Origin of the sequence: Streptomyces sp. NPDC058620, from assembly GCF_042717135.1 — a bacterium.
In the GTDB taxonomy this organism is placed as follows: Bacteria; Actinomycetota; Actinomycetes; order Streptomycetales; family Streptomycetaceae; genus Streptomyces.
Map to the genome: position 1 here is coordinate 1 of NZ_JBHXQO010000019.1, position 57,671 is coordinate 57,671.

The 57,671-nt window shown below is 71.5% G+C and carries 46 protein-coding genes; 24 read left to right on the forward strand and 22 right to left on the reverse strand.

What is annotated here, in order from left to right; genetic code table 11:
* Positions 1-146: 146 nt before the first annotated feature.
* The 8 genes from pssA to ACFWSK_RS19420 form a co-directional block, all read right to left on the reverse strand.
* A complete protein-coding gene (gene pssA, locus ACFWSK_RS19385; protein ID WP_383787492.1) occupies positions 147-998 on the reverse strand; it encodes a CDP-diacylglycerol--serine O-phosphatidyltransferase in 852 nt (283 codons plus the stop codon).
* Entirely contained in the window at positions 985-1,632 is a 648-nt protein-coding gene (locus tag ACFWSK_RS19390) for a phosphatidylserine decarboxylase (RefSeq protein ID WP_328906770.1), read from the reverse strand. The genes pssA and ACFWSK_RS19390 overlap by 14 nt, the downstream gene beginning before the upstream one ends.
* Before the next feature lie 180 nt (positions 1,633-1,812).
* The gene (locus ACFWSK_RS19395; protein WP_382732178.1) at positions 1,813-3,018 is read right to left on the reverse strand and encodes an acyl-CoA dehydrogenase family protein; all 1,206 of its coding nucleotides are present in this window, start codon (positions 3,016-3,018) and stop codon (positions 1,813-1,815) included.
* 27 nt (positions 3,019-3,045) lie between these two features.
* On the reverse strand, positions 3,046-3,549 hold the full coding sequence (locus ACFWSK_RS19400; RefSeq protein WP_383787494.1) for a MaoC family dehydratase: 504 nt from the start codon (positions 3,547-3,549) through the stop codon (positions 3,046-3,048).
* Positions 3,550-3,551: 2 nt separating this feature from the next.
* Positions 3,552-4,517, reverse strand: coding sequence for a CoA ester lyase (locus tag ACFWSK_RS19405; RefSeq protein ID WP_185297420.1), 966 nt, complete (start codon positions 4,515-4,517; stop codon positions 3,552-3,554).
* Positions 4,514-6,526 (reverse strand): protein meaA, encoded by a 2,013-nt coding sequence (locus ACFWSK_RS19410; RefSeq protein WP_383787497.1) that lies wholly within the window; start codon positions 6,524-6,526, stop codon positions 4,514-4,516. The genes ACFWSK_RS19405 and ACFWSK_RS19410 overlap by 4 nt, the downstream gene beginning before the upstream one ends.
* Before the next feature lies 1 nt (position 6,527).
* Positions 6,528-7,865, reverse strand: a complete 1,338-nt coding sequence (gene ccrA, locus ACFWSK_RS19415) for a crotonyl-CoA carboxylase/reductase (protein WP_383787500.1) — start codon at positions 7,863-7,865, stop codon at positions 6,528-6,530.
* Between the two features lie 354 nt (positions 7,866-8,219).
* Complete coding sequence (locus ACFWSK_RS19420) at positions 8,220-9,011, reverse strand: GNAT family N-acetyltransferase (RefSeq protein WP_383787504.1); 792 nt, start codon at positions 9,009-9,011, stop codon at positions 8,220-8,222.
* Positions 9,012-9,150: 139 nt separating this feature from the next.
* Between ACFWSK_RS19420 and ACFWSK_RS19425 the strand changes: the two genes are divergently transcribed.
* Positions 9,151-9,939 carry a restriction endonuclease gene (locus ACFWSK_RS19425; protein ID WP_383787507.1) on the forward strand — a complete coding sequence of 263 codons (789 nt, stop codon included), beginning with the start codon at positions 9,151-9,153 and terminating at the stop codon, positions 9,937-9,939.
* Positions 9,940-9,949: 10 nt separating this feature from the next.
* On the opposite strand, the gene ACFWSK_RS19430 is transcribed toward ACFWSK_RS19425, so the two are convergent.
* Positions 9,950-10,765 carry a TetR family transcriptional regulator gene (locus ACFWSK_RS19430; protein ID WP_383787510.1) on the reverse strand — a complete coding sequence of 272 codons (816 nt, stop codon included), beginning with the start codon at positions 10,763-10,765 and terminating at the stop codon, positions 9,950-9,952.
* Positions 10,766-10,853: 88 nt separating this feature from the next.
* Complete coding sequence (locus tag ACFWSK_RS19435; RefSeq protein WP_383787513.1) at positions 10,854-12,635, reverse strand: 3-hydroxyacyl-CoA dehydrogenase family protein; 1,782 nt, start codon at positions 12,633-12,635, stop codon at positions 10,854-10,856.
* A 372-nt stretch (positions 12,636-13,007) separates the two neighbouring features.
* Here ACFWSK_RS19435 and ACFWSK_RS19440 point away from each other — a divergent pair, with 372 nt between their 5' ends.
* Entirely contained in the window at positions 13,008-13,583 is a 576-nt protein-coding gene (locus tag ACFWSK_RS19440) for an adenylosuccinate lyase (protein WP_383787516.1), read from the forward strand.
* Between the two features lie 28 nt (positions 13,584-13,611).
* Here the strand turns inward: ACFWSK_RS19440 and ACFWSK_RS19445 are convergent, their stop codons facing one another.
* Both ACFWSK_RS19445 and ACFWSK_RS19450 read right to left on the reverse strand, forming a co-directional pair.
* On the reverse strand, positions 13,612-15,234 hold the full coding sequence (locus ACFWSK_RS19445; protein ID WP_383787519.1) for an alpha/beta hydrolase: 1,623 nt from the start codon (positions 15,232-15,234) through the stop codon (positions 13,612-13,614).
* Positions 15,235-15,423: 189 nt separating this feature from the next.
* The gene (locus ACFWSK_RS19450; RefSeq protein ID WP_383787522.1) at positions 15,424-16,482 is read right to left on the reverse strand and encodes an Rv2578c family radical SAM protein; all 1,059 of its coding nucleotides are present in this window, start codon (positions 16,480-16,482) and stop codon (positions 15,424-15,426) included.
* A 179-nt stretch (positions 16,483-16,661) separates the two neighbouring features.
* Here ACFWSK_RS19450 and ACFWSK_RS19455 point away from each other — a divergent pair, with 179 nt between their 5' ends.
* Positions 16,662-17,105 (forward strand): SRPBCC family protein, encoded by a 444-nt coding sequence (locus ACFWSK_RS19455; protein WP_383787525.1) that lies wholly within the window; start codon positions 16,662-16,664, stop codon positions 17,103-17,105.
* Positions 17,106-17,295: 190 nt separating this feature from the next.
* Positions 17,296-19,731, forward strand: coding sequence for an MFS transporter (locus ACFWSK_RS19460; RefSeq protein ID WP_383787528.1), 2,436 nt, complete (start codon positions 17,296-17,298; stop codon positions 19,729-19,731).
* Positions 19,732-19,790: 59 nt separating this feature from the next.
* On the opposite strand, the gene ACFWSK_RS19465 is transcribed toward ACFWSK_RS19460, so the two are convergent.
* Positions 19,791-20,681 carry a LysR family transcriptional regulator gene (locus tag ACFWSK_RS19465; protein WP_383787531.1) on the reverse strand — a complete coding sequence of 297 codons (891 nt, stop codon included), beginning with the start codon at positions 20,679-20,681 and terminating at the stop codon, positions 19,791-19,793.
* A 126-nt stretch (positions 20,682-20,807) separates the two neighbouring features.
* On the opposite strand from ACFWSK_RS19465, the gene ACFWSK_RS19470 reads away from it, so the two are divergent.
* Positions 20,808-21,800 (forward strand): aldo/keto reductase, encoded by a 993-nt coding sequence (locus ACFWSK_RS19470; protein WP_383787533.1) that lies wholly within the window; start codon positions 20,808-20,810, stop codon positions 21,798-21,800.
* Positions 21,801-21,818: 18 nt separating this feature from the next.
* On the opposite strand, the gene ACFWSK_RS19475 is transcribed toward ACFWSK_RS19470, so the two are convergent.
* Together ACFWSK_RS19475 and ACFWSK_RS19480 are read right to left on the reverse strand one after the other, a co-directional pair.
* Positions 21,819-22,949: a magnesium and cobalt transport protein CorA gene (locus tag ACFWSK_RS19475; RefSeq protein ID WP_383787536.1), complete on the reverse strand. Its 1,131-nt coding sequence runs from the start codon at positions 22,947-22,949 to the stop codon at positions 21,819-21,821.
* 48 nt (positions 22,950-22,997) lie between these two features.
* Entirely contained in the window at positions 22,998-23,342 is a 345-nt protein-coding gene (locus ACFWSK_RS19480; RefSeq protein ID WP_383787539.1) for an ArsR/SmtB family transcription factor, read from the reverse strand.
* 158 nt (positions 23,343-23,500) lie between these two features.
* Here ACFWSK_RS19480 and ACFWSK_RS19485 point away from each other — a divergent pair, with 158 nt between their 5' ends.
* The 9 genes from ACFWSK_RS19485 (at position 23,501) to ACFWSK_RS19525 (ending at position 37,078) form a co-directional block, all read left to right on the forward strand.
* Complete coding sequence (locus ACFWSK_RS19485; protein WP_383787541.1) at positions 23,501-24,433, forward strand: ketopantoate reductase family protein; 933 nt, start codon at positions 23,501-23,503, stop codon at positions 24,431-24,433.
* Between the two features lie 91 nt (positions 24,434-24,524).
* Positions 24,525-27,224, forward strand: a complete 2,700-nt coding sequence (locus ACFWSK_RS19490; protein WP_383787543.1) for a SpoIIE family protein phosphatase — start codon at positions 24,525-24,527, stop codon at positions 27,222-27,224.
* 194 nt (positions 27,225-27,418) lie between these two features.
* Entirely contained in the window at positions 27,419-28,252 is an 834-nt protein-coding gene (locus tag ACFWSK_RS19495) for a M55 family metallopeptidase (RefSeq protein WP_383787546.1), read from the forward strand.
* Positions 28,245-29,588, forward strand: a complete 1,344-nt coding sequence (locus ACFWSK_RS19500) for a M20/M25/M40 family metallo-hydrolase (RefSeq protein ID WP_383787548.1) — start codon at positions 28,245-28,247, stop codon at positions 29,586-29,588. Before ACFWSK_RS19495 ends, ACFWSK_RS19500 begins: the two co-directional genes overlap by 8 nt.
* A gap of 20 nt (positions 29,589-29,608) precedes the next feature.
* Entirely contained in the window at positions 29,609-31,627 is a 2,019-nt protein-coding gene (locus ACFWSK_RS19505) for a S9 family peptidase (RefSeq protein WP_383787551.1), read from the forward strand.
* Positions 31,624-32,568, forward strand: coding sequence for an LD-carboxypeptidase (locus ACFWSK_RS19510; RefSeq protein WP_383787553.1), 945 nt, complete (start codon positions 31,624-31,626; stop codon positions 32,566-32,568). Before ACFWSK_RS19505 ends, ACFWSK_RS19510 begins: the two co-directional genes overlap by 4 nt.
* Before the next feature lie 177 nt (positions 32,569-32,745).
* Positions 32,746-34,533 (forward strand): CocE/NonD family hydrolase, encoded by a 1,788-nt coding sequence (locus ACFWSK_RS19515; protein WP_383787555.1) that lies wholly within the window; start codon positions 32,746-32,748, stop codon positions 34,531-34,533.
* Positions 34,534-34,670: 137 nt separating this feature from the next.
* Complete coding sequence (locus ACFWSK_RS19520; protein WP_383787558.1) at positions 34,671-34,910, forward strand: LapA family protein; 240 nt, start codon at positions 34,671-34,673, stop codon at positions 34,908-34,910.
* Between the two features lie 116 nt (positions 34,911-35,026).
* A complete protein-coding gene (locus tag ACFWSK_RS19525) occupies positions 35,027-37,078 on the forward strand; it encodes a SpoIIE family protein phosphatase (protein ID WP_383787561.1) in 2,052 nt (683 codons plus the stop codon).
* An 18-nt stretch (positions 37,079-37,096) separates the two neighbouring features.
* Here the strand turns inward: ACFWSK_RS19525 and ACFWSK_RS19530 are convergent, their stop codons facing one another.
* A complete protein-coding gene (locus tag ACFWSK_RS19530; RefSeq protein WP_383787563.1) occupies positions 37,097-39,475 on the reverse strand; it encodes a glycoside hydrolase N-terminal domain-containing protein in 2,379 nt (792 codons plus the stop codon).
* Positions 39,476-39,695: 220 nt separating this feature from the next.
* Between ACFWSK_RS19530 and ACFWSK_RS19535 the strand changes: the two genes are divergently transcribed.
* A complete protein-coding gene (locus ACFWSK_RS19535) occupies positions 39,696-40,334 on the forward strand; it encodes a LysE family translocator (protein ID WP_383787566.1) in 639 nt (212 codons plus the stop codon).
* Positions 40,335-40,395: 61 nt separating this feature from the next.
* On the opposite strand, the gene ACFWSK_RS19540 is transcribed toward ACFWSK_RS19535, so the two are convergent.
* Positions 40,396-40,749: a DUF6204 family protein gene (locus ACFWSK_RS19540; protein ID WP_383787569.1), complete on the reverse strand. Its 354-nt coding sequence runs from the start codon at positions 40,747-40,749 to the stop codon at positions 40,396-40,398.
* Positions 40,750-40,968: 219 nt separating this feature from the next.
* On the opposite strand from ACFWSK_RS19540, the gene ACFWSK_RS19545 reads away from it, so the two are divergent.
* Positions 40,969-42,933: a DUF5107 domain-containing protein gene (locus ACFWSK_RS19545; RefSeq protein WP_383787571.1), complete on the forward strand. Its 1,965-nt coding sequence runs from the start codon at positions 40,969-40,971 to the stop codon at positions 42,931-42,933.
* A gap of 127 nt (positions 42,934-43,060) precedes the next feature.
* On the opposite strand, the gene ACFWSK_RS19550 is transcribed toward ACFWSK_RS19545, so the two are convergent.
* The 3 genes from ACFWSK_RS19550 to ACFWSK_RS19560 form a co-directional block, all read right to left on the reverse strand.
* Positions 43,061-43,414, reverse strand: a complete 354-nt coding sequence (locus ACFWSK_RS19550) for a VOC family protein (protein WP_383787574.1) — start codon at positions 43,412-43,414, stop codon at positions 43,061-43,063.
* Positions 43,415-43,474: 60 nt separating this feature from the next.
* Positions 43,475-44,284: a class I SAM-dependent methyltransferase gene (locus ACFWSK_RS19555; protein ID WP_383787577.1), complete on the reverse strand. Its 810-nt coding sequence runs from the start codon at positions 44,282-44,284 to the stop codon at positions 43,475-43,477.
* A gap of 94 nt (positions 44,285-44,378) precedes the next feature.
* The gene (locus tag ACFWSK_RS19560; protein ID WP_383787580.1) at positions 44,379-45,884 is read right to left on the reverse strand and encodes a bifunctional phosphatase PAP2/diacylglycerol kinase family protein; all 1,506 of its coding nucleotides are present in this window, start codon (positions 45,882-45,884) and stop codon (positions 44,379-44,381) included.
* Positions 45,885-46,110: 226 nt separating this feature from the next.
* On the opposite strand from ACFWSK_RS19560, the gene ACFWSK_RS19565 reads away from it, so the two are divergent.
* The 4 genes from ACFWSK_RS19565 (at position 46,111) to ACFWSK_RS19580 (ending at position 50,232) form a co-directional block, all read left to right on the forward strand.
* Positions 46,111-46,884, forward strand: a complete 774-nt coding sequence (locus ACFWSK_RS19565) for an IclR family transcriptional regulator (protein WP_383787583.1) — start codon at positions 46,111-46,113, stop codon at positions 46,882-46,884.
* Positions 46,881-47,729 carry an SMP-30/gluconolactonase/LRE family protein gene (locus ACFWSK_RS19570; RefSeq protein WP_383787586.1) on the forward strand — a complete coding sequence of 283 codons (849 nt, stop codon included), beginning with the start codon at positions 46,881-46,883 and terminating at the stop codon, positions 47,727-47,729. Before ACFWSK_RS19565 ends, ACFWSK_RS19570 begins: the two co-directional genes overlap by 4 nt.
* Before the next feature lie 238 nt (positions 47,730-47,967).
* Entirely contained in the window at positions 47,968-49,194 is a 1,227-nt protein-coding gene (locus ACFWSK_RS19575) for an aminotransferase class I/II-fold pyridoxal phosphate-dependent enzyme (protein WP_383787589.1), read from the forward strand.
* A 12-nt stretch (positions 49,195-49,206) separates the two neighbouring features.
* Positions 49,207-50,232, forward strand: a complete 1,026-nt coding sequence (locus ACFWSK_RS19580) for an MBL fold metallo-hydrolase (RefSeq protein ID WP_383787591.1) — start codon at positions 49,207-49,209, stop codon at positions 50,230-50,232.
* Here the strand turns inward: ACFWSK_RS19580 and ACFWSK_RS19585 are convergent.
* Both ACFWSK_RS19585 and ACFWSK_RS19590 read right to left on the reverse strand, forming a co-directional pair.
* Positions 50,226-50,858: a DedA family protein gene (locus ACFWSK_RS19585; RefSeq protein ID WP_383787716.1), complete on the reverse strand. Its 633-nt coding sequence runs from the start codon at positions 50,856-50,858 to the stop codon at positions 50,226-50,228. The genes ACFWSK_RS19580 and ACFWSK_RS19585 overlap by 7 nt on opposite strands.
* An 8-nt stretch (positions 50,859-50,866) precedes the next feature.
* Positions 50,867-51,649, reverse strand: coding sequence for an MBL fold metallo-hydrolase (locus tag ACFWSK_RS19590; protein WP_383787592.1), 783 nt, complete (start codon positions 51,647-51,649; stop codon positions 50,867-50,869).
* Positions 51,650-51,797: 148 nt separating this feature from the next.
* On the opposite strand from ACFWSK_RS19590, the gene ACFWSK_RS19595 reads away from it, so the two are divergent.
* The 4 genes from ACFWSK_RS19595 to ACFWSK_RS19610 all read left to right on the forward strand — a co-directional run bounded on the left by ACFWSK_RS19595 (position 51,798) and on the right by ACFWSK_RS19610 (position 57,127).
* On the forward strand, positions 51,798-52,202 hold the full coding sequence (locus ACFWSK_RS19595; protein WP_383787595.1) for a hypothetical protein: 405 nt from the start codon (positions 51,798-51,800) through the stop codon (positions 52,200-52,202).
* Between the two features lie 96 nt (positions 52,203-52,298).
* Positions 52,299-54,434 (forward strand): alkaline phosphatase family protein, encoded by a 2,136-nt coding sequence (locus ACFWSK_RS19600; protein WP_383787596.1) that lies wholly within the window; start codon positions 52,299-52,301, stop codon positions 54,432-54,434.
* A gap of 114 nt (positions 54,435-54,548) precedes the next feature.
* Positions 54,549-56,654: an NAD-dependent DNA ligase LigA gene (ligA, locus tag ACFWSK_RS19605; RefSeq protein WP_383787598.1), complete on the forward strand. Its 2,106-nt coding sequence runs from the start codon at positions 54,549-54,551 to the stop codon at positions 56,652-56,654.
* A gap of 152 nt (positions 56,655-56,806) precedes the next feature.
* A complete protein-coding gene (locus ACFWSK_RS19610) occupies positions 56,807-57,127 on the forward strand; it encodes a hypothetical protein (protein WP_383787601.1) in 321 nt (106 codons plus the stop codon).
* Positions 57,128-57,671 lie beyond the last annotated feature (544 nt).

Here is a 57,671-nt window from a genome sequence, read left to right on the forward strand (position 1 = left end):
GCCCCCCCCGCGGGCCGGCGGGGCCCCCCCCCCCCCGCCCCCGCGCCCGCTGGGGGCGCCCCCCCCCCCCCACGCCGCACGCACGAGGGCCCGGATACTGGGGAGTATCCGGGCCCTCGTGTACGTCGTACGTGGTGCTTCAGGCGCTACGGCTGCGTCGCGCGCGCCTCGCGCCGGTTGTCACGGAAGGTGTTCACCCGACGTGCCGTCGCGAACAGCGGGATCACCGCACCCATCACGACCTGCAGTGCGCAGCCCGTCTGGAGGAGCAGCTGACCGCCGGGGGCGTCGAACGCCCAGGCGGCGAGGAGGCCCATCGCGGCCACGATCCAGCCGAGCATCGCCACCGCGAGAACGCCCCGCGGCTTGGGGTACTCGACCCGGCTGACCATCAGCCACGCCACGCCGACGATCGCGAGCAGCGTCGGCACGAAGGGCAGCTCCAGGAGCACGATCGAGACGACCGTGAGCGCGCCGAAGGGGCTTGGCATGCCCTGGAACATGCCGTCCTTCATGGTCACGCAGGAGAATCTCGCAAGCCGCAGGACCACCGCCAGCAGCACCACGATCGCCGCCAGCGCGGACACCCTCTGCTGGGCATCGTCCGCGACCATGCCGTACACCAGCACGAAGTACGCCGGAGCGAGCCCGAAGCTGATCAGGTCGGAGAGGTTGTCCAGCTCCGCGCCCATCGGCGAGGAGCGCAGCTTGCGCGCGACCAGGCCGTCGCACAGATCGAAGATCGCCGCCAGCAGCATCAGGATCACGGCGGTGGCGGCGGAGTTCCGCGCCATGCCGCTCTCGTTGCTGCCCGTGAGGTGCGGGATGAGGATTCCTGTGGTGGTGAAGTACACCGCCATGAATCCGCACGTGGCGTTACCGAGCGTGAGTGTGTCCGCTATCGACAGCCTCATCGACAGCGGCATGTCCTCGACGTCGTCCTCGTCGGCCGCTTCCGGCACCCAGCCGGCTTGCGTATCAGGATCAATCACGGTCAATGCGAGTCACCCCCGCGGTGGTGGCCTGGCCGACTTCGACCGCGACGTCGATACCTTCCGGAAGGTAGATGTCCACGCGTGAGCCGAAGCGGATCAGGCCGATGCGTTCGCCCTGCTCGACCTTCGTGCCCTGCGGGAGGTACGGGACGATGCGACGGGCGACCGCTCCCGCGATCTGCACCATCTCGATGTCGCCGAGCTCGGTGTCGAAGTGCCAGACAACGCGCTCGTTGTTCTCGCTCTCCTTGTTGAACGCCGGAACGAACCCACCGGGGATGTGCTCGACCGAGGTCACCGTGCCGGCCAGAGGTGCACGGTTGACGTGCACATTCAGCGGGCTCATGAAGATCGCGACGCGGGTGCGCCCGTCCTTCCACGGCATGATGCTCTGCACCACGCCGTCGGCCGGTGAAATGACCCGGCCTTCGGTGATCTCGCGCTCGGGGTCGCGGAAGAACCAGAGCATGCCCGCCGCGAGCGCGGTGGTGGGCACGGCCACCGCGGCCCAGCGCCCGGACTTGCGCGCCCGGGAGAGGCTGAGAGCCGCGGTGGCGAGGGTCGGCAGGAGCCACGGCGAAGCTCCGCGTGCGAGGCGGACCCCGCCGCGGGGTGCAGAGGTATGGCTGTCGGGCATGAATGACCTTCGTAGCGGATGATGCCGCGCAGGCAACGGGGGACGGCGGCTTTTCCGGCGATGCTATCGGTTGCGGGCCACAACTGGGCAAGCCAGCAGCCGAGTCGAACCGCCTGCGGGCACCGGCCGAGGATCACAGGGTGTGATGTTCTTCGCGGCAAAATCACCTCAAAGGGGGCATCAGCCCTGGAACCGGTACTCCTCGAGGAGTCGGCGCCCGATGATCATTTTCTGGATCTCGGCGGTACCTTCACCGATCAGCAGCATCGGGGCCTCCCGGTAGAGGCGCTCGATCTCGTACTCCTTGGAGAAGCCGTAACCGCCGTGGATACGGAAGGCGTCCTCGACGACTTCCTTGCAGTACTCGGAGGCGAGGTACTTCGCCATCCCTGCCTCCAGGTCGTTTCGTTCCCCGGAGTCCTTTTTGCGTGCCGCATTCACCATCATCGCATGAGCGGCTTCGACCTTGGTGGCCATTTCGGCCAGCTTGAACTGGATGGCCTGGTGCTGAGCGATCGGCTTTCCGAAGGTGTGGCGCTGCTGCGCGTACGAAACACCCAGCTCAAACGCACGCTGTGCTACACCGCAGCCACGTGCGGCCACATTGACCCGGCCGACCTCCACGCCGTCCATCATTTGGTAAAACCCTCGGCCGGTGGTGCCGCCGAGTACACGATTGGCCGGAATACGTAGTCCGTCCATGATGAGTTCCGTCGTGTCGACGCCCTTGTAACCCATCTTGTCGATCTTCCCGGGGATGGTCAGGCCCGGGCGGACCTCGCCGAAGCCCGGCTCCTTCTCCACGAGGAAGGTCGTCATCGACTTGTGCGGGGCCGTGCCCTCGGGGTGGCCTTCGTCACTGCGGCACAGGACCGCGACCAGGTTGGCGGTGCCGCCGTTCGTCAGCCACATCTTCTGGCCGTTGAGCACGTACTCGTCGCCGTCCCGCACACCCTTGGACGTGATCGCGGAGACGTCCGAACCGAGCGCCGGCTCGGACATCGAGAACGCGCCCCGCACCTCGCCCAGCGCCATGCGCGGCAGGAACGTGTCCTTCTGCTCCTGCGTTCCGTGCTGCTTGAGCATGTACGCCACGATGAAATGCGTGTTGATGATTCCCGACACGCTCATCCAGCCGCGGGCGATTTCCTCCACGCAGAGCGCGTATGTGAGAAGCGACTCACCCAGACCCCCGTACTCCTCGGGGATCATCAGCCCGAACAGGCCGAGTTCCTTGAGCCCTTCGACGATCTCCGTCGGGTACTCGTCGCGGTGCTCCAGCTGGGTCGCGACCGGAATGATCTCCTTGTCGACGAAATCCCGGACCGTGGAGAGGATTTCCTGCTGGATGTCGGTCAGACCGGCGGTCTGGGCGAGTCGCGTCATGACTGCTTCTCCTGTGGCTTCACGCGGTTAGTTGGAGGGGACGGGGCGGCCGGGCTGCTCGCCGCCGCGCTCCTTGATGTACGTCTCGGTGGGGACCATGACCTTGCGGCGGAACACGCAGACGACGGTGCCGTCCTGCTTGTAGCCCTTGGTCTCGACGTACACGATCCCGCGGTCGCTCTTGGACTTCGACGGCGTCTTGTCGAGGACCGTCGTCTCGCCGTAGACCGTGTCCCCGTGGAAGGTCGGCGCGATGTGCTTGAGCGACTCCACCTCCAGGTTCGCGATCGCCTTGCCGGACACGTCCGGGACGGACATGCCGAGCAGGAGCGAGTAGATGTAGTTGCCGACGACGACGTTCTTGCCGAAGTCCGTCGTCTTCCCGGCGTAATTGCTGTCCATGTGGAGCGGGTGATGATTCATGGTCAGCAGGCAGAAGAGGTGGTCGTCGTACTCCGTGACCGTCTTTCCGGGCCAGTGCTTGTAGACGGCACCGACTTCGAATTCCTCATATGTGCGTCCGAACTGCATGATCAGGCCTCCGGGGCTTCGAACTTGGAGGTGCGCTGCATTCCGGCCGCGCGGCCCTTGCCCGCGATGACGAGCGCCATCTTGCGGCTGGCCTCGTCGATCATCTCGTCGCCGAGCATCGCCGAGCCCTTCTTGCCGCCCTCCTCGGAGGTGCACCAGTCGTAGGCGTCGAGGATCAGCTCGGCGTGGTCGTAGTCCTCCTGCGCGGGCGAGAACACCTCGTTTGCCGCGTCGACCTGACCGGGGTGCAGCACCCACTTGCCGTCGAAGCCCAGTGCCGCCGCACGGCCCGCGACCTCGCGGTACGCGTCCACGTCACGGATCTGGAGGAAGGGACCGTCGATCGCCTGGAGGTCGTGCGTACGGGCCGCCATCAGGATGCGCATCAGGATGTAGTGGTACGCGTCCGCGCCGTAGCCGGGCGGCTGCTGACCGACGACCAGGGTCTTCATGTTGATCGAGGCCATGAAGTCGGCCGGGCCGAAGATCAGGGTCTCCAGGCGCGGCGAGGCGGCGGCGATGTCGTCGATGTTCACCAGGCCCTTGGCGTTCTCGATCTGCGCCTCGATGCCGATCTTCCCGACCTCGAAGCCCATCGTCTTCTCGATCTGCGTCAGCAGCAGGTCCAGGGCCACGACCTGCTGGGCGTCCTGGACCTTGGGCAGCATGATGCAGTCGAGGTTGGGGCCCGCGCCCTCGACGACGGCGATGACATCGCGGTACGTCCAGTGCGTGGTCCAGTCGTTGACCCGCACGACCCGGGTCTTGCCAGTCCAGTCCCCGTTGTTCAACGCGTCGACGATGTGCTGGCGTGCGCCTTCCTTGGCGAGCGGCGCGACGGCGTCCTCCAGGTCCAGGAAGACCTGGTCGGCCGGGAGACCCTGGGCCTTCTCCAGGAACCGCGGGTTCGAACCCGGCACGGCCAGACAGGAGCGGCGCGGACGCAGACGGTTCACGGGCGTGGTCATGCGGAGACCTCCAGGGGGTCGAGCTTGTTCGCTTTCCGGATCTCGTCGACGATACGGCCGATGATCTCCGTGATACCGAAGTCCTTCGGGGTGAAGACGGCGGCGACGCCGGCTCCGATCAGGGCGGCGGCGTCGGCGGGCGGAATGATGCCGCCCGCGATCACCGGAATGTCGGGCGCACCGGCCTCGCGCAGCCGGTTCAGCACATCCGGCACCAGCTCGGCGTGCGAGCCGGACAGGATCGACAGTCCGACGCAGTGCACGTCCTCGGCGACGGCTGCCGAGACGATCTGCTCGGGCGTCAGCCTGATGCCCTGGTAGACCACCTCGAAGCCGGCGTCACGGGCCCGCACGGCGATCTGCTCGGCTCCGTTGGAGTGCCCGTCCAGACCCGGCTTGCCGACCAGCAGGCGCAGCCGGCCGGTCCCCAGGTCCTCGGCGGTACGGGCGACCTTCTCGCGGACCAGGGCCAGCGGCGTGCCCGCCTCGGCCGTCACCGCGACCGGGGCCGACGAGACGCCGGTCGGGGCGCGGAACTCGCCGAACACATCGCGCAGCGCCCAGGACCACTCGCCGGTGGTGACGCCCGCGCGGGCGCACTCCACGGTCGCTTCCATCATGTTCTCGGTGCCCGCGGCGGCCTTCTTCAGCGCGGCGAGCGCTTCGGTGGCCCGTGCCTCGTCGCGGTTGTCGCGCCACTCGTGGAGTGCGGCGACGACCCCGGCCTCGTTCTCCGGATCGACCGTCATGATGGCGGCGTCCAGGTCGGCCGTGAGCGGGTTGGGTTCCGTCGTCTCGTAGATGTTGACGCCGACGATCTTCTCCTCGCCGCCCTCGATCCTGGCCCGCCGGGCGGCGTGCGAGGCCACCAGCTCGGACTTGAGGTACCCGGACTCGACGGCGGCCATGGCGCCGCCCATCTGCTGGATGCGGTCGATCTCGGCGAGGGACTCCGTGACCAGCGACTCCACCTTGGCCTCGATGACGTGCGACCCGGCGAAGATGTCCTCGTACTCCAGCAGATCGCTCTCGTGCGCGAGTACCTGCTGGATGCGGAGGGACCACTGCTGGTCCCAGGGGCGGGGAAGCCCCAGCGCCTCGTTCCAGGCGGGCAGCTGGACGGCGCGCGCGCGGGCGTCCTTGGACAGCGTGACGGCCAGCATCTCCAGCACGATGCGCTGGACGTTGTTCTCCGGCTGCGCCTCGGTCAGTCCCAGGGAGTTGACCTGCACGCCGTAACGGAAGCGCCGCTGCTTGGCGTTCCCGATGCCGTACCGCTCACGGGTGACCTGGTCCCAGATGCGGCCGAAGGCGCGCATCTTGCACATCTCCTCGATGAAGCGGACGCCCGCGTTCACGAAGAAGGAGATCCGGGCGACCACGTCGCCGAACTTCTCCTCGGGCACCTGCCCGGAGTCGCGTACCGCGTCGAGGACCGCGATGGCGGTCGACATGGCGTACGCGATCTCCTGGACCGGAGTGGCTCCCGCCTCCTGCAGGTGGTAGCTGCAGATGTTGATCGGGTTCCACTTCGGGATGTGGTTGACCGTGTACGTGATCATGTCGGTCGTCAGCCGCAGCGAGGGAACCGGCGGGAACACGTGCGTTCCGCGCGAGAGGTACTCCTTGACGATGTCGTTCTGCGTCGTGCCCTGGAGCCTGCCCGGGTCGGCGCCCTGCTCCTCGGCGACCACCTGATAGAGCGCCAGCAGCCACATCGCGGTGGCGTTGATCGTCATCGAGGTGTTCATCTGCTCCAGGGGAATGTCCTGGAACAGCCGCCGCATGTCACCGAGGTGCGAGACGGGCACGCCGACCCGGCCCACCTCGCCGCGGGCGAGGATGTGATCCGGGTCGTACCCCGTCTGGGTCGGCAGGTCGAAGGCGACCGACAGGCCCGTCTGGCCCTTGGCGAGGTTGCGCCGGTAGAGCTCGTTGGACGCCTCGGCCGTCGAGTGGCCCGCATACGTCCGCATGAGCCACGGGCGGTCCTTCTGCCGGCCGCTCATGTCAGACATTCCTGAAGCGGTTGATGGCGTCGATGTGCTGTTCGCGGAGCTCCTGGTTGCGCACGCCCATGCCCTCGCGGGGTGCCAGGGCGAGCACGCCGACCTTGCCCTGGTGGAGGTTGCGGTGCACGTCGTACGCGGCCTGGCCGGTGTCCTCCAGGGAGTAGACCTTCGACAGCGTCGGGTGGATCTTCCCCTTGGCGATCAGGCGGTTGGCCTCCCACGCCTCGCGGTAGTTGGCGAAGTGCGAGCCCACGATCTTCTTCAGCGACATCCACAGGTAGCGGTTGTCGTACTCGTGGTTGTAGCCCGAGGTCGAGGCGCAGGTGACGATCGTGCCGCCCTTGCGGGTGACGTACACGCTCGCGCCGAACGTCTCGCGGCCCGGGTGCTCGAAGACGATGTCCACGTCCTCGCCACCGGTCAGCTCACGGATGCGCTTGCCGAACCGCTTCCACTCGCGCGGGTCCTGGTTGTGCTCGTCCTTCCAGAACTTGTAGCCCTCGGCGCTGCGGTCGATGATCGCGGTCGCGCCCATCTTCCGGCAGATCTCCGCCTTCTGGTCGCTGGAGACGACACAGATCGGGTTGGCGCCGCCGGCCAGGGCGAACTGCGTGGCGTACGAGCCGAGTCCGCCGCTCGCGCCCCAGATCAGCACGTTGTCGCCCTGCTTCATGCCGGCGCCGTTGCGCGAGACGAGCTGGCGGTACGCGGTGGAGTTGACCAGGCCGGGAGCCGCGGCCTCCTCCCAGCTGAGGTGCTGCGGCTTCGGCATCAGCTGGTTGGACTTGACGAGGGCGATCTCCGCCAGCCCGCCGAAGTTGGTCTCGAAGCCCCAGATGCGCTGCTCGGGGTCGAGCATCGTGTCGTTGTGGCCGTCGGAGGACTCCAGCTCGACCGAGAGGCAGTGCGCGACGACCTCGTCGCCCGGATGCCAGGCGTTCACGCCCGGGCCGGTGCGGAGCACGACGCCCGCCAGGTCGGAGCCGATGACGTGGTACGGGAGGTCGTGGCGCTTGGTGAGCTCGCTGAGCCTGCCGTACCGCTCCAGGAAGCCGAAGGTGGAGACGGGCTCGAAGATGGAGGTCCAGACGGAGTTGTAGTTCACCGAGCTGGCCATGACCGCCACCAGGGCCTCGCCCGGACCGAGCTCGGGAACCGGCACCTCGTCGAGGTGGAGCGACTTGCGGGGGTCCTTGTCGCGGCTGGCGACGCCGGCGAACATCTCGGCGTCGTCCTTGTGCACGGTCACCGCGCGGTACGACTCGGGAATGGACAGGGCCGCGAAGTCTGCGGCGGTGCTGTCCTGCGACTGGATCGCGTCCAGGATTTCCTTCACGGTGATGCCTCCGGGCAAAGCTGGGCGTCGGGGAACGCTTGAGGGGTCCCTGTGGGCAGGGGGTGCGGTGTGGAGGTGTGCCGTCGGTTCGGCGGGTGGAGCTTCGGCTTGCTCTGTGGAGCAGAAGGTTTTGCCTGTGACGCAGGCGTCCGGGCGCGCAGACACGTGGTTTGCGGGGACAGCCGGCGTACGTGAGGTCTCAGCACGCCGGCCGCCCGGACAACATCAACGTATGGCACTCCGTGACACCTGACAAGGCACCGAGTGCCAACAATTTCTCTCACTTGTCATCCGCATGGCACGCATGAGCAACACCATGGGCGTTACAGGAGGGTCTGTCCCGCCGACGAGCGGTCAGCGCGCGGGGCGGTACACGTACGGCGTCGTCGTACTCAGCTCCGAGAAACCCAGCCGGCGCAGGATCGGGGCCGACTGATCGGTGGCGTCGACCTGGAGATGGCGGTACCCGCGCTCCGCCGCGATCCGGGCGCGGAAGGCGACCAGCGCCCGGTAAATGCCCCTGCCGCGCCAGGGGGCCACCGTCCCGCCGCCCCAGAGCCCGGCGAAGCCCGTGCCCGGACAGAACTCCATGCGGGCCGAGCTGACCGGCTCCTCTCCCGCCATCGCCAGGACCCCCACGAAGCTGTCCGGGTCCTCCTTCAGCCGGGTCAGCACCTGGTGACCGAGCCGCGACCAGTCCGTGCCGAACGCCTCCTCATGGGCCCGGCCCATCAGCTCCACACCGGCCGCGTCGGTCACGGTCCGCAGCTCGATGCCCTCGGGAAGCTGGACGACGGTCGGCAGGCTCGCGACCGGGGCGACCAGCAGGGTCTCGGGGGGTTCCGGTACGAAACCGGCCGCACGCAGCCGCTCCGGCAGATCGGCGGGCCGGTCGTGGGTGTACACCTTCCACTCGAACTCGTCGTGGCCGAGCGAGGTGAAGTACGCGACCTGCGCCGCGATCGCGGCGTCGGCCCGCACGGGGTCCAGGTCCGGGGCGGACCATACGACCCCGTTCCAGTCGTCGGCCGTACCGACCTGGCGTACGACGTCACCGGCGCGCTCGACCCGGACACCGGGGCCGTCGGGGCGGGCGTGCTCGCGCATCTCGCGGTCGAAGAGGGCCAGAAGTGCTGTGGGTTGCATCCGGTCACTCGACCACGCGCCCCGTGAGCGCACAACGAGGTTTCCGTGCCCACGCCCCCGCGTCGACGCCGCCTGCCGGGGCAGGTGGCAGAGGCGAATGATCTTGACCGACCCGCATCGAGGGGAAGAGGTACCGAAGATGGCGATACCCGTCCGCAGACGGACCGCACCGAACGGCAGGCCCGCATTCAGCATCCGCCGCACGGCCGTGGGCTTCACTCTCGCCGCCCTGCTGCTCTGGGGAGCCGGGACCGTCCTGCGGGCCGCCTGGCAGAGCGCCGAGAGGCATCCGGTCGTCGCCGTGGTGGTGGTGGCCGTCCTGGTGACGGGGGCGGTGGCCCTGCTGCGCCACCGCCGTCACCGCAGGCTGGCGCGCAGGGCCACCGTGGCGGTCACCGAGGCCACCTACGACCTCGTGGACACCGGGCTCGCGGAGGTGACCGCAGCCCTGCGCCCGGAGGACACCCCCGCGCCGGTGGACTCCATGGACCCGGTGGAGTCCATGGGCCCGGTGGACTACACGGTGATGGACGCGGACGAGTTCGAGCAGGCCGTCGCCGGACTCTGCGAGCGCGACGGCTGCCGCGACGTCGAGGTCGTCGGCGGAGCGGGAGACCTCGGGGCCGACGTCGTCGCCACAACCCCCGACGGGCGGCGCATCGTCATCCAGTGCAAGCGGTACGGCCCCGAGAACAAGGTCGGCTCGCAGGACGTGCAGCGTTTCGGGGGCACCTGCTTCGCCGTGCACGAGGCCGACGTCGCGCTCGTCGTGACGACCAGCGCATTCACCGACCCGGCCCTCGACTACGCGGACCAGTGCGACATCCTCTGCGTGGACCACGAATCACTCAGGACATGGAGCGACGACGGCGCGTCACCGCCCTGGGGGGCGGCGGTTCCGGTGGACGACGGGTACGGCGGGCGCTGACCCCGTCGTCTCAGCGGTCCTTCAGCGCCTGCTGGATCGTGCGCATCACTTCGTCGAGCGGTGCGTCCGTCCGCGCCACCGCGACCAGCACCTCGCCCTCCGTGGCCACCGTGGCGGCCGGGGTCTTCGACGGTTCGGCCGACGCGGTCCGGCCGGCCCCGATCCCGGACCCGAAGGTGTCCCGGACGATCGCGAAGGCGTGGTCGAGCTGCGCCTCCACATCACCCTGGCCGCCCGCCCGCAGCCAGCGCCGCAGCACGTGGTTGTGCGCGGTCACAACGGCCGAAGCGGCGACCTCGGCCAGCAGGGGGTCGTCATTGCCGACGTGGTGGTCGCGCTCGTCGAAATGGCCCAGCAGATAGCGGGTGAACAGCCGCTCGTAGCGGGCCACCGAGGCGATCTCCGCCTCCCGCAGCGTGGGGACCTCACGGGTCAGCTTGTAGCGCGCCACGGAGACCGCGGGCTTGGCCGCGTACATCCTCATGACTTCCTTGATGCCGCGGCAGACCGTGTCGAGCGGGTGCTCGTGCGCCGGCGCCGCGTTGAGGACGGCCTCGGCCCGTACGAGGGTGTCGTCGTGGTCCGGGAAGATGGCCTCTTCCTTGGAGCGGAAGTGCCGGAAGAACGTCCGCCGGGCAACGCCCGCGGCACCCGCGATCTCGTCGACCGTCGTGGCCTCGTACCCCTTCGTGGCGAAGAGTTCCATCGCCGCGGCCGCCAGGTCGCGGCGCATTTTGAGCCGTTGGGCGGCGGCGCGTGTGCCCGCGGCGGTTTCCGGGGCATCGGGCGCGGCTGAGGTACGGAGGGGTTTGGCGGGCTGGGACATGGTGTGAACGTACTGCATCGGTGAGGGGGGACGCGCCCGTGGGGGCGGGCCGCCGGAACGGCCCAGCAGCCCGCCCCACCGTCCCGGCTCAGCGACGGGCATATTCGCGGAAGCCGCGGCCCGTCTTGCGGCCGAGGCAGCCCGCGGCCACCAGATGCTCCAGCAGGGGCGCCGGGGCGAGGCCCGGGTCGCGGAACTCGCTGTGCAGAACCTTCTCGATGGCCAGCGAGACATCGAGCCCGACGACGTCCAGGAGTTCGAACGGTCCCATCGGGTAGCCGCCGCCCAGCTTCATGGCGGCGTCGATGTCGTCGAGGGTCGCGTAGTGCTCCTCGACCATCTTGATCGCGTTGTTGAGGTACGGGAACAGCAGCGCGTTCACGATGAAGCCCGCCCGGTCCCCGCAGTCCACCGGGTGCTTGCGCACCTTCGCGCAGACCTCGCGGACGGTGGCGTGGACGTCGTCGCCGGTCAGCACCGTGCGGACCACCTCGACCAGCTTCATCGCGGGCGCCGGGTTGAAGAAGTGCATCCCGATCACGTCCTCGGGCCGCGTGGTCGCCCGTGCTATCGCGATGACGGGCAGCGACGAGGTCGTGGTGGCCAGCACCGCGCCGGGCCGGCAGACCTTGTCCAGGGTGGCGAAGAGCTGCTGCTTCACCGCCAGGTCCTCGGCGACCGCCTCGACCGCGAGGTCGACGTCGGCAAAGGCGTCCAGCGACCCGGCCGCGGTGATGCGCGCGAGGGTCTCGTCCCGCGCATCGGCCGTCAGCCGGCCCTTGGTGACCGAACGCTCCAGCGACTTCGCGATCCGGCCCCTGGCCGTGTCCGCCTTCTCCTGGCTGCGCGCGGCGAGCACCACGTCGTAACCGGCCTTCGCGAAGACCTCGGCGATGCCCGAGGCCATCGTCCCGGAGCCCGCGACACCGACCGAGCGCACCTCGCGCCCGGCGACCGCCCCCGTGCTCTCCTGCGGCGTCAGCGCGTCCGGGACCACCGTCTGGCCGCCCGGAGCGTTGTACGTGTAGAAGCCGCGGCCCGTCTTGCGGCCGGTCAGGCCCGCCTCGCTGAGCTGCTTGAGGATCGGGGCGGGGGCGTGCAGCCGGTCGTGCGACGCGGAGTACATGGCCTCCAGGACCGTGCGGGCGGTGTCGACGCCGATCAGGTCGAGCAGGGCCAGCGGGCCCATCGGCAGGCCGCAGCCCAGCCTCATGGCGGCGTCGATGTCCTCGCGGGAGGCGTAGTTCGCCTCGTACATCGCCGCGGCCTGGTTGAGATAGCCGAACAGCAGGCCGTCCGCGACGAACCCGGGCCGGTCACCGACCGCGACCGGCTCCTTGCCCAGCTCCCTGGCCAGCCGGGTCACGGTCTCGACGGCCGTCGGCGCTGTGAGCACCGAGGAGACCACCTCGACCAGCTTCATCGCGGGCGCCGGGTTGAAGAAGTGCAGGCCCAGCACCCGCTCGGGGTGCTGCGACTCGGCGGCGAGCCGGGTCACGGACAGCGCGTTGGTGCCCGTCGCCAGGATCGCGGTGGGGGAGACGACCGCGTCGAGGTCGCGGAAGACCTGCTGCTTGATCTCGTACGTCTCCGGCACGACCTCGATGACGAGCTCGGCCGCGGCGGCGGCCTGGAGGTCGGAGAAGGTGCGGAAACGGGCGAGGACGTCGCTCCGCTCCTCCTCGGTCATCCGCTCGCGCCGCACGGCGCGGGCGGTGGAGGCTTCCAGGGAGGCGACGGACCGGCGGGCGGCCTCGTCACTGATGTCGATACCGATGACCTCGCGGCCCGCACGGGCCAGGACCTCGGCAATGCCGGTTCCCATGGTGCCGAGACCGACGACGGCGATGGTGCTGAGCGGGGTGTCCATCACGGGACTCCAGGGTGAGTGACGACTGAAGAGGAAGCACGGAGCGCGCGAGGAGGAAGAACCGGGCGCCGAGCGTGCGTGAGCTGCATGTCGTGGTGCACGGGCCGGGGCGCCACAGGCGTGCCCGGAACCGGGAAGGGTGACGGACTCCGTCCCGAGTCGCGTCTCACAGAGCTGCCGAACCGACAAGCACTCCGATGGCTGCGTCACCAGGCCACCGGAGCCTGCGGGGTTGTGCCCCGCTCACATGAGGTTAACCGGCGGGTAACGAGCGCGCCAGCCCTGGGCGTCTGTGCACTGGACCACATTTTCCGGCCGCTCCGGCCCACCAGGCAGTCCGCACGGTCCGTGTCCGCCGATACGCTGAGCGTCATGGACGAGGAGTTCCGGTCGCTGACGGACCGGCTGCGCGACGAGGCGGGGGAGTCGGCGGCGTACGACCGGCTCGTGGCCACCGACGACGACGAGGAGCTGGCCCGGGTCCTCGTGGAGCGGGGGCGTCCCCTGTGGGCACGTGAGATCGCCGCGTACCGGCTCGGCTGCTCGGGCGACCGCCGGGCCTTCGAGGTACTGGTCCTCCTCCTCAACCACCGCGATCCGGAACGCTGCGTCTCCGCCGCCCACGCCCTGGTGCGGCTGGGTGACCCGCGCACACCCCGGGCCGCCGCCGCGCTGGCCACCAACACCCTGCGCACGGCCTACGCGGTGCACCCCGTACGGCTGCTGACCGACCTGCGGGCCCCCGAATCGGTACCGACCCTGGTCAGCACCCTGGAGCGCCTGCTGAACCCGGACGAGCCGCACTGGCGGGTGGCCCTGGCCTGTGTGGAGGGGCTGGGCCGACTGGGTGACGGAGCGGCCCGCCCGGTCCTCGAAGCGGCGCTGCCGCACCCCCGCCTCGGCGGAGCGGCGGCCGAAGCCCTCGGCCGGCTGCCGGCCGCTCGGTGAGCAGCCGGCCGGCCACCGGCACGGGTGGTCAGCCGCGGAAGCCGAGCAGTCCGTGCAGCGCCTTGCCGCCGGAACCGCCACCGGCGCCGTCCGTGCTCCGGAGCGCCTTCTCCGCGGGCAGCGGCTTCGGGTCGGCGAGCGCCTCGCAGACCGCGTCCACCCGGCCGCCCTCGCCGCGCGGGACGGTGCCCTTGGCGAGGTAGTCCACCAGGTACGCGTCCAGGCAGGTGCTCCCGCTCAGCGTGATGCCGTGGTTCCCGCCGCCCTGTTCGACGACGAGGCTGGAGCCCTTCAGCTTGCGGCGCATGGTGACCGCGCCCTCGTACGGGGTGGCCGCGTCGTCGGTGGCCTGGAACAGCAGGGCCGGCGGGATGCGGTGGTTGGTGACCCGCACCGGGTTCAGCGGCTCCACCGGCCACGAGGCGCACGGCGCGTTGTACCAGGTGTTGTTCCAGGCCATGAACGGAGCCTTGGCATGCACCGTCGCGGTGTCGTTGCGCCAGGTGTTCCAGTCCTGCGGCCATCCGGCGTCCCGGCACTGCACGGCCGTGTAGACCGAGTAGCTGTTGCCGCCGGCCGCGCCGGTGGCGCCGAAGCTCTCGTACGCCGAGACGAGCGCGTCCTCGTTGTTGTCGTGCACGTACTCGGCGAACGCCTCGGCCAGATACGGCCAGTAGCCGTTGTAGTAGCCGCCGGGCATGAAGGTGTCCTCGAGCTCGCTCGCCCCGACCTTGCCGCCCGCGGGCCGCTCCCTGACGGACTCGCGCAGTGCGTACCAGGCGGCTTCGACCTCCGCCGGGTCCTGGCCGAGGCCGTACGTGGAGTCGTGCTTCGCGACCCAGGCCGCGAACGCCTTGTGGCGGGAGTCGAACGCGTAGTCCTGACCGAGGTTGTCGTCGTACCAGACCCCCTCGGGGTCGACGACGGAGTCGAGTACCAGACGCCGGACCCGCTCGGGGAACAGCTTCGCGTACACGGCGCCCAGGTAGGTGCCGTAGGAGTAGCCGAGGTAGTTGATCTGCCGTGCCCCCAGGGCCCCGCGGATCACGTCCAGGTCCTTGGCGGCGCTGACCGTGTCCATGTACGGCAGCAGGTCCCCGTGCTTCTCGCCGCACGCCTCGGCGAAGGCCGCGGCCCGCGCCCGGCCGGTCCGCTCGTCCTCGTACGAACGCGGTACGGAGTCGGGGCGCACCGGATCGAAGTGCTCGGGACGGCAGTTCAGCGCGGGGGTGCTCTTCCCGACGCCGCGCGGGTCGAAGCCGATGACGTCGTACTGTGCGGCGAGCTTCGCGGGCAGTGCGGACGCCACGAATCCGGCCATCGAGAGTCCGCTGCCGCCCGGGCCGCCCGGATTGACCAGGAGCGGGCCCTGCGAGGTCGCGGCCGTGTGCGGAATCCGGGACAGCGCCAGGCTTACCTGACGCCCCGACGGGCGGTCGTGGTCGAGCGGGGAACGGACCGTGGCGCACTGCATCGTCGGATACGACGTGGTCGCGCAGTCCTTCCACTTGAGCTGCGCGGCGCCCGGCGCGAGCCGAGCGGCGCCTTGCGCACTCGTTCCCGCGCCGGTGGTCGCGGCGGACGGCACGGCGGTCACCAGACCCGCCAGCGTCGCGCCGACGGCGACCAGAATTCCTGCACGCTTCGTCATACGGCCTCCCGAGGTGGAGGGGGCGCGGTCGAGGGTGCCGCTGCCCCCGCCGCATGCTCCCCGTATTCGGGCCCGGAAGGACACGTTCTGCCGAGAGTTGACCCATTTGGGCAGTGGACACGCGTGGGCGGAGTGACGCGTGCCGCGGGGGAGTGACGCGGGCGGCGGGGAGTGACGCGGGCGGCGGCGTCAGAGCAGGGTCAGCTGGGTGGGTCCACTTCCGGGTCCGCTTCCGGCGGCGTCCGGAACCGTCACCGCCGCCCGGGGTGCGGAGATCCTGCGAGCCTCTCCCCGGTGCGCGGGCCCGATGCCGTACTCGGCGGCCAGTTCGTGGACCCGGCGGGTGATCCGGCGCTGGTACCAGGTGGGCGCGTACGCCCCGTCCGCGTACATCCGCTCGTACCGCCGCACGAGATGCGGGTGGTGCCGGCCGAGCCACTGCATGAACCACTCCCGGGCGCCGGGCCGCAGATGCAGGACGAGCGGGGTCACGGAGGTCGCGCCGGAGGCGGCGATCGCGCGGACCGTCGCGCGCAGCTGCTCCGGGCCGTCGCCGATGAACGGGATGACCGGTGCCATGAGGACGCCGCAGCCGATCCCGTTGTCGGTGAGGGTGCGGATCACGTCGAGGCGGCGTTCGGGGGAGGGCGTTCCCGGCTCGACCGTGCGCCAGAGCTCGGCGTCGATGAAGCCGACCGAGACGGAGACGCCGACGTCGGTGACCTCGGCCGACTGTCTGAGCAGTTCCAGGTCGCGCAGGATCAGCGTGCCCTTGGTCAGGATCGAGAAGGGGTTCGCGTGGTCGCGCAGGGCCGTGATGATGCCGGGCATCAGCCGGTAGCGGCCTTCGGCGCGCTGGTAGCAGTCGACGTTCGTCCCCATCGCGATGTGGGCGCCGTGCCAGCGGTGCGAGGCGAGGTGGCGGCCCAGCAGTTCGGCGGCGTTGATCTTGACGACGATCTGGGAGTCGAAGTCGAGCCCCGTGTCGAGGTCCAGATAGCTGTGGGTCTTGCGGGCGAAGCAGTACACGCAGGCATGGGAGCAGCCCCGGTACGGGTTCACGGTCCATTCGAACGGCATCCGGCTCGCCCCCGGCACCCGGTTCACGATGGAGCGGGCGCGCACCTCATGGAAGGTGATGCCTCGGAATTCGGGTGTGTCGAACGTGCGCGTGGTCACCGCGTCCGCGGCGAAGAGCGCGCTGTCCCCGGCCGTTGTGGTGTTTTCGGCCAAATTGTCCCAGCGCATGGACGCCTCCTTGGTAGCACTGAGCAGAGAATAGAACACTTGTTCCCTTGATCGTGCGCGACCGATTGTGCGTGAAGGTGATGCGGGGTCCGATCGGGATCGCGGGGCCGATTTTGAGGGGCGTGCCCGAGGTGGTTGGCTCAGCACACCCCGAACGGTCGAGTGGTGGAGGAACAGGCATGGCGCAGGTCGAGGCAACGACAGAGCGGATCATCGCGGCGGACGCGGAGGCGGTGTTCGACGCGTTGGCCGACTACAAGGAGGTCCGGGGCAAGGTGCTGACCGGTCACTTCAGTGAGTACGAGGTGCGCGAGGGCGGCGACGGCGAGGGCACCCTCGTGCACTGGAAGCTCCAGGCCACCAGCAAGCGCGTCCGTGACTGCCTGCTGGACGTCACCGAGCCGACCGACGGACAGCTGATCGAGAAGGACCGCAACTCCTCGATGGTCACCACCTGGACCGTCACCCCGGCCGGCGAGGGCACGTCCCGCGCCGTCGTCTCGACCGTGTGGGACGGCGCCGGCGGCATCGGTGGTTTCTTCGAGAGGACCTTCGCACCCAAGGGTCTCGGCCGCATCTACGACGAGCTCCTCCAGAACCTCGCCACCGAGGTCGAGAAGTAGCCTCCGGGCGCTGTCGCGGCCGGCCTCACCGGAACGGGTGGTTTTCCGGGAAGGCCGGTTGTGCGCCGTAGTGCCTCCGACCGGCGCATAAGCCCTCCGAATGCGCCGGTCGTGCCCCCGGTCTCGTTTGCCCCGCCTTGCCGCGTGATGCGACAAATGGGCGGCGCAGGTGCGACGAGGGGAGCGTTTCGTGGTGGGTGGGATCACTCTGGTGAAGGACGAACCGAGTGGCACAGGGGGAGCGGAGACGCAGACCGCGCCACCCCCACCGCCGTCCGACGAGGACACCGCCGCGCTCGCCGTACCGCCCCCGGAGATCAGCCACGGCCGGGTCCGGATGGTCTTCCTCGGCCTGATGCTCGCCCTGCTGCTCGCGGCGCTCGACCAGATGATCGTCGCCACCGCACTGCCGAAGATCGTCGGTGAGCTGCACGGCCTGGAGAAGATGTCCTGGGCGGTCACCGCCTATCTGCTCGCCTCCACGATCGGACTGCCGATCTACGGGAAGCTCGGCGACCTCTTCGGCCGCAAGGGCGTCTTCCAGTTCGCGATCGTCGTGTTCGTCATCGGCTCCGCGCTCGCCGGCTGGTCCCGCACGATGGAGGAGCTGATCGCGTTCCGCGCGATCCAGGGCATCGGTGGCGGCGGACTCATGATCGGCGTCCAGGCCATCATCGCGGACATCGTCCCGCCCCGGGAGCGCGGCCGCTTCATGGGCCTCATCGGTGCGGTCTTCGGCCTCGCGTCCGTCGCGGGCCCGCTGCTCGGCGGCTTCTTCACCGACCACGCCTCCTGGCGCTGGTGCTTCTACATCAACGTCCCGTTCGGCCTCGTCACCTTCGTCGTCATCGCCGTCGTACTCAAGCTCCCCAAGCCCCCCGTACGCCCCCGCCTCGACCTCCTCGGCGCGCTGCTGCTCGCCGCCGCGTCCACCTGCCTCGTGCTGCTCACCAGCTGGGGCGGCACCGAGTACGCATGGGGCTCACGCACCGTCCTGGGGCTCGCCGCCGGAGCTGCCGGAACGACTCTGCTCTTCCTCGCCGTGGAACACCGTGCGCCCGAACCGATCATTCCGCTCCATCTGTTCCGCGACTCGATCTTCAACATCACGGGTCTCGTCGGCGCGGTCATCGGCGTCGCCCTCTTCGGCGCCGCCAGCTATCTGCCGACGTACCTCCAGATGGTCGACGGAGCCTCCGCCACCGAGTCGGGACTGCTCATGCTGCCGATGATGGGCGGCATCGTCGGCGCGTCGGTCGTCTCCGGGCACCTGATCTCCCGTACCGGCCGCTACCGGATCTACCCCCTGCTCGGCAGCGGGATCTCGGCCGTGGGCATGTGGCTGCTCTCCCGGCTCGAAGCCGGCACGTCCCGGTTCGAGTACGGCGTCTGGCAGGCCGTACTCGGCCTGGGCATCGGCCTGGTCATGCCCGTGCTGGTGCTCGCCGTGCAGAACTCCGTACGCCCCGCCGACCTCGGCACCGCCACGAGCGCCAACAACTACTTCCGGCAGATCGGCGGCAGCGTCGGTGCCGCGATCTTCGGCACGCTCTTCGCCGGGCGGCTCTCGGACGCCCTCGACGTACGCCTCCCGACGGGCACCGGGCTCCCCGACCCGGAGTCGATCACTCCGCAGCTGGTCCATGCCATGGAACCCGCGCTGCGCGACGCCTACATCCAGGCGTACGCCGACGCGATGCCCCGGATCTTCCTGTACCTGGTGCCGGTCCTTCTGCTCGGCCTGTTCCTCGCCTTCTTCCTCAAGGAGAAACCGCTGGTGTCCCACCCCATCCCCGACACGACCGCCCGCCCGGCGACCGTCCCCGGAGCCCGTACCGACTCGGCCACGGTGACGGCCGGTCACTCCTCCGGCGTCCCGGTCTGCGGACACGTACAGCACCCCGACGGCACCAAGGTCCCGCGGGCCGCACTCACCCTCATCGACGGCCACGGTCAGCAGGCCGGTCGGGGCGCCAGCGGCGACGACGGGCGGTACGCGCTGAGCGTGCCCGGCTCCGGTTCGTACGTCCTGATCGCCGCGGCGGGCGGCCACCAGCCGCAGGCCGTCAGCGTCACCGTCGGCGACCGGCCCGTCGAACTCGATGTGGTCCTCGGCGGTGCGGGCCGGCTCGCCGGAACGGTCGTCACGGCCGACGGAATCCCGGTGCGCGACGCCGCGGTGACGCTCACCGACGTGCGCGGCGAGGTCGTCGCGACCGCACGTACGGGCCGCGAGGGCAGCTACGTGATCACGGAGCTGGTGGCCGGCGAGTACACCCTCGCCGCCGTCGCCCCGGCGTTCCGGCCCGCCGCCCTCCCGGTGAGTGTGCAGGCGGCCCGCGAGACCCGGCAGGACATCGAACTGGCGGGCGGCGCCGTCCTGCGCGGCACCGTACGGGCCAACGGCGGGCGGCCCGTGGAGGACGCCCGGGTCACCCTGCTCGACGCGGCGGGCAATGTGGTCGACACCCTCACCACGGGGCCCGACGGGACCTTCCGGTTCGTCGACCTGTCCTCCGGGGAGTACACGGTGATCGCCGCCGGATACCCGCCGGTGGCGACGGTCCTCCAGATGGCGGGCGGCGGCCGCACCGAACGCGACCTCCTGCTCGGCCACGAGGACTGAGCGGCACGACCGCTCTCGCCCGCGGAGCAGCCGGGGCCGGCCGCCGACAGGGGGCGGACTCAGCGCCGGCCGTCCGCGCCGACCAAGGTCATCAGGGCCCGCGCCCCGGGACTCGTCGCTTGCGCCGGCGGGAGCACCACCACGCTCTCGTACACCGGCCGGTGCGGGCCCTGCGGTTCCACCGCCACCAGCCGCCGGGCCTCGGGCTTGCGGGCGAAGTGCCGCGGCACCACCGCGATGCCCAGCCTCTCGTGGACCAGCTCCAGGAGGCTGTGCACGTCGTTCACCTCAAGGGCCACCGCGCGCCGCACCCCCGCGGCCGCGAACGCCTCGTCCGCGGCACGCCGGGGGCCCCAGTCCGGATGGAAGTCGATGAAAGACTCACCGGCCAGATCCGTCCACGCCACCGCCGGTTCCCGTGCGAAGCGGTGGCCCGGAGCGCACAGGACGACCATCGGCTCCCTGGCCAGCGGCATCAGCTCGCCGCGCCACTCCAACGGGCTGACCGTGGCGGCGAAAGCGATGTCGAGCCGTCCGCCCGCCACCCCGTCGAGCAGACTGGACGTGCCCTCCTGGCGGAGCCGGATCTCCATGTGCGGATGGGCCCGGTGGAAGGCCGCGAGCAGCTGCGCGGGGCTGACTCCTGCCACGCACTGCTCGACCCCCACGGTCAGCGTGCCGCGCAGCAGCCCCCGTACGGCATCGACGGCGTCCTTCGCCGCCCGTGCCCCCGCCAGTGTCCGCTCCGCCTCCACGAGGAGGGCCCGCCCCGCCTCGGTGAGCCGGACCGAACGCGTCGTCCGGCTGAACAGCGGGGTCCGCAGCTCCTGCTCCAGCGCCCGCACGGACGCGGACAGCCCCGACTGGGACACGGCGAGACGCTCGGCGGCGCGGGTGAAGTGCTGCTCCTCGGCGACGGCGACGAAGTGCTCCAGCTGACGCAGTTCCATGATTGAGAAATGTAGGCGATGAATCCGACCGGAATCTCCTGTTGGACTGCTGGATCGTTCTGCGCCAGCCTGGGGACGCGCACCGAGTCCGGCGCGCGTCCAGGACCTCTCCCGTGGAGACCGCGTATGTACCTCCCGTCGGCCGACCGCTACTCCGCCATGCCGTACCGGCGAACCGGACGCAGCGGACTGCTGCTTCCCGCGCTCTCCCTCGGGCTGTGGCACAACTTCGGCGGCGACCGGAACCCGGAGGACCAGGGCCGCATCCTGCGCAGGGCCTTCGACCTCGGCATCACGCACTTCGACCTCGCCAACAACTACGGTCCGCCGCCCGGCTCCGCCGAAGTCACCATGGGCCGCGCCCTGAAGACGGACTTCGCCCGCCTCCGGGACGAGATCGTCATCTCGACCAAGGCGGGCTACGGCATGTGGGACGGGCCGTACGGGGAGTGGGGATCGCGGAAGTACCTGCGCTCCTCTCTGGACCAGAGCCTGACCCGGCTCGGCCTGGACTACGTCGACATCTTCTACTCCCACCGGCCCGACCCCGAGACCCCGCTCGAAGAGACGATGGGCGCGCTGGACACCGCGGTGCGCCAGGGCAAGGCGCTGTACGCCGGTATCTCCAACTACTCGCCCGGGCAGACCCGCGAGGCCGCCCGCATCCTCCGGGAGCTCGGCACCCCGCTGCTCATCCACCAGCCGCGCTACTCGATGCTGGACCGCCGCCCCGAGGAAGGTCTGCTGACCGCGCTGGACGAGCTGGGCACCGGCTCCATCGCCTACTCGCCGCTGGAGCAGGGCATCCTCTCCGACCGCTATCTGCGCGGCATCCCGGAGGGCTCGCGGGCGGCCGGCGACAGCCCGTTCCTGACCCCGGACGCCGTCACTCCGGAGCTGGTGCGCCGGCTGGGCGCACTCGACCAGGTGGCGAAGGAGCGCGGCCAGACCCTGGCGCAGCTGGCCCTGGCCTGGGTGCTGCGCGGCGGCCGGGTCACCTCCGCCGTGGTCGGCGCGAGCAGTGTCGCCCAGCTGGAGAGCAGCGTCGGCGCCGTGGCCAACCTGGAGTTCGGCGACGAGGAGCTGGTCAGGATCGAGGAGATCCTCGCCGCAGGCTGACGCCTCCGGCGCCTCGCGTCAGAGCCAGCCGTTGCGGCGGAAGCCGCGGTGGATGACGAAGCAGGCGGTGGCCATGAGGCCGACGACGAACGGGTACCCGTAGGTCCACCGCAGCTCCGGCATGTAGTCGAAGTTCATGCCGTACATCCCGCAGACCATGGTGGGTACGGCGATGACGGCGGCCCACGCCGTGATCTTGCGCATGTCCTCGTTCTGGGCGACGGTCACCTGCGCCAGGTGGGCCTGGAGCACCGAGTCGAGCAGTGCGTCGAAGGAGGCGATCTGGTCCGTCGTACGGGCCAGATGCTCCGAGACATCACGGAAGTACGGCTGGAACTCCGGGCCCACCGGAGCCGAGGGCCGGGTCGCGAGGTTGTCGAGCGGCCGGCTCAGCGGCGCCACCGCCCGCTTGAACTCCATCAGTTCGCGCTTCAGCTGGTAGATGCGCCCGGCGTCGCCACGGCCCGCCTGCTCGCTGAAGACCGCGGTCTCCACCGCGTCGATGTCGTGCTGGACCGCGTCGGCGACCAGCAGGTAGTTGTCGACCACCTGGTCGGCTATCGCGTGCAGCACGGCGGCGGGCCCCTTGGCCAGCTGATCGGGCTCCGCTTCCAGCGCCTCACGGAGCGGACCGAGCGAACCATGGCTGCCGTGCCGCACCGTGATCACGAAGTCGGCCCCCGTGAAGATCATGATCTCGCCCGTGTCCACCACCTCGCTGGTGGCGGTGAGCTGCTCGTGCTCGACGTAGCCGCAGGTCTTGAAGACGGCGAACAGCATTTCCTCGTACCGCTCCACCTTGGGGCGCTGATGGGCCGTCACCGCGTCCTCGACGGCGAGCGGGTGCAGCCCGAACAGCTCGGCGAACCCGGCGAGCTCCTCGGCGGACGGCTCGTGCAGCCCGAGCCAGACGAAGCCCCGGCCGGAGCGGCGGACCCGGCGCAGCGCCTCGTCCGCCGGGCAGGCCACCGGGTGCCGGACGCCGCCCTCGTACACCACGCAGTTCACCACCGCGCTGCCCAGCGGTGAGCGCGCGGGGTGGCTGAGGTCCACTCGGGGCCGGAGGGTGCGGCGTACCGCGTGGCGTAGTTTGCGGACGATCGGCACTGCGGGCTCCTTCACGCGGCAGGGGGGCGGCCAGTGTGCCATTGGACCATCCGCCGAGGCCGGGGCGGGCGGCGTCTGCCGTGGTCCCCGTCAGCCGGGGTCGTCGGCGCGCAGTACCAGGGCGAGCAGTCCGGGGAAACGCGCCTCGAACTCCTCCCGGCGCAGCCGGTTGACGCGCTTGGGGCCCTGGTCGCGCTGCTCCACGAGGCCGGCGCCGCGCAGCACGGAGAAGTGGTGGCTGAGGGCGGCCTTGCCGACCGGCACGTCGAAGCTGCCGCAGCTCCGTGTCCACTCCTCGGACCCCGCCAACGCTCTCACCAGCTCAAGGCGTACGGGATCGGCGAGCGCGGAGAGGGCGGTAAGGAGAGGCACCTGGCCGGGTTCCGTGTGCACCGGAGCGGCGCGGTGCCCGCCGCTCTCCGTCGGGTTCGCCATGTCACGTCCCTCCTCCCCTTGCCGGGTGTTCGATGAATATCTTACAGTCCGAGTGTTCGCTTTTCGTTGAACACAGGAGGCGGGCACCCACCGCGTTCCAGGAACCCCCCATCGCGGGCTGACACCCTGCCCCCTTCGAACCGTCGAAAGGCTCACCCATGAACATCCTGGTCGTCGGCGCCGGAGCCACCGGAGGCTTCTTCGGTGCCCGTCTCGCCCGCGCGGGACAGGACGTCACCTTCCTGGTCCGCCCGGCGCGTGCCGCCGCCCTGCGCGAGCGGGGTCTGCGGATCACCGGCCTCGGTGAGGACGAGGTGATCACGCCCCGCCTGGCCACCGCCGCGGAGCTGTCCACCCCCTACGACGTCGTGCTGCTGTCGGTGAAGTCCACCGCGCTCACCCGGTCCATCGAGGACTTCGCACCCGCCGTCGGCCCTCAGACCGTGATCGTGCCCCTGCTCAACGGCATGGCCCACCTCCGGGAACTCAACGAACGCTTCGGCCCCGAGCCGGTTCTCGGGGGCGTGGCCAAGGTCGTCACCACGCTCAACAGCGACGGCGACATCGTCCGCCTCGCCCCGCCCGCCAGCCTGGCCGTCGGCGAACAGGACGGCCGTCCCTCGCCCCGCGTGGACAAGCTCGCCGCGATGCTGGTCGACGCGGGCATCGACGCGACCGCGACGGCGCACATCGTGCCGGCGATGTGGAGCAAGTGGGTCTTCATCTCCACCCTCGCCGCGCTCACCTGCCTGATGCGTGGCACCGTCGGCGAGGTCGCGGCCGTCCCCGGCGGGCCCGCGTTCGTCTCCGGGCTACTGGCCGAAGGCGCCGCCGTGGCCGACGCCGCGGGCTTCCCCGTACGGCAGCACGAGCTCGCCGCTCTGGAAGCCACACTCACCACGGCCGGGTCCCCTCTCACGGCCTCGCTGTACCGCGATGTCCTGGCAGGCCGCCCCACCGAGGCCGAGCACGTCTTCGGCGACCTGGTGGCCCGTGCCCGCGACCTCTCGGTGGACACCCCGCTCCTCGATCTGGCCGCCCTGCATCTGCGCGTCCACGAGCACCGCACGGCCACCGCCGGAAGCCGGTGAACCGCTGCCCCGGCCACAGAGCGCGACCGGGCGTCTCCCTGCGCAGTCGCGGCGGCTCGCCCAGCGCATGCGAAGGGTGTAAAAAGAGGGCATGGCCGGACGCTACGGCCGCCCGCGCTCGGTTCGCAGGATGCGGACCGTCGCCGGTCAGGTCTTTCTCCTGCAAGTGGCGATCGTGGTGCTGCTGGTCGCCGCTGCCGTGGCCGCGCTCGTGCTCCAGTCACGGACCGACAGCGAGACGGAGGCCCGCAACCGGTCCGTCGCGGTGGCCGAGACCTTCGCCAACGCGCCGGGTACCGCGGCTGCGATGAAGAGCCCCGATCCGACCGCGCTGCTCCAGCCGAGCGCCGAGGAAGCCCGAAAAGGCTCCGGGGTCGACTTCATCGTCGTACTGAACACCGATGGCATCCGCTACACCCACCCGCTGCCCGACCGCATCGGCAAGAAATTCGTCGGCAACGTCGAGCCGGCCCTGCGTGGCGGCATCGTCGTCGAGCGGATCACCGGAACCATCGGGCCGCTCGTGCAGGCCGTGGTGCCGATCGTCGACCGGGACGGCACCGTCGTGGGTCTGGTCTCCGCCGGGATCACCATCGAACGCGTGAGCGGCGTCGTCGAGGACCAGTTCCCCCTGCTGTTCGGCTCCGCCGCCGGAATCCTGCTTCTCGCCACGGGCGGCACCGCGCTCGTCAGCCGCCGCCTGCGCCGCCAGACGCACGGCCTCGGACCCACCGAGATGACCCGGATGTACGAGCATCACGACGCCGTCCTCCACGCCGTACGGGAAGGCGTCGTCATCATCGGCGGCGACGGCCGGCTCCTGCTCGCCAACGACGAGGCGCGCAAGCTGCTGGTCCTGCCGCCGGACGTGGAAGGGCGCACGGTCCCCGAGCTGGGCCTCGACCCGGTCACCACGGAGCTGCTCGACTCGGGCCGCACCGTGACCGACGAGCTGCACCCGGTCGGCGGCCGCCTGCTCGCCGTCAACCAGAGGTCGACGGACAAGAACGGCGGACCGCCCGGCAGCGTGACGACCCTGCGCGACACCACCGAGCTGCGCGCCCTGACGGGCCGGGCCGATGTGGCGCGCGGACGGCTGAACCTGCTCTACGAGGCCGGGGCGGAGATCGGCACCACCCTCGACGTGGTGCGCACCTGCGAGGAACTCGCGAGCTTCGCCGCCGGCCGTTTCGCCGACCTCGCCACCGTCGACGTCGTCGAGGACGTGCTCCAGGGCGAGGAGCCGGCCCCCATCCGCGGGGGCACCGAGATGCGGCGCACGGCCCTCAGCGGCGAACGCGGGGACATGGGGCTGCAGCCTGTCGGTTCGACCCTCCGGTTCATGCCGACCACCCCCACGGGGTCAGGACTGGGACGAGGCGAGGCCGTACTCGAAACGGATCTGGCGGACTTCGCCGGGTGGCAGGAGCAGGACCCCGAGCGGGCCCGGAGGCTCGTCGACAACGGCGTCCACTCCAAGATCGCGGTACCGCTGCGGGCCCGCGGCGCCGTCCTGGGCGTCGCGATGTTCTGGCGCTCGGACAACCCCGCACCCTTCGACGAGGAGGACCTCTCCCTCGCCGAGGAACTGGTGGCCCGCGCCGCCGTCAGCATCGACAACGCCCGCCGCTACTCGCGCGAGCACACCATGGCCGTGACCCTGCAGCGCAGCCTGCTGCCGCACGGCCTCCCCGAACAGAACGCCCTCGACGTCGCCTACCGCTACCTGCCAGCACACGCCGGGCGCGGCGGCGTCGGCGGCGACTGGTTCGACATCATCCCGCTGCCCGGCGCACGGGTCGCGCTCGTGGTGGGCGACGTGGTGGGCCACGGACTCCACGCGGCCGCCACCATGGGACGGCTGCGCACGGCGGTCCACAACTTCTCCACCCTGGACCTCCCGCCCGGCGAGATCCTCTGGCACCTGGACGAACTGGTCGCCCGCATCGACCAGGACGAGGCGTTCGAACCCTACGAGGCGGCGGTCACGGGAGCCACCTGCCTCTACGCGATCTACAACCCGGTCTCCGGACGCTGCACCATGGCCCGGGCCGGCCACCTCCAGCCGGTGATCGTCCAGCGGGACGGCACCGCCGAGCTCGCCGACGTGCCGGGCGGCCCGCCGCTGGGGCTCGGCGGCCTGCCCTTCGAAACCCTCGACGTACTGCTCCCCGAGGGCAGCGAACTGGTGCTCTACACGGACGGGCTCGTCGAGGACCGCCGTCGTGACATCGACGAAGGACTGGAGCTGCTGCGCCGCACCCTCGCCGAGCACGCGGCCGAGCCGCCGGAGCAGACCTGCGAGGCCGTCGTCCGAAGGCTGGTGAGCGACCCGGCCCGCGACGACATCGCACTGCTCGTCGGCCGTACGCACAGGCTCGACGCGGATGACATGGCCGACTGGGACGTACAGTCCGATCCTTCGGCGGTGTCCGTGGTGCGGGCCGATGTGTCCCGCAAGCTGGCCGAGTGGGGGCTGACCGAGGAGTCCTTCACCACCGAGCTGATCCTGAGCGAGCTGGTCACCAACGCCATCCGCCACGCGGCCGGTCCCATCCGCGTACGGCTGATCCGTGACCGAGCGCTGATCTGCGAGGTCTCCGACCACAGCAGCACCTCGCCCCACCTGCGGCAGGCGGCCACCACGGACGAAGGGGGCCGCGGACTGTTCCTCGTCGCCCAGTTCGCCGACCGGTGGGGGACCCGTTACACCGACGACGGCAAGGTCATCTGGACGGAACAGACGCTTGCGGCGGCTCCTCCACCACCGCACATCCGACGGGAGGTATGAGCGCCGCATCTGCGGGCCGGGGCCGAAGCGAGTTTCCCCGGTCGATGTGACCGAGGCCGGCGCCTGAAACGGACGGGACCGACGGGGCCGACGGGAGTTCGAGGCCCCGCGCGACGGATCTCGTCACAGGACTGGACCATTAAACCTTCCTGTGGTTCTGGTCCGGCCGTTCGGCGACGCGTAACGTGACGCCGATGAAGATCCTCATCAGCGCGGACATGGAGGGCGCCACGGGAGTCACGTGGCCCGCCGATGTGCTGCCCGGAACTCCGCAGTGGGAGCGGTGCCGCTCCATGTTCACCTCCGACGTGAACGCGGCCGCCCTCGGCTTCTACGACGGCGGCGCCGACGAGGTGCTCATCAACGAAGCCCACTGGAGCATGCGCAACCTGCTCCTGGAGCGGCTCGACGAGCGGGTGCAGATGCTCACGGGCAAGCACAAGTCCCTCTCCATGGTCGAGGGCATCCAGCACGGGGACGTCGACGCCGTCGCGTTCGTCGGCTATCACACCGGGGCCGGTACGGAGGGCGTGCTCGCCCACACCTACCTCGCCAACTCCATCACCGGGGTCTGGCTCAACGGGGTCCGCGCGAGCGAGGGGCTGCTCAACGCACACGTCGCCGCCGAGTACGGCGTGCCCGTCGTCCTCGTCACCGGGGACGACCTGACCTGCGTCGACGCCGACGGGTACGCGCCCGCCGCCCGCAAGGTCGCGGTGAAGGACTACGTGTCGCGGTACGCGGCGGTGTGCCGCACCCCGGCCCGTACCGCCGCCGACATCAGGGCAGCGGCCGAGGCCGCCACCGGACTCGCCGTGCGTCACGAGCCGGTGACAGGCGGCTCCTTCACGGTGGAGCTGGAGTTCGACGCCGAGCATCTGGCCGCGGCCGCCACCGTCGTACCCGGCGTGGCTCCCAGCGGTGAGCGGCGCGTCGCCTACATGAGCGAGACGATGTACGAAGGTATTCGCACGTTCAAGGCGGTGACGACCATCGTGTCGTCCGCCGTGGAGGAACAATATGGCTGAGGCGATCAGCCCGCTCGGTCCGGTGGACGAGCAGGCACTCGAGGAATCGGTGACGTTCACCTCCGAACTGATCCGGATCGACACCACCAACCGGGGCGACGGCAGCTGCCAGGAGCGTCCGGCCGCCGAGTACGTGGCCGAGCGGCTGGCGGCCGCCGGGCTGGAGCCTGCTCTCCTGGAGCGCACGCCCGGACGCACCAACGTGGTCGCCCGCATCGAGGGCACCGACCCGTCCGCCGACGCCCTCCTCGTCCACGGACACCTCGACGTGGTACCGGCCGAAAGCGCCGAATGGACCGTGCACCCCTTCTCCGGGGAGGTCCGCGACGGCGTCGTCTGGGGCCGCGGGGCCGTCGACATGAAGAACATGGACGCGATGGTCCTCTCCGTCGTACGCGCCTGGGCACGCGCCGGAGTCCGCCCCCGCCGCGACATCGTCATCGCGTACACCGCCGACGAGGAGGCCAGCGCCGAGGACGGCTCCGGCTTCCTCGTCGACGCTCACGCCGGCCTCTTCGACGGCTGCACCGAAGGCATCAGCGAGTCCGGGGCCTTCACCTTCCACGCGGGTGAGGGAATGTCCCTCTACCCGATCGCCGCAGGCGAACGCGGCACCGGCTGGCTCAAGCTGACCGCCGAGGGCAAGGCGGGACACGGCTCCAAGGTCAACCGGGCCAACGCCGTCACCACCCTGGCCTCGGCCGTCGCCCGGATCGGGGCGCACCCGTGGCCGGTACGGCTCACGCCGACCGTCCGGGCCGCCCTCACCGAGATCGCCGCGCTGCACGGCATCCCCGTCGACACCGAGGCCCCCGGGTTCGACGTCGACGAACTGCTGGGCAAGCTGGGACCGGCCGCCGCACTCGTCGAGCCCACCGTCCGCAACAGCAGCAACCCGACGATGCTGGACGCCGGATACAAGGTCAACGTGATCCCGGGCCGTGCCACCGCCTTCATCGACGGCCGGATGCTGCCCGGCGGCGAGGACGAGTTCCACGAGACCCTGGACCGGCTGACCGGACCCGGCGTCTCCTGGGAGTTCCACCACCGCGAGGTCCCGCTCCAGGCCCCGGTCGACTCACCCACGTTCGCCAGACTGCGAGCCGCGGTCGAACGCTTCGACCCGGACGGCCACGTCGTGCCCTACTGCATGTCCGGCGGCACGGACGCCAAGCAGTTCTCCCGGCTCGGCATCACCGGCTACGGCTTCTCGCCGCTGAAGCTGCCCGTCGGCTACGACTACCAGGCCATGTTCCACGGCGTCGACGAGCGCGTCCCGGTCGACGCGCTGCACTTCGGCGTCCGCGTCCTCGACCACTACCTGCGCACCGCCTGACCCGATACGGGGGGAAACACATGGTCACCACAGCGCCCTACGGAAGCTGGCCGTCGCCGATCGACGCGGCACTCGCCGCCTCGCACGACGGCCGCCCCGAGTTCGTCGGCACCGTCGGCGACGAGGTCTGGTGGACGGAGCCGCGCCCGGCCGAAGGCGGCCGCCGCGCCCTGGTCCGCCGCCGCGCGGACGGCACCACCACGTCCGCGCTGCCCGCACCCTGGAACGCCCGAAGCCGCGTCATCGAGTACGGCGGACAGCCCTGGGCCGGCGCCGAGCGCTCCGAAGGCGGCCCGCTGATCGTCTTCGTCCACTTCGACGACCAGCGGCTGTACGCGTACGAACCTGACGGCCCCGGCGACCCCTGGCCGCTCACCCCCGTGTCCGACGTCGGTGACGGGCTGCGCTGGGCCGATCCGCAGCTCCGCCCGGTCCGTACGGAGAGCGGCGCTCAGGGCGAAGTCTGGTGCGTCATGGAGGAGTTCACGGGCGGGGCGCCCACCGATGTGCGCCGGGCGATCGTGGCCGTGCCGCTGGACGGCTCGGCCGCCGATGACCGCGGCGCCGTACGGGAACTCTCCGGTGACCGGCACCGGTTCGTCACCGGGCCGAAGGTCTCGCACGACGGACGGCGGGCGGCCTGGATCGCCTGGGACCACCCGCAGATGCCGTGGGACGGCACGGTGGTGATGGTCGCGGACATCACCGACGAGGACACCTTCACCGGTATCCACCCGCTCGTCGGCGGCACCGACGAATCCGTCTGCCAGGTCGAGTGGGACCGCGACGGCTCGCTGCTGTTCGTCTCCGACGTCAGCGGCTGGTGGGAGCTCCAGCGCATCCGCCCGGACGCCCCGGCCGGCTCCGTCGTGCCGGGCAGCAGGCTCTGCGGCGGCCGGAGCGAGGAGTTCGGCGGCCCCTTGTGGCGGATCGGGCTGCGCTGGTTCCAGCTCCTGGACAACGGACTGATCGCCGTAATCCACGGCAAGGGCACCACCCGGCTCGGGGTGCTCGACCCGGAGACCGGTGAGATCGCCGATGTGGCCGGCCCCTGGACCGCCTGGGGCGCGACGCTCGCGGTGCAGGACAGCAGGGTCATCGGCATCGCCGCCAGTCCGCACTCCGCCGCCGAGGTGGTCGAGCTGGACACCGCCGACGGGCACACCCGGATCATCGGTGCCCACCACCGCGACGCCGTCGATCCCGCGTACTACTCGCAGCCGCAGGAACGCACGTTCACCGGACCCGACGGCCGCGAGATCCACGCCCACGTCCACCCGCCGCACCACCCCGACCACACCGGCCCGGAGAGCGAGAAGCCCCCTTACGTGATCTGGGCGCACGGCGGCCCCACCGGGCACACCCCGCTCGTACTCGACCTGGAGATCGCCTACTTCACCTCCCGCGGCATCGGGGTCGCCGAGGTCAACTACGGCGGTTCCACCGGATACGGCCGTGCCTACCGCGAACGGCTCCGCGAACAGTGGGGCGTCGTGGACGTCGAGGACTGCGCCGCCGTCGCCGAGGCGCTGGCGGCCGAGGGCGCGGCCGACCGCGACCGGCTGGCCGTACGCGGCGGCAGCGCCGGCGGCTGGACCACGGCGGCCTCCCTGACCGGCACCGACGTCTACGCCTGCGGGACGATCCTGTACCCCATCCTCGATCTGGCGGGCTGGGCCACCGACGAGACCCATGACTTCGAGTCGCAGTACCTGGAATCGCTCGTCGGCCCGTTCGCCGAGGTACCGGAGCGCTATCACGAGCGGTCGCCGATGCACCGCACGGACCGGCTCACCGTCCCGTTCCTGCTGCTCCAGGGCCTTGACGACGTGATCTGTCCGCCCGTGCAGAGCGAACGGTTCCTGGCCGCGCTGGAGGGCCGGGCCGTCCCGCACGCGTATCTCGCCTTCGAGGGGGAGAGTCATGGATTCCGGCGCGCGGACACCCTGATCCGGGCGCTGGAGGCCGAACTCTCCCTGTACTCCCAGACGTTCGGCCTCGACCGCACCGACGTACCGCGACTGGAGCTCCACAAGTGACGCTCAAGCCCCTCACCCGGCCCGCCCGGCTGCGGCCGGGTGCCAGGGTCGCCGTCGTGGCCCCCAGCGGACCCGTACCCGCCGAGCGGCTCGACGCAGGGCTCGACCTGCTGCGGGGCTGGGACCTGGAGCCGGTCGTGGCACCCCACGTGCTCGACGCCCACCCGGAGCTGGACTACCTGGCCGGTACGGACGAGGACCGCGCCCGGGACCTCCAGGACGCCTGGTGCGACCCGTCCGTGGACGCCGTGGTGTGCGCCCGCGGGGGATACGGGGCCCACCGCATGGTCGACCTGCTGGACTGGACCGCCATGCGGGCGGCCGGAGCCAAGGTGTTCGTCGGTTACAGCGACATCACCGCGCTCCACGAGGCGTTCGCCGTGCGGACGGGGCTCTCCACCCTGCACGGCCCGATGGTCGCCACCGAGACCTTCCTCAAGGACGCCCCGACCCAGGAGCACCTGCGCGCCACCCTCTTCGAGCCGGAGTCGGTCCGCACCCTCGGCCTGGGGTCGGCGGCCGCGCTGGTCCCGGGCCGCTCCCGGGGCATCACGTACGGCGGCTGCGTCAGCCTGCTCGCGGCCGACATCGGGGCCGCGCACGCCCGGAGATCGGCGCGGGGCGGACTGCTGGTGATGGAGGACGTGGGCGAGGACCCGTACAGGCTCGACCGCATCCTCACCCAACTGCTGCGTACCGGCGCGCTCGACGGGATTTCCGGTGTGGCGTGCGGGTCCTGGGAGAACTGCGGGCCGTACGAGCAGGTGCGGGCCGTGCTCGCCGACCGGCTGGGTGGCCTGGGCATACCGGTCGTCGAGGAACTGGGCTTCGGCCACAGCCCGTCGGCGCTGACCATTCCACTCGGGGTGCCCGCCGTGCTGGACGCGCCGACGGACGGCAGCCGGTGCACGCTCACCGTCGAGGTGCCCGCACTCGTCTGAGTTCCCCGGCGGGCGCGTTCCCTGGCCGGGGGAATTCCCTCAGGGGGTGAATTCTCCCGGCGGGTGCAGAAGTTGAGCAAGATTCAGGAAACGCTGTCCTGAGCGTTGACACGCCTATGACGCCTGTCACAGCATGAGCGCGGCCCGGTGCCTACCGGTCGGTAAGGTGTCCTCGGTGTGGAGGTCTTCGTGTCAGGTGCTGTCTCCAGGTTCCGCAAGCCACTTGTCCTCGCAGCGGGAGCGGCGCTGGCCGCGCCCCTCGCCTTCGCCGGCCAGGCCCGGGCCGATACGGCGCAATTCACCGTCACCCCACTGAAGTTCACCGTCACGGCGGGCGACCGCTCCTGCACCGTCGACGCCGACCTCTACCGCCCCGCAGGCGTCGACGCCGCGAATCCGGCCCCCGCCGTCCTCGCCACCAACGGCTTCGGCGGCAGCAAGTCCGACGGGTCGACCGACGCCATCGGCAGGGCCTTCGCCGCGCGCGGCTACGTCGGCCTCGTCTACTCCGGACTCGGCTTCGGGAAGTCCGGCTGCCTCATCACCCTCGACGACCCGGCCGTCGACGGCGAGGCCGCCTCCGGTCTCCTCGACTTCCTGGCCGGGTCCCGCGCCGCCGACGACGGAACCAAGGCCGACTACGTCACCCAGGACGGGGCGGGCGATCCGCGCGTCGGCATGATCGGCGGTTCCTACGGCGGGGCGGTCCAGCTGGCCACCGCGGCCGTCGACCGCCGGGTCGACGCCCTCGTCCCGCTCATCACCTGGAACGACCTGGGGTACGCGCTCGCCCCCAACAACACCGGTGCGCGCAACGGAGTCTCCTCCGACACCCCCGGTGTCTTCAAGTGGCAGTGGACCAACGGCTTCTACCTGATGGGGGAGGGGCAGACGCTGCTCAACGCCGGCCTCGACCCGTCCAGGTTCGGCAGCCTCACCTGTCTCCACTTCGCGGCGCAGGCGTGCGAGACCATCCGGCTGCTGAACTCCGGGCGCTACCCCAAGGACGAGGCGGACGCGATGCTCGCCTACGCGCGCGGCGTCTCGCCGGTCTCGTACCTCGGCCGCGTCAAGGCGCCGACCCTCATCGTGCAGGGCCAGGCCGACAGCCTGTTCAACCTGAACGAGGCCACCGCCACGTACAAGACCCTCAAGGCACAGGGCACCACGACCAAGATGATCTGGCAGTCGTGGGGGCACAGCGGCGGCCAGGTGCCCGGTGAACTGAACCTCACCGAAGGGAATCTGGAGACCAGCTACGTCGGACAGCGCGTGCTCGCCTGGTTCGACCGCTACCTCCGGAAGCAGAACACCGACACCGGTCCCGCCTTCGCCTACTACCGCGACTGGCAGAGCGGTTACGGCACCGCGGGCGCCGTGCCGGCCCTCTCGCGGACGATGTACCTCTCCGGCGACGGCAAGCTGGTCGACAATCGTTCCAAGGTCGCCCGGGGCAGTCGCCAGTACAGCAACTGGCTGGTGCCGACCAGCCACTCAGAAAGCTCGCTGGCCGGTCTGATCGGACTGCCCGACCGCGCGCCGTACGACACCAGGGGCACCTACCTCGGCTGGACCAGCGCACCGCTGCCGGCGCCCGTCGATGTCGTCGGCGCACCGAAGGCCACCCTGAAGGTGGTGTCGCCGAAGACGGAGCGCGTCCAGAACAGCGGCGACGCCTCCGACAAGCTGGTCCTGTTCGCGAAGGTCTACGACGTGGCGCCGGACGGCAGCAGGAAGCTGGTGAACCGGCTGGTCTCCCCGGTGCGCGTCCCCGACGTCACCCGCCCCTTCACGGTGGAACTGCCGGGCATCGTGCACCGGTACGAGACGGGGCACCGGCTCGAATTCGTGATCGCGGCGAGCGACACGGCGTACTTCGGCAACCGGGGCATCAAGCCGGTGACCGTCGTCAGCGCCCCCGAGGACACCGGTGTGCTGGAACTTCCGGTGGTCCCGGCCGGCTGACCGGCCGGGCACGGGACTGTCCGCGCTGTCACTCGTATGGCGGTATCCCGCTGCCCCCGGACCCGGGCTGGAGCCACTCTGGGAACCGGGGGCGGCTGCGGGGTGCCGCAGACGAGGCTCCAGCGAAAGGCCGGACCATGAGTCCCAAGGACGTATCGAGCGGCGACAGGTCCGGTAAGGGCCTGTTCATCCCGGCACGGATCGCCGTCATCGTCGTGGCGGTGCTGGCGATCGTCTTCATCTGTGTGAACACCGGGGACGTCACCATCCGCCTGTGGATTCCCAAGGTCACGATGCCGCTGTGGCTCGCCCTGCTGGGAGTCTTCCTGGCCGGGGCGATCTGCGGAGGCTACGTGTTCCGCCGCCGGACCAGGTGACGGCGGACGCGTGTGCCCCGTACCGGCGACCGCGCGCCGGGCACCCCGCAAAGTTATGCTCAGGACAGCATCTGGAGCAGCAGCCACGGTGAGACCGGCCCCTGCGGAGCGTACGCATGGCAGCACGTGATCGACCGGACATCGGTGCGGAGGAGCGGCTCGCCCTTAACCGCATGGGCACGTTCGACTGGGACATGGAACGGTCCACGCTCATGTTCGACGAGGGCGGCCTGGCCGTCTTCGATCTGCGCCCGGACGAGTTCGACGGCATGGCCGATGCGTTGATCCGGCGCGTGCCCCCCGAGGAGTGCGCCCGGCTCGAAACGGTGCTGAGCAAGGCCGTGGAGGCCGGGAAGTCGTCCTACGGCGGCTACTTCCAGATCCGGCGCCGCGACGGCCTGCGGCAGTGGACGCACGTGCGCGGCCACATCGTCCGTGACGAGGAGGGCGTGCCCTTCCGCATCCTCGGCATCGTACGGAACGCGACGACGGACATGTCCGAGTTCAGCGTGGTCAGCCCGCTCGAAGCGGGCCGGCAGCGCATGACCGCCATGGTCCAGGGCACCACCGATGCGCTCTCGCAGGCGGTGACCGTCGAGGACGTCACCGCCGTCCTGACCGGCACCGGTGGGATGGAGCGTTTCGGCGCCGACGGACTGGTCCTGGGGCTCGTGGAAGGCAGCGACCTCAAGCTCGTCGGCCTCGCCGGCGAACCGATGTCGATCCTCGACGAACTCAAGCTCGACCACGTCGACCACTCCCTGCCGCTCGCCGAGGCCGTCCTCACCCAGCAACCGCGCTTCGTGGCCTCGCTGCCCGAGCTGGCTGACCGCTTCCCACGCCTGGGCCCCTACATCCGGCGGCGCCGCCTCGACGCGGCGGCCTTCCTGCCGCTGGTGGCCCAGGCCCGCTCCATCGGCGGGCTGGGGCTCTTCTTCCGCGACCGCACCGAATTCTCGGCCGAGGACCGCAACCTGTGCATCGGCCTGGCGGGCATCGTCGGACAGTCCCTGCAACGGGCCATCCTCTTCGACGAGGAGCGGAAGTTCGCGACCGACCTGCAGTCCTCCATGCTGCCGCGGCACATCCCCGACGTCGAGGGAGCCGAGATCGCGGTGCGCTACCGGACGGCATGGAGCGGCCGGGACGTGGGTGGTGACTGGTACGACGTGATCGTGCTGCCCAGGGGGCGCATCGGTCTCGTCGTCGGCGACGTGCAGGGCCACGACACCCACGCCGCGGCCATCATGGGCCAGCTCCGCATAGCCCTGCGCGCCTACGCGGCCGAGGGCCACACCCCCGCCACCGTGCTGTCACGCGCCTCACGCTTCCTGGCGGAGCTCGACACCGAGCGCTTCGCCACGTGTACGTACGCGCAGGTCGACCTCGCCACGGGGGCCGTGAAGGCGGTACGGGCGGGGCACCTGGGGCCGATGGTCCGGCACACCGACGGCCGGATCGGCTGGCCGCGGCTGCGCGGCGGGCTTCCGCTGGGGCTGGCGACGGTCTTCGCGGACGACGAGTACCCCGAGACGCGCCTCGACCTGGTGCCCGGCGAGACCGTCATCCTGTGCACCGACGGACTCGTGGAGGAACCCGGCCTCGACATCGAGGTGGGGCTCGACGCCCTGGCCGAGGCCGTGCGTACCGGCCCCGCGGAGGCGGAAGCGCTAGCCGATCATGTGACGGAGGGGCTGTGGGGGCGGGCGAAGTCGGGCGACGACATCGCCCTGCTGGTCCTGCGCCGGAACCCGGACGTGGGGACGGCGCAGGCGCCGCGCGTCCACCAGTACATCCACCAGGCGGACCCCGAGGGGCTGGCGGACGCCCGCGCCGCCCTGCGGCACAGCCTCGATCACTGGGGGCTGGGCATACTCGCCGACGACGTGGAGGTGGCGGCGGGCGAACTGCTGGGGAACGTGCTCCTGCACACGGAGGGTGGCGCGGTCGTCACCCTGGAGGTGCTGCTGGAACCGGACCGGCGGGTCCGGCTCTGGGTCAACGACCGCTCCAGCGTCCGGCCCCACCGGCGTACGCCGGGCGAGGCGGCGACCTCCGGAAGAGGGCTGATGATGATCGAGGCGGTCGCCGATCGCTGGGGCGTCGAGCCCCGGGGCGAGGGCAAGGCGGTGTGGTGCGATTTCGTGCCGCCCGGCGCGGAGGACTGACGGCACGAAGCGGCGGGATCACGCGGCCTGCGCGGTAATCCGGTACTCCTCGCCCGCATCCGTCGGCAGGACCAGCACGCCGTCCCGCACCGTGTGGTCGGCGGGCCGCCCGTCCGACCGCTCGACGCGGAACGGTCCGGCGACGAGCGGGCTCCGCAGCCGCGCCGTCACTCCGCTGCCCGACACGATCCGGATCTCCGTCGCCGCGCCCTGCCGCCAGGCCACGCCCACCGTGAAGTCGCCCCGTGCGCGCAGCCCGTCGTACGAGCCCTCCCCGGCCCAGCGTCCGGGCAGCGCGGGCAGGACGTCCACGACGCCGCTGCGGCTGTGGCTCTGCAGGAGCATCTCCGCGATCCCTGCCGTGGCACCGAAGTTGCCGTCGATCTGGAACGGCGGATGGGTGTCCCAGAGGTTGGGCAGGGTGCTGGACCTCAGCTGCTCGGCGAGCATCTTCGCGGCATGGTCGCCGTCGCCCAGCCGCGCCCAGAAGTTGATCTTCCACGCCTTGGACCAGCCGGTTCCGCCGTCACCGCGTGCCGTCAGCGAGACACGGGCCGCCTGTGCGCCCGCCGAACCGCGCTCGATCTGCCGGCCGGGGTGCAGGGCGAAGAGGTGCGAGGCGTGCCGGTGGGTGTCGGCCGGGTCGTCGAAGTCGTCCTTCCACTCCTGGAGCTGTCCCCAGGAACCGATCCGCAGCCCAGGGTCCACCGCGTCGAGCGCCGCCTTCAGCTCCGTACGGAACTCGTCGTCGCCGCCCAGGACTTCGGCCGCCTCCAGGGTGTTCGTCAGCAGGTCGGACACGATCTGCTGGGAGATCGACGCGCCCGCCGTGAACGCCCCCTGCTCGGGCGAGTAGCTGGGCGAGACCACCAGGGTCGCGTCACGCGGATCGGTGTGCAGGTTCGCCAGCCAGAAGCGGGCCGCCTCCTTCATCGCGGGATAGGCGCGGGTGCGGAGGAAGTCCTCGTCGTGGTGGAACAGGTAGTGCTCATAGAGCTGTTGGACCAGCCAGCCGTTGGCCTCCGGCATCCAGAAGGACGTGGGCCAGTCGTGCACCCCGGTGAAACCGAAGGAGTTGGTGTTCTGGTGGACCACCCAGCCGCTGGTGCCGAACATGGACTCGGCGGTCCTGCGTCCCGGCTGGCGCAGCTGCTCGATGAACCGCTGGTACGGCTCCGCGGTCTCCGCCAGATTCGTCGGCTCGGCCGGCCAGTAGTTCATCTGGATGTTGATGTTGGTGTGGTAATCCCCGCACCACGGAGGGGTGTTGGAGTTGTTCCACACGCCCTGAAGGTTCGCGGGAAGCGATCCGGGGCGTGAGGAGGCGATGAGCAGATAGCGGCCGTAGCCGAAGTAGAGGGCCTCCAGCGCACGGTCGGCGGAGGAGTCGCCGCCCGTGTACGAGCCGAGCAGCCGGTCGGTGGGCACGTCCGGCATCCGCCCGCCGAGATCCAGCCTCGCCCGGTCGAACAGGGCGCGGTGGTCGGCGACATGGGCGGCCCGCAGTGCCTCGTACGGCTGCGCCGCGGCGCTGTCCACGATGGCCGTCACGCGGGCGTGCGGGTCGGCGCCCCGGTAATCCGGGTAGCTGTCGGCGTAGTCGGTTCCGGCGGAGAGGACGAACGTGGCGCTGTCCGCGCCGGTCACGGTGATCCGGCCGTCGCCGTCGGTCCGGGTCCCGCCGTCGTGGAGAACCTGCACCTGGCCCTCGTACACGAGACCGTTGTCGGCGAGCGCGCCCCGGATCACCAGCCGTCCGCCCTCGGCCGTCACGAGGGCGCCGTCCCGCGCCGCGGTGAAGCCCAGGGTGAACGAGATCCGGCCCGGCCGGTCGGCGGCGAGGCGGCCGGCGACCACCTGGGCGGGGTGACTTGCGAAGTACTCACGGCTGAACCGCGCTTCGCCGCCCGTCGGCCCCTCGCCCTCGCCCTCACGCGCGTCCCCGTAGGAGACCGTGGCCAGCGCCTGAGTGAGGTCGAGGCCGCGTCGGTAGCCGACGGGGGAGGCGGGCGCGTCCGGCACGTCGAGGACGAGTTCGCCGAAGTTCTGGTAGTTGCCGAAGCCGGGGATCCCGTCCGTGCTCGCGTAAGCCGGATTGCCGAGCCGCCCGGCCACGTCCTCGGGGTCCATCGCCCCGTTCTCGTCGATGATCCGCCGCACCTCGGCGAGCGCGTCCGGCCGGGGCGCGGGCCAGTTCCCGTGGTCGTACCCCTCCTTGCTGCCCGGGCCGCCGGTCCACAGCGACTTCTCGTTGAGCTGGAGCCGCTCGCGGGCCACGCCGCCGAAGACCACGGCGCCCAGTGCTCCGTTGCCGACGGGCAGCGCCTCGCGCTCCCAGTCGGTCGCGGGCCTGTCGTAGCGGAGCGTCTGCCCGGCGGCGGTGTGCGTGCGTGACATGAACGGTCCCTCGTCTTTGCTTGTCGTGGATCTCAGGGCTCGCGGCCAGAGATCGGATGACTCATGACGTGAACCATAGAAGTGTGGCGTCGGCACGGCAACAGACGCCGAAGAGTCGAGCCGGCGCGGCAAGACATCGGATGAGCGTCGGTGTCACACTCTTCCCCGCTGTGGGAAAAGGGCTTCAGGCTTCTGCCGCATCCGTGCTTACATGCGCGTCATGGTGTCTACCGACCGACTGATGGCGTTCGGCGCCATGTCGTTCCTGCTGATCGTGATTCCGGGCCCCAGCGTCCTGTTCGTGATCGGGCGGGCGCTGGCGCAGGGGCGCCGTGCCGCGCTGACCACGGTCGTGGGGAACACGCTCGGGGCGTACGCGCTCGTCGTCGCCGTGGCGCTGGGGGTCGGGTCCCTCGTGGAGCGGTCCGTCCTCGCGTTCACGGTGCTGAAGCTCGTGGGCGCCGCGTATCTGGTCTACCTGGGCGTCAAAGCCGTGCGGCAACGCGGCGCACTGCATGCCGCGTTCACGGGCGACGGTCCCGTGCACGGGAGCCTGCGCACCTTGGGGGAGGGGTTCGTGGTCGGTGTGGCCAACCCCAAGACCATGGTGTTCTTCGCCGCCGTGCTGCCCCAGTTCGTCGACCGGGGCCAGGGGCACGTCACCGCCCAGATGCTCCTGCTGGGCGTCGTCTTCAACGTCATCGCGCTGGCGTCCGACAGCGTGTGGGGACTGATCGCGTCCACCACGCGGACCTGGTTCGCCCGCTCGCCGCAGCGGCTCTCCCTGGTCGGCGGGATCGGTGGACTCACGATGATCGGCCTCGGCGTCACCGTCGCGGCGACCGGCCGCAAGGACTGAAGGAAGGGAAGCAGGCGGGAGTTGCGTGGCGGTGGAGCTGACGGCGGTACTGCACCAGGCGTCATCCGTTCCCCGAGCCGCGCCGCCCCTTGTAGTTGATCTTCATCGTGTCCATGTCCGTCACGGTCGAGCGCAGCTCACCATGGCCGCACCCCCGGCCCTTGAGGTCCGTCTCTGCGCGGTCCTCCGCGATCGCCGCCGCCATCTCCTCGCCGTCCTGCGCGTCCGACACCACCACGTAGCGGAAGCTGAAGTGCTTCAGAGCGGCGTCGTAGGTCAGCGAGCCCTCCTCGCTGAACTGCATCGCCGTCAGACCGTGCTGCTCCACCTCGGCCAGCAGCCGGGCGCGCGCCTCCTCCGTCAGTCCCTCCCACGTCCCCCGTACGATCACCCGGTACGTGTGCTGCGCGCTCATCCTCTGTGCCGCCCTTTCCTGTCCTCGGTGCCTTGCGGGGAGCAGGTTACGACGACAGGGACGTGCGGCATGCGGAATTTCCTTGCGTGCGGGGGTGCCACCAGCGCTTTTGCCGAAGACGGTCGGCCGGGCCCCTGGCCGGGGCGGCATCCAGCGTGTTCCATGGTCATCGGGGGGCGCCCGGACCTGCGGCGGCCCGCGCGAGGGAGCGAGGTTGTTTTGGCCACGACCGTACGACGTGCCGTACTGACCATGCCCGCAGCACCGTTGGGCCCGGAGAATCCGCTGCCCGCGCTGCGGCCGCTCGACGAGCCGCACGCACTCGATCACCGGGAGCGGTCCGGCCTGCCGCGCGACATGGCGCGACAGCTGGGCCACGCGCCACTGCGCACCGTCCTGCCCACGCGGATCCTGGACGGCTACGGGCGCGAGCGCACCCCCACCGCCCTGGACACCATCGTCATCGAGAACGACCGGCTGCGCGTCACGGTGCTCCCCGGGCTCGGCGGCCGCGTCCACTCCCTGCACCACAAGCCGACCGGCCGCGAACTGCTCTACCGCAACCCCGTGTTCCAGCCCGCAGCGTTCGCGCTCAACGGGGCGTGGTTCTCCGGCGGCATCGAGTGGAACATCGGCGCCACCGGCCACACCACCCTCGCCTGCGCCCCCGTCCACGCCGCCCTGGTCCCCGCCCCCGACGGCGGCACCATGGTCCGCCTCTGGGAGTGGGAGCGGCTGCGCGACCTGCCCTTCCAGGTGGACCTGTGGCTTCCCGACGACTCCGACTTCCTGCACGTCGGCGTGCGCGTCCGCAACCCGCACGAGCACCCCGCCCCGGTCTACTGGTGGTCCAACATCGCCGTTCCGGAAAGCCCGGGGACCCGCGTCCTGGCCCCCGCGGACGAGGCATGGCACTTCGGCTACGAGCGGGCACTCAGCCGCGTCACCGTACCGGAGAGCGGTGGCACAGACCGTACGTACCCGCTGCGCGGCGACCACCCCGCCGACTACTTCTACGAGGTGCCCGACGGGTCCCGCCGCTGGATAGCCGCCCTGGACGAGGACGGGAACGGACTCGTCCAGACGTCCACGGACCTCCTGCGCGGCCGCAAGCTCTTCCTCTGGGGCAGCGGGCCCGGCGGACGCCGCTGGCAGCGCTGGCTGACCGAGCCCGGCACCGGTGGCTACGCGGAGATGCAGGCGGGGCTGGCCCGCACCCAGCTGGAGCACGTCCCCCTCGAACCGGGCGGCGAATTCAGCTGGCTGGAGTCCTACGGCCCCCTGTCCACGGACCCCGCGACCGTGCACGGCGCGGACTGGAGCCGCGCCCGGGCCGAGACCGAGGGTCGGCTGGAGCGGGCCCTGCCCCGGGCCGCCGTCGAGGCCGCCCACGCGGCATGGCGGGCCTGTGCCGACACCGATCCGGGCGAATCCCTCGCCATCGGCTCCGGCTGGGGAGCCCTCGAGGTCCAGCGGGCCGGGTACAAACTCCCCGGCACCCCGTTCGCGGCATCCACCCTCGGTGAACAGCAGGAGCCCTGGCTGGAGTTGCTGCGCTCCGGCACCTTCCCGGAGCCGGCCGCCGCCGCCCCGCCGGGACCTTCCCTCGTCTCCCCGCACTGGCGCGACATGCTGGAGACGGCCCCCGCCGACCCGCTCACCGAATACCACCTCGGTGTCGCGCAATGGCACGCCGACGACCGTGCCCAGGCGGTCCGCAGCTGGGAACGCGGCCTGCCCCGCGCAAGCTCCCGCTGGCCACTCCTGCGCTGCCTCGCCGTCGCGGCCAAGGACAGCGGCCAGACCGGCCGGGCCGCCGACCACTACGGCGAGGCGTTCGACGACCTGTGCGCACAGCAGGGCGACGACTCCTGGGCAGCGGCGACGGACGCCCTGGCCCGCGAGACGATCGAGGCCCAACTCGCCGCTGCCCGCCCGGAAGCGGCCCGCCGCACCTGGTCGGCCCTGCCCCCCGCCCTCCGCAGCCGAGGCCGTTTCCGCCTCCTGGAAGCCCGCATCCTGCTCGCCGAGGGAGACACGGCCGCCGTCCGCGCCCTCTTCGACACCGGCTTCGAGGTCGCCGACCTGCGGGAAGGCGCGGAGATTCTCGGCGAGCTCTGGAAATCCGTCACCGACGACCCGCTCCCGGACGCGTACAACTACCGGATGCGTCCGGAGCACTGATCACCAGACAGGGTGGGACGCGAAGGAGTCGCGTGATCATCTGGGCGAACGGGGCCTTCGACAGCGGCAGGACGACGCTCGTCGCCGATGAGGCGCTGGCGCGCGCGTTCCCCGGGAGCTGAATCCGTCAGACGACCGGGTTGCGGTCCACGTACTCGAAGACCGAGCCGTCGGGGTGCAGCGCGATCAGATTGCGTCCGGCGGGGGTCGGCACCGGACCGGCGACGATCCGGGCCCCCACCCGGGTCAGCGCCGCATGGGCCTCGTCGACGTCCTTGACCGCGATCGTCGCCGAGACCTTGCGCAGCACCTCCAGCTCGGACTCCGGGCCGCTCATCAGGAGGAAGCAGCCGATCGCGGCGACCGAGACCCCGCCGCGCTCGAAGCGCAGCGCCGGGGCGCCCGTGAGACCTTCGTAGAAGGCCGCCGACGCGTCCAGGTCGTCGACGCAGATACGCAGCGTGGTTCCGAGGATTTCCATGCCCACGAGGGTAGTTGGCCGCCTCGCCGCATGTGATCGATTCCCGCCGGACCGGGAACCTCAGGCGCGGCACATCACCTCGCCGTGCGGCACCATGAACCACGCGTCGTCCTGCTCGCCCCAGGTGCGCCAGGCGGCGGCGATCTCCGTCAGCTGTTCCGCGCGGGCGTGGCCGCCCTCCATCGCCAGCTTCGCGTACACCGAGGCCGTCGTACGGTCGGCCCACAGGCTGCTCCACCAGGCGCGGCTCTCCGGCGTGGCGAAACACCAGGCGGCCGCGGTCGGCGTGATGTCGGTGAAGCCGGCCTGCCTGGCCCAGGAGAGCAGCCGCCGTCCCGCGTCGGGCTCGCCGCCGTTGGCGCGGGCCACCCGCCCGTACAGCTCCTGCCACTCCGTCAGGCCCGCGACCTCCGGAAACCAGGTCATCGCGGCATAGTCGCTGTCACGGGCCGCCACGATGCCGCCCGGCCTGCACACCCGGCGCATCTCGCTCAACGCCCGGACGGGGTCGCCCACATGCTGGAGGACCTGGTGGGCGTGGACGATGTCGAAGGAGTCGTCGGGAAAGTCCAGGGCGTGCACATCGGCCGTCGCGAACCCGATGTTCTCCAGGCCCCGTTCGGCGGCGACCTCGGCGGCCTGCCCGAGGATGTCGTCCGTGATGTCGACGGCGGTCACCCGGCCGGGCGCGACCAGGGCGGCCAGGTCGGCCGTGATGGTGCCGGGGCCGCATCCGACGTCCAGTACCGCCATCCCCGGCCGGAGTTCACCGATCAGGTAGGAGGCCGAGTTGAGCGCGGTACGCCAGCGGTGCGAGCGCAGTACGGACTCGTGGTGACCATGGGTGTAGACGGCCGTCTCCTTCGACATGACCGCACGTCCTCTCTCGGAAACGCATTCGACAGCGAGTGGGAACACGGTACGTCGCGATGTCGAATAATGAGATGGGCGTCTCGTCATATGGTCACACCGTCATCGGGCAGTAGACCGTGAGCGCCTCCGGCAGCTTGTCGATCATCAACTCCGTCCCGGAGTGGGCCACTTCACCGTCGTACGCGTACGGGGTGCCCGGAGCGAGACCGGAGAGCCGGACGCGCCGCCGGCGCACCGCCGCATGCACGGGCGACCGGGTCAGCGGACCGGCGACCGCCGCCGCCAGGAGCCGCAGCCCCGGAGTGCGGCCACCGTGCACCACCCGTACGTCGAGCAGGCCGTCCGCCAGGTTGTGCCGGCGGCCCGGCATCGGGCCCACCCGCTGGAACATGCCGTTGCCGACGAACACCAGCCACAACCGCCGCCTGCGCCCCTGCAGTTCGGCCTCCAGCGGACTCTTGCCGCGCAGCGCCTCGAACGCGGCGAGGACTCCCGCCGGCCAGCCCCCGATGCGCGGCGCCCAGTGCTCCCGGGTCCGCACGAGCTCCGGATAGACGCCGAGGCTGAACGCGTTGACGAAGCAGCCGTCGGGCCCGTCCGGTCCCTCGGGGCCCGGCCGGATGCGTCCCAGGTCCACCCTGACCGCGCTGCCGGAGGCGAGCGCGCTCACCGTGTCCTGCACGGTCTCGATGCCCAGGTCGTAGGCGAAGTGGTTCAGCGTTCCCCCGGGGAACACCGCCAGCGGCAGCTTGTGCGCCGCCGCGGCGGCCGCTGCCCCGTTGATCGTCCCGTCACCACCGCAGACCCCCAGAGCCACGGCTCGCCCGGCCGCGTCTTCCAGTGCCCCGGGCAGATCGGCGGGTGCGCACTCCACCAGCTCACAGAGGGGCAGGGCCCCCCGTACCAGTGAGGCGGTGGCCGCCGCCGACCCGGACTCCCGGTTGACGACGACCACGAGCCCCTGCCCGGCCGGCAGCTCGGGAGCCTCGGCCGGCGGTCTCCCCGGTGCGGGGAGCTGCCCCCGGGTCGGCACGATCCCGCGCAGCGCGAAGGCGGCACCGGCGCCGAGCGCCGCACCGGCCAGCACATCGCTCGGATAGTGCACCCCGGTGTAGACCCGCGAAGCGATGACCGCCGCCGCGACCGGGGCGACGACCGCGCCCCAGCCCTTCGACTCCAGGGCGACACCGGTGGCGAAGGCGGCGGCGGACGCCGCGTGCCCGGACGGGAACGACGTGGTGAACGGCTGGCGCTTCAGTCTCCGTATCACCGGAACGGCGTCGAGCACCGGCCGTTCCCTGCGTACGGCGCCCTTGCCCACGGTGTTGATCGTGGCCGAGGCGACGGCCAGCGAGGCGACACCGCGCAGCGCGGCGCGGCGGGCCCGTGCGCTGCCGCCGAGTGCGGCCATGCCGGCCGCGGCCCCGAACCACAGCAGCCCGTGGTTCGCACTGCGGCTCAGCCGTGGCAGCAGCGGCTCGGCGCCCGGCCAGTGCCGGTCGGCCACGCTCTCGAAGACGGCGAGATCGCGCTGCCGCAGCCAGGCCGCCAGGCGGATGGGTGAACGGACGGATGAGGTGGTTCTCAACGACGGCATGGCACAGCGAATACCCTGTCGTGCCGCGCCGAACCAGGAGGCGCGCACGCGTGACCCCCAGGTCCGCATAATGCATGAAAGCTGGACGATCCCACGCGAAACCTCCCGCGATCCCGCCACAGGCTTCGGTCCGAGCCGTTGCCCCGGCAAGTTGGCTGCCGTTAGCCTGCGTTCGTGATTCCGGTCATTGACCGGAGTGTCGAACATACGAAATGGGTGGGAGAACATGGGACGACTCGTCCCAGCGGTGACCCGGGCGCTGGATGTACTGGAACTCTTCCTCCAGGGTGACGGGACCCTCTCGGCCCCCGAAGTCACCCGCAAGCTTCAGCTGCCGCGCACCACCGTCCATGAACTGCTCACCACGCTCGCCGCCCGCTCCTACCTGGTGACGGTCCCGGAGCAGCCCGGCCGCTACCGGCTGGGCGTCCGGACGTACCAGCTCGGCAGCCGGTACGCCGAGCAGCTCGACCTCGCCGCCGAGGGGCAGCAGGTGGCCCGCGAGGTCGCCGAGAGCTGCGGGGAGACGGTCCACGTGGCCATCCTGGAGGACACCGAGGTCATCTACATCGCCAAGGTGGACTCCACGCACGCCGTCCGGATGGTCTCGGCTGCCGGCCGGAAGCTGCCCGCACACTGCACCTCCGTGGGCAAGCTCCTGCTCGCCGCACTGCCCGAGGCCGAACTCGACGCCCGCCTCGACGGCCGCGAACTCGTCGCGATGACGGAGAACAGCCTCACCGACGCCGCCGAGCTGCGGGCCGCGCTCGCGGTCGTGCGCAGGCGCGGCATCGCGGTCGAGCACCGGGAGTCCAACCCGGACGTCAGCTGTGTGGCCGCGCCCGTACGGAACCGGGCGGGCAGTGTCGTCGCCGCGCTCTCCATCTCCGTACCCATGATCCGCTGGACCGAGGAGCGCGAGGCGGAGCTGGCCCGGCTCGCGGCCGGTGGCGCCGACGCGCTGTCCGCCCGGCTCGGACACCGCAAGGGGCAGGCGTGACGTATCCCGTCGAGATAGCCGTACGCGCACAGGCGGAGCTCGGCGAGGGACCCACCTGGGACGCGGCGACCGGCCGGCTGATCTGGGTCGACATCCTCGGCTCGCGCATCCACACGTACGCCCCCGAATCGGGCCGCCGCACGGTCATGGCGACCGAGCAGCACGTCGGAGCGGCCAAGCCGCGTGCGGGTGGCGGGCTGGTGGTGAACCTCCGCGACGGCATCGGCCTGTACGACGCCGCGGGCGCGTTCTCCTGGCTGGTCCACGACCCCGTCCCGGGGCGGCGCGGCAACGACGCCGCCGTGGCCCCGGACGGGGCGCTCTGGGCCGGGACCATGCGCTACGACGAGGACGAGGCCGGCGGGAGCCTGACGCGGGTCACGGGGGACGGCACGGCGAGCGACGCGCTGGGAGTCGTCGCGTGCAGCAACGGCACCGGGTGGAGCCCGGACGGGCAGCTGATGTACTACATCGACTCGGCGACGGGCCGCATCGACGTCCTCGACTTCTTCGGGGAGCGGGCCGTCTACCGGCGGCCGTTCGCCACGATCGAGGCGGGGGCGGGTACACCGGACGGTCTGACGGTCGACGCCGAGGGGGGTGTGTGGGTCGCGCTCTGGGACGGGGCGGCGGTGCGGCGATACGCGCCTGACGGGCGGCTGGACCGGACGTACGCTCTGCCTGTGCGGCGGCCGACGGCGTGTGCGTTCGGGGGGCCGGGGCTGCGTGACCTGTACGTCTCGACGGCCCGTACGGGGCTCGCCGCGCCGCATCCGTTGTCGGGGTCGTTGCTGGTCCTCCCGGACGTGGGGCGGGGGCTGCCGGGTACGGCGTTCGCGGGCTGAGGGTTCCGTCCTCAAACGCCGGACGGGCTGGTCGTGGCGCACCGGTCCCCGGTGGCCCGGCCCGTCCGTGGCGGCCCGTCCGGAGGGGCCCCGCCCCACCACCCACCGGGTCACGTGGACGACCCGGGTACGTGACGGTTCGCCCGCGCAGGGGCGACGCGTGCGCGGGCGGCCTGGGGGAAACCTCCGTATAAAGGGCCGTGAGGGCGACACAGGGACCGCCGGCGGAGGAGGCCCGATGGAGTGGACCGAGCATGACCAGCGGGAGGACCACGGTCCCGTCCGGTACGGTCCTCCCGCCCCCGACCCCGGCCTCCCCGCGCTGCCGGAACTCGCCGCCGTGCTCGCCGCTGCCGCCGCCCGTACCCACCCCGAACCGCCCGGCGGGGGCCGCGTCCTGCGGGAGGCGGCCGGAGCGTACTGGGCGCGCCGAGGTCTGCACACCGCGCCGGAGTCGATCGCCGCCGCCCCCGGTGCCCAGCCCCTGCTGCTGGCGCTGATCGCGGCCCACGGCGGCGATGTCCTGATGCCGCGCCCCTGCCCCGCCTCCTGGACGCCGCAGGCCCGTCTCCTCGGCCGCCCCGCCTACCACGTGCCGACCCCGGCGGAGTGCGGCGGCATCCCCGATCCGTACGCCCTGCTCGAAACCGTGCGCAGGGTGCGCGCCGAGGGAGGCAGGCCCCGGCTCCTGCTGCTCTCCGTGGTCGACGACCCCACGGCCACCGTCGCGCCGCCCGAGCTCGTCCGCGAGGCGTGCGAGGCGGCGGTCGCCGAGGGGCTGCACATCGTCAGCGACGAGACCTGGCGCGACACCCTGCACCGGCCGCACGACACGGTCCTGCTCAGCCCGGCCGAGATGTGCCCCGACGACGTCACGGTGCTCTCCGACCTGGCGGGGGCGCTGACCCCGGCGGGCTGGCCGGTGGCGGTCGCCCGGTTCCCGGCCACCGGACGGGCCGCCGCGCGCCGCGCCCGTACGCTCGACGTCCTCACCGCACTCGGCGCCCTCGTCGCAGGCCCCGTCGCCCCGGCCGCCGCCCACGCGCTGCGCGAGCCGGAGGCCGTCACGCTCAGGATGCGGCAGGCCGCCGAGCTCCATGGGGCCGTCGCCACCGCGGCACACCGCGCCGTGCTCTCGGCGGGCGCCCTGGCCAGGCCCCCGCAGGCGGGCCGTCATCTGTACGCGGACCTCGGCCCGCTCCGCTCGCGGCTGGCGGCACGGGGCGTGACGGACTCCATGGAGCTGGAGGAGTACCTCACGCGCAGGCTCGGCGCCCCGACACCCGGCGGGCACCGGTTCGGGGACGAACTGGGCGCGCTGCGGGTGCGGCTGGGCACGGGGCCGCTGCTCGGATCAACCCCGGAGGAGGAGATGGAGTCCCTCACCGCGGTGGAGCCCCTGAAGTTGCCGCACGTCGCCCAGGCGCTGAGCATGTTCGCAAGCGCCCTCGACGAACTCCGGTGAAGGAGCCGCTCGATGACGGAACAGACGCAGCGCCCTCGGGGGAAGACCGGGCCCACGGCGCCGGACGGGACGACCGCGATACGCCCGCTGGGCGAGGTCCGCGTCTGGCCCCGCACCTTCGCCGACCGCCTCACCACGCCTCTGCCCGGCGTCAGGGGCATGTCGCGGCTGGCCCGTGAGCGTGCCATGCGGCCCAACGCCGAGGGGCTGCGCGGCGTCCACCGGCTGCCGTTCGCCCCCGCTCCGCTGCCCTCGGTGGACAGCGGTACGAGCGCGGTGACCTGGGCCGGTCACGCCAGCTGGATCGTGCGGATCGGAGGGCTCACGGTCCTCACCGACCCGGTGTGGTCCCGCCGCATACTCGGGACCCCGGCCAGGATCACTCCCGTGGGCGTCCGCTGGGAGGAGCTTCCGCCCGTGGACGCGGTCGTCGTCAGCCACAACCACTACGACCACCTCGACGCCCCCACCCTGCGCAGGCTGCCCAGGGACACCCCGCTGTTCGTCCCTGCGGGCCTGGGTGGCTGGTGCAGGCGCCGTCGCTTCACCTGTGTCACGGAGCTGGACTGGTGGGAGTCGGCGGAGCTGAAAGGCGTCCGCTTCGACTTCGTGCCCTCGCACCACTGGTCCAAGCGCACCCTCACGGACACCTGCCGGTCCCTCTGGGGCGGCTGGGTGCTCGGCGACCGGCGCGGCGGACAGCGGATCTACTTCGCCGGGGACACCGGCTACGGGCACTGGTTCAGGGAGATCGGCCGCCGCTACCCCGGGCTCGATCTGGCCATGCTGCCGATCGGTGCGTACGAACCGCGCTGGTGGCTCCGCGACGTGCACACCGACCCGGAGGACGCCGTGCGCGCGTACGAGGACCTCGGGGCCGCGGCGATGGCGCCGATGCACTGGGCGACGTTCCTGCTCTCGGCCGAACCGGTCCTCGAACCGCTCGTCCGGCTCCGTACCGAATGGCAGCGGGCCGGACACCCGCGCGACCGTCTCTGGGACCTGCCGATCGGCGGCTCGCGGGTGTTCGCTCACTGACCGGCGGCGCCGCCGGTTCCGTGCCCGAACCGCATCCGCAGTCTGCGCCACGCCGCCGGTGCCGCACTGATCAGCAGGGTCAGTCCCACCGCGGCCACCACGCCCTGCCACGGCTCGGGAAAGAGGGACCCGCCCAGAATCCCGATCAGCTGGTAAGCCGCGGCCCAGGCCAGACACGCGGGAATGTCGCCGCGGGCGAACCTGCGCAACGGCATCCGGCCGAGCAGACACGCCAGCATCACCGGAATCCGGCCCGCCGGCACCAGTCTGGACAGCACGAGCACCGCCCCGCCGTGCTCGCCCAGCTTCTCCTGGGCCTGCGCCAGCCGTTCCGGAGCCGCCCTGTCGCTGAGGGTCCGCAGCCACTTCGAGCCGTTCTTGGAGCGCACCCCCCGCTGCCCCAGCCAGTAGAGACAGATGTCGCCGAGGAACGCGGCGGCCGACGCGACCCCGAACACCACGAGCAGCGAGAACGGGGCCGTCTGATGGAACGCCACCACGGCCGCCGAGCTCACCAGCGCACCCGTCGGCACCACCGGCACCAAGGACCCCAGCGCCACCAGGAGAAACAGCGACGGATAGCCGACGGCCTGCTGGGCCGACTCGTCCGGCAGCTGCCGGACCATCTCGGCGATCACCACGCGGCCTCCGGCCGCACACGCTCACCGTGCTCCAGCCGGTGCACCGCCACCTCGGGGGCGAGCCGGGCGGCCTGCCGCACGAACTCCTCCCCGGGCGCGTGGAACTCGTGCGGCCGGATGCCGTCCATCCCGATCGGCCAGTACGTGCCGTAGTGCACGGGGACGGCCGAGCGCGGCCTGAGCAGGGTCAGCGCCTCGGCGGCGCGGGCCGCGTCCAGGTGGTTGTGCCCCAGCCAGGGGCCCCAGCCGCCGACCGGCAGCAGCGCCACGTCGACCGGGCCGACCGCCTCGGCCATGCCGTCGAAGAGGCCGGTGTCCCCGGCGAAGTACGTACGCGCCTCGCCCTCGACGACATAGCCGAGCGCCGGTGAACGGTGCGGGCCGACGGGCAGCCTGCGCCCGTCGTGCCGCGCGCGGACCGCCCGCACCCGCAGGCTGCCCGCCTTCACCTCGTCCCCCGCGTCGACCTCGGTGATGTGCAGTCCCCGCATCCTCCGCAGCACCCGCAGCCCCGGCACGGCCCGGACCGCCCCGGTGGGCACCAGCAGCCGGCTGCCGGGGGTCAGCCGTGCCAGCGACGGCAGGTGCAGATGGTCGGAGTGCAGATGCGAGACGAGCACCAGCTCGGCGGCGGCGGCCTCCGGCGGGGGGACCGCGCCGCGACGGCGGCGCAGATGCGCGAAGCGCCGTACGAAGAGGGGGTCGGTCAGCACCCGCACCCCGGAATCCTCGATCGTGCATGTGGCATGACCCCACCAGGTGACCTCCACCGGCACGCGTCGCCTCCTCGCTCTTCCCCACCGCGTACGCATCAACGCCGCTCACTCGTCCTCCCGAGCCTAGATCCTCGGGCTCCGGTACGGGACGGCTACGGACCGCTACCGTTGGACTCGCGGGCAGACTCTGCGTTCGGGGGAACCGGTCATGAACGATGTACGGGTGGCGGCCATCGCCAGTCTCACGCCGCTGGAAGAGCTCGACGGCGACCCCTTTCTCGTCGACACGCGCAGCCAGCAGGCCATGTGCGCCCGCTGGGCGGCCGCTCGGGGGTACGTCGTCACCCGGCAGCTGCGCGTCCACCGGCTGCGGTCCGGCCACTGCGCCCTGTGGGCGGACGTCGACGAGGGGGAGATCGACCTCTTCGTGGCGCCCAACGACCGGGTCCTCGCGCAGGCGCTCGCCTCGGTGCCCGAGCTCACCGCGGAGTGCGGGCGGCGCGGCGTACGGCTGGAACTGGCCGGCCTCCAGGAACCGGTCTGCACCGCCCGCTCGAAGGCCGGTGTCCACCGCAGACTCTCCATGCCGACCGCCGGATACGACGGCTGCTGACGGGCACGCCCGGCGCCGGCGCGCACGAAGCCCGCTGTGAAAGGCTGGTCGCGGGCCCTGTGACGACAGACCGGGCCCGGACGTGAGGTGGACGGCGTGAGAGACGCGCGATGGCGTACGACGGGCAGAGCCCTGATACGGGTGCTGGCGGTCTGGGCGGTATCCACCCTGACGATGCTGGCGCTCGCGGGCATCCTGCCTGAATTCCAGCTCCAGTCGGACAACGGCGACAGCATCACCAGGACGGCGTTCACCGCCGCCTGGGGCGCGGGAGCGTTCGGTCTGCTGTCCGCACTGGTCTGGCCCGTGCTCGTACGGGCGCTGCTCGTCGTCCCCGCCCTCGTCCTGGGCGCGCTGGTCTTCTTCCTCAACGGCTCGCTCCTGCTGATCGCCCTGCGCCTCATCCCGGACGACCGCGGCGCCGCCGATCCGGAGACCGCGGTCGTCGTCGCCGCGGTGATGTCGGCCGTCGCCTCCGCGACGTCCACCGCTCTCGCCGTCCGTGACGACGACGCCTACCGGCGCCGGCTCTCCCGCCTCGCGGACCGGCGCCGCCGCCGCAGGGGCACGGCGGGCACCGCGGACGGCGGCCGCGGCGGCCCGCCCGGCACGGTGTTCATCCAGCTCGACGGGGTCGGCCACGACGTGCTGACCAAGGCCGCGGCCGACGGACTGATGCCGACCGTCGCCCAGTGGCTGACCGACGGGTCGGGGCACCGGCTGATGCCGTGGCACACGGACTGGTCGAGCCAGACCGGCGCCAGCCAGCTGGCCATCCTGCACGGCAGCAACCACGACGTACCCGCGTTCCGGTGGTACGAGAAGGAGACCGGCACCGTCATGGTCTCCAGCAGGCCCGCGAGCGCGCTCGAACTCCAGCGCCGCGCCATCGCCCGCACCCACGACGGCGGGCTGCTCACCGTCGACGGAGCCAGCCGGGGCAACCTCTTCAGCGGCGGAGCCGACCAGCTCGCCCTCGTCCTGTCGATGGCCGCCAGGCGCGGCAAGGGGCGGCGCTCACGCGCCGGGTACTTCGCGTACTTCTCCGACCCCGCCAACGCCGTGCGTACCGCGCTCTCCTTCGTCGCCGAGGCCGGCCGCGAGGTCGGCCAGTCGACGCGCGCCCGGCTGCGGAAGGAGACGCCCCGCATCAAGCGTGGCGGGCTCTACCCCTTCATCAGGGCCTTCGCCACCGTCGTCGAACGCGATGTGGTGGTCGCCGCCGTCATCGGCGACATGTTCGCCGGACGCACCGCCGTCTACGCCGACCTCGTCGCCTACGACGAGGTCGCGCACCACTCGGGGCCGCACAGCCGCGACGCGGAGAAGGTCCTCGAACGGCTCGACCGCTCCCTCGCCCTCATCTCGAAGGTCGCCGAACAGGCCCCGCGCACCTACCGGATCGTGCTGCTCTCCGACCACGGCCAGAGCCCCGGCGAGACCTTCGCCGGAAAGTACGGGCTGACCCTGAAGGACCTGGTGCGGGCGGGCTGCGGACTGCCCGTGCCCCGACGGGCGCAGCGTACGAAGAGCGGCTCGGAGGCCCGTGACGCGGTCCGGACCGCCCTGCACAGGCCGGTCGCGGCGGGGGAGGCCGAGCACCCCGCGAAACCCTCCGACCCGGTCGTGCTGGCCTCGGGCAACCTCGGGCTGCTGTCCTTCCCGGACATCGCCGGACGCGCCTCGCGCGAACAGATGGACCGCCGCCACCCAGCGCTTCTGGGGACGCTCGCCAACCATCCGGGGGTCGGCTTCCTGCTCGTACGGAGCGAGGAACACGGGTCCGTGGTGCTGGGAGCCGGTTTCGAGATCCCGGTGCCGGAGCTGACGGACGGGGAAGGGCCGCTCGCCGTGTTCGGACCCGGTGCGGCGGACGCGATACGGCGCACCGACACCTTTCCGCACGTCGCCGATGTCATGGTCAACTCGATGTACGAGCCCGGCACGGGGAACGTGCACGCCTTCGAGGAACAGATCGGCTCGCACGGCGGGCTGGGCGGAGAACAGTCGCGGCCGTTCCTGCTCTGGCCCCCCGGGATGACCGATCCGCTCGACGCTGCGGAGAGCGGGGAGGCACTGGTGGGCGCCGAGGCCGTGCACCGGGTCCTGGCCTGCTGGCTGCGCGAGGCGTCCGGACCGCAGGTGCCGCTGGCCCACGACGTCGTCCCCGCCCCGGCGGCGGACGAGCGCCGGCCGCCGGCGGACGACGCGGTGCCCGGCGCCCTGGACTGACGGGACGCGGTCACCGCCGCCGCACGCCCACGGGTACGCATGGTCGCCGGCCGGGCTCCCGTCGCGGTTCGGGCGGCTCGGGGCATTGTCAGTGGTGGGCGGCAGGATGGGGGCATGACGACGAACTCAGCTGTTGTGCTCGCCGACGCGCCCGCGTACGCCGCCGCTGTCGACCAGGCCGCGCAGGCCGCCGCCGCGTACTACGCCACGGGCGAGAGCACGCTCGACGACGACGCGTACGACCGTCTGGTGCGGGGGATCGCCGGCTACGAGGCCGAACACCCCCAGGATGTGCTGGCCGCGTCCCCCACGGGCAAGGTCGCGGGTGGCGCCGCCGTCGGGGACGTACCGCACACCATCCCGATGCTCTCCCTGGACAACGTGTTCTCCGCCGAGCAGTTCGTCACCTGGACCGCCTCCCTGGAGCGGCGCATCGGCAGACCCGTCGCCGCCTGGAGCGTGGAGCCCAAGCTCGACGGACTGGCCATCGCCGCGCGCTACCAGGAGGGCCGGCTGGACCGGCTGATCACCCGTGGCGACGGCACCGCGGGCGAGGACGTGTCGCATGCGATCGGCACCGTCATCGGTCTGCCCGGGCAACTCGGCTCACCGGTGACGATCGAGGTGCGCGGCGAGGTCCTCATGACCAACGAGCAGTTCGAACAGGCCAACACGGTGCGTACGGAGCACGGCGGCGCCCCCTTCGCCAACCCGCGCAACGGGGCGGCCGGCACACTCCGCGCCAAGGACAGGCCCTACCGCGTCGAGATGACGTTCTTCGCGTACGGCGCGCTCCCGCTGCCCGATTCCGGTGAACTGACCGCCACCCTGGCCGAGCTCCCGCACAGTGAGGTCCTCGCGTACGTCTCCGGGCTCGGCGTGCACACGGCGGCGGACACCGCCGTGGCGCCGCGCACCGTCACCACGGCCGATGAGGTGCGGGCCAGGGTCGAGGAAGTCGCGTCGCTGCGCGCCTCGTTGCCGTTCGGGATCGACGGCATCGTGATCAAGGCGGATCTGGCCGCCGACCAGCGGGAGGCCGGGTCCGGCACCCGGGCGCCGCGCTGGGCCATCGCCTACAAGCTCCCGGCCGTCGAGAAGGTCACCCGCCTCCTGGGCGTCGAGTGGAACGTCGGCCGTACCGGCATCATCGCGCCGCGCGCCGTCCTGGAGCCGGTCGAGATCGACGGCTCGACCGTCAGCTTCGCGACCCTGCACAACCCGGCCGACATCACCCGGCGGGATCTGCGCCTGGGCGACCAGGTGATGGTCTACAAGGCGGGCGACATCATTCCCCGCATCGAGGCGCCCGTCGCCCATCTGCGGACCGGCGGGGAACAGCCGATCGAGTTCCCCGAGATGTGCCCGCAGTGCGGCTCCGAGATCGACACCAGCGAGCAGCGCTGGCGGTGCACGCGCGGGCGCAACTGCCGTCTGGTCGCCTCCGTCTCGTACGCGGCGGGCCGCGACCAGCTCGACATCGAGGGCCTCGGCTCCACCCGGGTCGTGCAGCTCGTCGACGCCGGCCTGGTCGCCGACTTCGCCGATCTCTTCACCCTGGAGCGCGAGCAGCTGCTCGCCCTGGACCGGATGGGCGAGACCTCCACCGACAACCTGCTGGCCGCCATCGAGACGGCCCGCAGCCGACCGCTGTCCCGCGTGTTCTGCGCCCTCGGGGTACGCGGCACGGGGCGCTCCATGTCCCGGCGCATCGCCCGCTACTTCGCCACGATGGACCGGATCGTCGCCGCCGACGTGGAGACGCTTCAGCTGGTCGACGGCATCGGCAAGGAGAAGGCGTCGGGAGTGGTCGCGGAGCTCACGGAACTCGCCCCGCTGATCGGCAAGCTGGTGAGCGCCGGCGTCAACATGACGGAGCCCGGTGCGACGCCGCCCGCCGAGCCCGGAGCCGAACACGACGCGGAGGCGGGTGCCGAGGGCGGTGGAGGCCGGTCGGAGCTGCCTCTCGACGGGATGACCGTGGTCGTCACCGGGGCGATGACCGGCCCCTTGGAGAAGCTGTCCCGCAACCAGATGAACGAGCTGATCGAGCGGGCGGGCGGGAAGTCCTCGTCCAGCGTCTCCAAGCGGACGAGTCTCCTGGTCGCGGGGGAGAAGGCCGGGTCCAAGCGCACCAAGGCGGAGGATCTCGGGGTACGGATCGCGGCACCTGACGAGTTCGCCGAGCTGGTCGAGGCGTTCATGGCCACGGAGGTCTGACGGCGTGGGCCTGTGATTCCTTTGATTCCTTGAGGAAGTGGCGTTCTCTCCCTGGGTATTGCATAGTGAGGGGTCGGTCATGCCTCGCTATCGGCGGGTCATCGGTGCGTGGACGGCTGCGGTGGCGGGCCGGGGTGAGGGGCGATGAGTTCATGCGCGACGGACGGCGACACGGCGGGCCGGCCCAGCGGCGGCTGAGCCCCGGGCAGGGCCATGGACCGTCGGTTCACGGGCGGCCCCGGGCCACGCGTGGCCTCGCCATCGATCTCGGGAGCTCACGGACCCGCGCCTGGGTCCCGGGTCAGGGGCTCGTCCCCGACCCCCTGACGGAGGACGCCTCCGGGCGGCCCGTACGGCGCGGACGCATCACCGACCGCGAGTCCTGCGGAAGGCTGCTCGGCCGGCTGATGCTCGGCTCCGTCCTGCGCCACCCGGGTGCGGCGTCCGCCGCCCTTCCCGGCCGACCGAGGTGACCCTCCTCCCGGGGCCGCCCCCGGGAAACACACACCCGTGGGGCAGGACCCGTCCCCGGACCGCGGGCGCCCGGCACCTCCTGGCCGCAGTGCTCCTCACCGTCCTCGCGCTCGTCGGCGGCGCTCCGGCGGCGGCGGGTCTCAAGGGGCACGCATCCGCAGCCCCGGCATTCGCAGCCCCGGCATTCGCAGGCTCAGCTCCCGCGCCCCCGGCATCCGCCGCCCGCGCACCCGCCGCACACGCTCCGGCGCAGCACACCGACCGCACGGCGCGCCCGGGGCAGGTCCAGGACACCCGCCGCCCGCGCACACTCGGCGCAACCGCCCAGGAACCCCACCGCCCCCTGCCTCCGGCAGCGCCCTCCACCCGCCGCGCCGGGGCGCCGGGCGGCGATCCCACCGGGCCTCCCCGGGCCGGCACCGAACGCCCCCACACCTCCCCGTTCCTCGCGCCGCCCGGTCACCACGCCCTCCCGCCGGGCCCGCACCGTACGGCCGCGCCGCGCCCCACCGGACCGCGCACGGCCGACGCCCCCGTCCCCGC

Excerpts from the sequence above, each read along its gene's own strand:
- ACFWSK_RS19390 (WP_328906770.1), bottom strand. The coding sequence starts at position 1,632 with ATGCCCGACAGCCATACCTCTGCACCCCGCGGCGGGGTCCGCCTCGCA.
- ACFWSK_RS19395 (WP_382732178.1), bottom strand. The coding sequence starts at position 3,018 with ATGACGCGACTCGCCCAGACCGCCGGTCTGACCGACATCCAGCAGGAA.
- ACFWSK_RS19400 (WP_383787494.1), bottom strand. The coding sequence starts at position 3,549 with ATGCAGTTCGGACGCACATATGAGGAATTCGAAGTCGGTGCCGTCTAC.
- ACFWSK_RS19405 (WP_185297420.1), bottom strand. The coding sequence starts at position 4,517 with ATGACCACGCCCGTGAACCGTCTGCGTCCGCGCCGCTCCTGTCTGGCC.
- ACFWSK_RS19410 (WP_383787497.1), bottom strand. The coding sequence starts at position 6,526 with ATGAGCGGCCGGCAGAAGGACCGCCCGTGGCTCATGCGGACGTATGCG.
- ACFWSK_RS19420 (WP_383787504.1), bottom strand. The coding sequence starts at position 9,011 with ATGCAACCCACAGCACTTCTGGCCCTCTTCGACCGCGAGATGCGCGAG.
- ACFWSK_RS19425 (WP_383787507.1), top strand. The coding sequence starts at position 9,151 with ATGGCGATACCCGTCCGCAGACGGACCGCACCGAACGGCAGGCCCGCA.
- ACFWSK_RS19430 (WP_383787510.1), bottom strand. The coding sequence starts at position 10,765 with ATGTCCCAGCCCGCCAAACCCCTCCGTACCTCAGCCGCGCCCGATGCC.
- ACFWSK_RS19435 (WP_383787513.1), bottom strand. The coding sequence starts at position 12,635 with ATGGACACCCCGCTCAGCACCATCGCCGTCGTCGGTCTCGGCACCATG.
- ACFWSK_RS19440 (WP_383787516.1), top strand. The coding sequence starts at position 13,008 with ATGGACGAGGAGTTCCGGTCGCTGACGGACCGGCTGCGCGACGAGGCG.
- ACFWSK_RS19445 (WP_383787519.1), bottom strand. The coding sequence starts at position 15,234 with ATGACGAAGCGTGCAGGAATTCTGGTCGCCGTCGGCGCGACGCTGGCG.
- ACFWSK_RS19450 (WP_383787522.1), bottom strand. The coding sequence starts at position 16,482 with ATGCGCTGGGACAATTTGGCCGAAAACACCACAACGGCCGGGGACAGC.
- ACFWSK_RS19455 (WP_383787525.1), top strand. The coding sequence starts at position 16,662 with ATGGCGCAGGTCGAGGCAACGACAGAGCGGATCATCGCGGCGGACGCG.
- ACFWSK_RS19465 (WP_383787531.1), bottom strand. The coding sequence starts at position 20,681 with ATGGAACTGCGTCAGCTGGAGCACTTCGTCGCCGTCGCCGAGGAGCAG.
- ACFWSK_RS19470 (WP_383787533.1), top strand. The coding sequence starts at position 20,808 with ATGTACCTCCCGTCGGCCGACCGCTACTCCGCCATGCCGTACCGGCGA.
- ACFWSK_RS19475 (WP_383787536.1), bottom strand. The coding sequence starts at position 22,949 with ATGGCACACTGGCCGCCCCCCTGCCGCGTGAAGGAGCCCGCAGTGCCG.
- ACFWSK_RS19480 (WP_383787539.1), bottom strand. The coding sequence starts at position 23,342 with ATGGCGAACCCGACGGAGAGCGGCGGGCACCGCGCCGCTCCGGTGCAC.
- ACFWSK_RS19485 (WP_383787541.1), top strand. The coding sequence starts at position 23,501 with ATGAACATCCTGGTCGTCGGCGCCGGAGCCACCGGAGGCTTCTTCGGT.
- ACFWSK_RS19490 (WP_383787543.1), top strand. The coding sequence starts at position 24,525 with ATGGCCGGACGCTACGGCCGCCCGCGCTCGGTTCGCAGGATGCGGACC.
- ACFWSK_RS19495 (WP_383787546.1), top strand. The coding sequence starts at position 27,419 with ATGAAGATCCTCATCAGCGCGGACATGGAGGGCGCCACGGGAGTCACG.
- ACFWSK_RS19500 (WP_383787548.1), top strand. The coding sequence starts at position 28,245 with ATGGCTGAGGCGATCAGCCCGCTCGGTCCGGTGGACGAGCAGGCACTC.
- ACFWSK_RS19505 (WP_383787551.1), top strand. The coding sequence starts at position 29,609 with ATGGTCACCACAGCGCCCTACGGAAGCTGGCCGTCGCCGATCGACGCG.
- ACFWSK_RS19520 (WP_383787558.1), top strand. The coding sequence starts at position 34,671 with ATGAGTCCCAAGGACGTATCGAGCGGCGACAGGTCCGGTAAGGGCCTG.
- ACFWSK_RS19525 (WP_383787561.1), top strand. The coding sequence starts at position 35,027 with ATGGCAGCACGTGATCGACCGGACATCGGTGCGGAGGAGCGGCTCGCC.
- ACFWSK_RS19530 (WP_383787563.1), bottom strand. The coding sequence starts at position 39,475 with ATGTCACGCACGCACACCGCCGCCGGGCAGACGCTCCGCTACGACAGG.
- ACFWSK_RS19535 (WP_383787566.1), top strand. The coding sequence starts at position 39,696 with ATGGTGTCTACCGACCGACTGATGGCGTTCGGCGCCATGTCGTTCCTG.
- ACFWSK_RS19540 (WP_383787569.1), bottom strand. The coding sequence starts at position 40,749 with ATGAGCGCGCAGCACACGTACCGGGTGATCGTACGGGGGACGTGGGAG.
- ACFWSK_RS19550 (WP_383787574.1), bottom strand. The coding sequence starts at position 43,414 with ATGGAAATCCTCGGAACCACGCTGCGTATCTGCGTCGACGACCTGGAC.
- ACFWSK_RS19555 (WP_383787577.1), bottom strand. The coding sequence starts at position 44,284 with ATGTCGAAGGAGACGGCCGTCTACACCCATGGTCACCACGAGTCCGTA.
- ACFWSK_RS19560 (WP_383787580.1), bottom strand. The coding sequence starts at position 45,884 with ATGCCGTCGTTGAGAACCACCTCATCCGTCCGTTCACCCATCCGCCTG.
- ACFWSK_RS19565 (WP_383787583.1), top strand. The coding sequence starts at position 46,111 with ATGGGACGACTCGTCCCAGCGGTGACCCGGGCGCTGGATGTACTGGAA.
- ACFWSK_RS19575 (WP_383787589.1), top strand. The coding sequence starts at position 47,968 with ATGGAGTGGACCGAGCATGACCAGCGGGAGGACCACGGTCCCGTCCGG.
- ACFWSK_RS19580 (WP_383787591.1), top strand. The coding sequence starts at position 49,207 with ATGACGGAACAGACGCAGCGCCCTCGGGGGAAGACCGGGCCCACGGCG.
- ACFWSK_RS19585 (WP_383787716.1), bottom strand. The coding sequence starts at position 50,858 with ATGGTCCGGCAGCTGCCGGACGAGTCGGCCCAGCAGGCCGTCGGCTAT.
- ACFWSK_RS19595 (WP_383787595.1), top strand. The coding sequence starts at position 51,798 with ATGAACGATGTACGGGTGGCGGCCATCGCCAGTCTCACGCCGCTGGAA.
- ligA (WP_383787598.1), top strand. The coding sequence starts at position 54,549 with ATGACGACGAACTCAGCTGTTGTGCTCGCCGACGCGCCCGCGTACGCC.
- ACFWSK_RS19610 (WP_383787601.1), top strand. The coding sequence starts at position 56,807 with ATGCGCGACGGACGGCGACACGGCGGGCCGGCCCAGCGGCGGCTGAGC.